Origin of the sequence: Bacillus nitratireducens (genome assembly GCF_036320425.1) — a bacterium.
In the GTDB taxonomy this organism is placed as follows: domain Bacteria; phylum Bacillota; class Bacilli; order Bacillales; family Bacillaceae_G; genus Bacillus_A; species Bacillus_A nitratireducens.
Window position 1 is genome coordinate 624,606 of the sequence record NZ_JAUMJO010000003.1, and the last position, 51,481, is coordinate 676,086.

A 51,481-nucleotide genomic window follows, 5' to 3' on the forward strand; every position below is an offset into this window, starting at 1 on the left:
ATAAGATGAAACGTTCTAAAGTTGGTTCATCACGTGATGTAAATGATATTCGAACAAGTAGTGGTGCATTTTTGGAAGAGAATGAACTAACTTCGAAGATTGAAAAACGAATTTCATCTATCACGAATGTTCCTGTAGCGCATGGAGAAGGATTGCACATTTTAAACTATGAAGTAGATCAAGAATATAAAGCGCACTATGATTATTTTGCGGAACATAGTAGATCAGCGGCTAATAATCGTATAAGTACTCTTGTGATGTACTTAAATGATGTAGAAGAAGGCGGAGAAACATTCTTTCCGAAATTAAATCTTTCTGTACACCCTAGAAAGGGAATGGCAGTATACTTTGAGTACTTTTATCAAGATCAATCACTAAATGAGCTTACGTTACATGGAGGGGCACCTGTTACGAAGGGCGAGAAATGGATTGCAACGCAGTGGGTGAGAAGAGGTACTTATAAGTAAAAGTGATCAGCTTGTTTGATTGCAAGAAAATAGCGAGTATGTTACGTTTTGTTCTTCATAGCATAAGAAGAACAAAACGTTTTTTTATTAAATAAAGCAACAACTTTCGTTATAATAACAAATAATAACGGATGATTGAGAGGAACGAAAATGAAATCTATATACATAACTGGCTATATGGGAGCCGGGAAAACAACAATTGGAAAAGTGTTAAGTAAAGAACTTCATATGGATGTTGTAGATACAGACCAAAAAATTGAAGAGAAGCAAGAGAAGGCAATTCGTGATATTTTTGCCGAAGAAGGCGAAATGGCTTTTCGGGAATATGAAAGTGAAATGTTACGTTCACTACCGGTTCAGAATGTAATTATTACAACTGGTGGAGGGATTATTGAACGAGCGGAAAATCGAAAGTGGATGAAGGAAAATGGAACTGTCGTGTATTTATATTGTGATCCACATGTAATTGCAGAAAGGCTTCGTGAAGATACGACACGGCCACTATTTCAGAAGAAAGATATAGATGCATTTGTAACGAAATTCGAATCGCGTCGAGCTTATTATGAAGAGGCACACATTCATATCGATACGACAAGTAAGTCGGTAAAGCAAATCATGAATGAATTAAAGGAAAAGATTAATGAATAAAAAAGTGGACATACTAATCAAGTAGAGGTGATGATAATATGTCTACTAATGATTATGTACGCTTTGTGACACAGCAATTTGTGTCGTATATGGATGCTCCCAAAGAGGATCGAAAACAAAAGAAAGAACAACGCCGTGCTGAAAAAGAGCCATTTATGAATAAGTGGTTTGGTGTTATGCCACTTAGTGCTGCTTTGTTTTATCGAAATGTAAAAAATAAAAGAAAAAAATCAAGTTAATCATTCTTCGTTCACTTGTGAGGCGTATAGCCAATAAAAATCCCCTAGTATAACAAGATGCTAGGGGATTTTTTGTTTATCCCGCATTAACGGGCAGTAAGGGAAGGACAAAACCCCCACTGATTAAAGTTTAACTTTATTGCACAGATTCTTTTTCTTCAGTAACGGCATGTATTTTATTGTTTACCCATACAAATCCAATTCCAATACAAATAGAAATGCCCCACCCAACAGCGGTCATAATCGCTCTCATTTCACCATATCCATCTACACCGAAAACAGAGATGAAATAGATTTTTAAGAAACTTTTTAATATAAATTGAAGACCGAAAAATAGTGTTAAATATTGCAGTGCTGGATATATACGGCTATCTCGGTAAAGCTCACGACTTTTATCGCGGTCATGACCTTGCAATGCAGCAATGTCTGCTGCGAAATATAACATAAGTGGTTTTTTTATAAAAATTGTACATATGACGATAATACCGAGTACGATGTGATAATACGCATCGTTCCACAACATTCGTTCAGCTGATCCAGATAATAAATCTACTGTTGTATTAGAAATGAGTGTAATTAAAATAAAGAACCCTGTTACGTTAAACTGTTTTTCTTTCTTAAAGGTATACAGTGTATAAATAATCCCCGGAACAGAGGAAAGTAACATCGCGTAATAAGGATCGATATAAGGTTTTGCAAATTTCCAAATGAGGAATGGGATTACGAGATAAAAGACAAGATCTAATATAGCTTTTTTATTTTGATTCATATAAATCCTCCTTAAGTCATACATATATTTTATAATATAATTTCTGAAAATTGTATAAGGTTTAATGAAAAAAAGAAAAGTAGATGATTAGTAGATTAAAAAAATTGTCCCTAGCGTAGTAAGTTTTTTTAGTATATAATAAAGGAAACGCTTTCATTTTTTTATTTTGTTCACAAAATGGACGGAAAATCACATATTTACTATCGATATGTTGCTTTATAATGAAACTAATTAAATATACATGCATACAATATTGTGAAATAAATAACATAAATAATCTATATAAATGTAAACGTTACCAAAGAGAGAGGTGGAGACAATGAGTAAATTTTTCTTCAATCATAATCCAGCAACAGTAGAGGATGGTAGGCTTGTTAAGTATGCTGAAATTATTTATGGAGAAGGTGGCCGTTCTGTATTAGAAAATTTAATGGTGAAGGCATCTATCAGATTGCGTGATCGTTATCCGAATAAATCTGACGAGCAGATCTCGAACCTCGTAAATAAAGGCATCCATGATATGTTTCAAAAATATGTGAGTGAGTAAGAGTAGCCAATGGCTGCTCTTATTTTTTTGTATAAGGATTGCACCTCTAGCTGAAAATAAGGGTGTATTTTGAAAGACTTAAAAAGGAGTGGAAAAGATGAGCAATGGAATTGGACGTTCAAAAGAAAATCTGCCGACTGATGCAAATCATGTAAGTGCGAAGGATCGCGCATATCAAAAACGTATGACAGAGAAAAAACAACGAGAGCGTAATGACGATAGAGAATAGGATGGTAAAACATCTTAAAAAAAGCTCCTTCTACAGTTGAAGGAGCTTTTTTTAAGATAGAAAATGATTTGCGGTAATATAAAAGAGGCCGCCGTTTATAATTTGCATTGTAATGCGTGGTTCGTATTGTTCTTGTAATGCTTGCTTTTCAATTTCATAGCTTTCTGGAAGCTCATCGCTATCTTCGTAAAATCGATTTAAAAGGTCTAAATCGTGATTCCAACGCACTCTTGCTTCTTTTGCCCACGTATGGTCATCTTCTGCGATTATATGTTTTAAAGCGTCCTCTATACGTTGTAAACCACTTTGTGGCTTAATGATAGGGGAAAGCGTAAAACAAAAATCAGGTATTTTCGGAGTGACTCTTATCTCTGTTAAAGTGTCATGGAAGTTTGCGATCATTGTTCCAGAAATAAGGTGAATACCGATGGAATGAAGGATGTCTTTTTTTCGGTCGCATTGATAAGATACTTTTATATTTACACCAAGCCAAGGGTGGAGCGGGGTATGTGTTGCCCCGTTATGTTTCACGTCCTCGTATAATCGTATGTATGAGCCTAGTTCTTTTGTCGTTTCAAAGATTTGATGCAAACGTGGTGAACCGTAATGAATAAGTTCACCATCGTTTTCTTCGTTTTCTGGATTTGTAATAAGAGTAAGGCGCATCGGATTCGGAACGCCTCCTGTTTTTTCAAGATAGTGCCAATAGAAAGGGCGATTCATTAATAGCTTATCCATTTCAATTGTTAACTGCACGTCTAATAGGTGAGGGGAATGTTCTAAAATTTCGCAGTTATTCGCCTCAAAAAAGTTATATAAGTAATTATGAATTTCATTTTGCTGCATAGCCCTGCACCTCTGCTTCATTGCGCTTCGCAAAATCGATAATAGATGTTAAATTATCCATTTTGATCCGAATTTCTCCTTCGCTTTTTGACTGTGCGAAAATTTCTTGAATATGCGCATCGATATTTTTCATGTTGATTCTCGTTAAAATTTCATCGAGTTCGCCGATTACTCGTTCAAATAAATTAATTTTTTCATACAGCAGTTTTAAAATATGCTCTTCAACAGTATGCTTGGTTGCTAAGTTATAAATATGAACATCATTTTTTTGTCCAAGACGATGAATACGCCCAATTCTTTGTTCGAGTCTCATTGGATTCCACGGTAAGTCATAATTAATCATATGGCTACAAAACTGTAAGTTAATTCCTTCACCGCCAGCTTCGGTCGCGATTAACACTTGAGCACGATTTTGGAAAAGTTCCTTCATCCAATCTTTCTTTCCTCGTTTAAATCCACCACGAAATGGAACAGAGGAAATTCCATGTTGTTGTAAGAACCATTGTAAATACATTTGCGACGCCCTATATTCAGTGAAAATGATGACTTTATCGTCAATTTCTTTTATAAGCTCTAGAGCTTTATTTGCTTTTGAGTTGAAAGGAATATGATTAATTTTGTCCATTAACACATCGATATGTGGTTCCTTTATGTAGTGCTCATTTTCTTTCTGTCTTTTTTCTACATGTTTTTTTAATGAATAGTAAACAGCTTCGCGACTACTACATGCTTCCCGTTTTAAAGTTAAAGATGAGAAAGCAGACGTGAAGGCATCTTGTCCTCGCCAATTTTCAATCGCGTTATATAACGCTTGTTCTTCTTCATTAAACTCAACAAAAATTGTACGTACATGCCTTTTGGGCCAATCAATTCCAGTATTATGACGTCGATTTCGGACCATTACTTTGTTGATGAGAGCTTTTAAATCTTCATCAGATTCAGCCGAACGATTTTTTGAAGCATAATATTCTTCAAAATTAGATTGGTTGCCTAAATGACCTGGTTTTAATAAAGAAACGAGGTTGAAGATTTCATCGATTTTATTTTGAACAGGAGTAGCGGTTAGTAATAAACAAAACTTCTTTTTTAATCGTTGTGCAAATTCATAGTTTTTTGTTTTATTATTTTTTAGTTTATGTGCTTCATCAATAATAATAAGGTCATATTCTAAGTTTAAAACGATATCGCGATGCGGCGATCGTTTCGCAGTATCGATTGATGAAACGATGACATCAGCTTGTTCCCAAGAATAACTTTTCTTTTGAGCGACCGCAGGAATAAAAAATTTTGTGTTTAGTTCATATGCCCACTGAGATACGAGAGAAGCTGGAACTAGAATGAGTACCTTTTTTACAAGTCCTCGCACCATATATTCTTTTAAAATAAGACCAGCTTCGATTGTTTTTCCAAGTCCAACTTCATCTGCCAAAATCGCTTTACCATTCATTTGTTCAATAACATTTTGAGCGACTTCTAGTTGATGCGGAAGTGGCGTGAAATGTGATAAGTGTTTTGGTGCTTGTAATCCATCAAAAGTAGGGACGAGTAATGATTTTTCAGTTTTATAAGCTAATTGATATAAATCCCAATTTGTCCAAGGGCCATCTTCATCAATTCTTTTTAAAAAATTATTTTGCCACGTTCGATCTACGGAAATATCGACATTCATTCAGACGCTCCCACCTTTTATAAACTAAAGTGATTATTAAAAAAATCTTTATTATAAGCCTTGTTATAAGGCATTATCACAATTACTAAAAATTAAAGAATAAGCAATGATAAAGTGAAACTTTAATCAGTGGGGAGGGTTCATCCCCACTGATTATTAGTTGAACGAATCGGGCATTTACGGGCAGTTATCTCCCACCTAACTTCCTCGCATTCGCTGAATTTTGAGGAGGGAGTCTTACTGCCAGTTAATGCGGGATAAAGGGATAAATCTCAAAAGTTGTATTTAATAAGAATAAGAATAAAAAATTCTAAATTATTTTTTATGCTAGAATATTGATGAAATATAGCGAATGATGTTAGGATAATGGTGTGAAATGTGTGGAATCTTTCGTATTTTATCCAAGAAAGTACTTTTTTATTTACGCTTTCATAAAAAAATATAGTGAGATTCCGTATATCCTATCTTTTCAGAATGAAAATGTTTAGATATGGGAAGCAACTTTTATTGATTTGTCAGAGCATAAGGGGGAAAGAGCATGATTACATTACAACGTACACCGTTATTTGATGTATACGCGAAGTATGGTGGGAAAACAATCGACTTTGGTGGTTGGGAATTACCAGTTCAATTTTCAAGCATTAAAGAAGAACACGAAGCTGTACGTACAGCGGCAGGTTTGTTCGATGTGTCTCATATGGGAGAAGTTGAGGTAAAAGGTGTAGATAGTTTAGCATTTTTACAACGTGTTGTTACAAATGACGTATCTACCTTAAAGGTAGGAGGCGCACAATATACAGCTATGTGCTACGAAAATGGTGGTACAGTAGATGATTTATTAATCTACAAACGTGGTGAAGAAGACTATTTATTAGTAATCAATGCATCCAATATCGAGAAAGATTACGAATGGTTAGCAAGTCATGTAATTGGCGATGCGAAAGTAGTCAATGTTTCTAGTGAAGTTGCGCAGCTTGCAATTCAAGGACCAAAAGCAGAAGGCATTTTACAAAAAGTTGTGTCAGAAGATTTGAAAGAAATTAAGTTCTTTAAATTTAAAAACGATATTCTTGTAGATGGAATTCCTGCACTTGTATCTCGTACAGGTTACACAGGTGAAGACGGATTTGAAATTTACTGTAAGAGTGAAGATGCTGCAAAACTTTGGGAGAAACTTCTTGAAGTTGGAGCAGAAGAGGGCTTAAAAGCATGTGGTTTAGGTGCTCGTGATACACTTCGCTTTGAAGCAACACTTCCGTTATACGGACAAGAATTATCAAAAGATATTACACCGATTGAAGCAGGAATTGGCTTTGCGGTAAAACCAAACAAAGAAGCAGACTTCTTTGGAAAAGAAACGTTAAAAGAGCAAAAAGAAAACGGTGCATCTCGTAAATTAGTCGGCATCGAAGTAATCGAACGCGGTATTCCTCGTACGCATTACCCTGTATTTGTAGGAGAAGAAAAAATCGGGGAAGTAACGAGTGGTACACAATCTCCAACGTTAAAGAAAAGCATTGGTTTAGCACTAATTGATGTAAAATACGCAGCAGTTGATACAGAAGTAGAAATTGAAATTCGTAATAAACGCGTCAAAGCAGTAGTTGTTCCAACACCATTTTATAAACGTTCTAAGTAACGGGGAGAGGGGTAGATTTCATGTTGCATCGTTATCTTCCAATGACAGAAGAAGACAAAAAAGAAATGTTACAAACGATCGGCGTTCAAACGATCGACGAATTATTCTCTGATATTCCAGAGAGTGTTCGTTTTAAAGGGGATTTAAAAATTAAAGAAGCAAAATCAGAGCCAGAGCTTTTAAAAGAGCTATCTCAAATGGCTAGTAAAAATGCTAATTTAAAAGAATACGCTTCTTTCTTAGGAGCAGGCGTATACGATCATTACGCTCCAGTAATTGTTGATCATGTTATTTCTCGTTCAGAGTTTTACACAGCTTACACACCATACCAACCTGAAATTTCACAAGGGGAATTACAAGCTATTTTTGAATTTCAAACAATGATTTGTGAATTAACAGGAATGGATGTAGCAAACTCTTCTATGTACGATGGAGGTACAGCTTTAGCTGAAGCGGCAATGCTAGCAGCTGGCCATACTCGTAAAAAGAAAATTCTTGTATCTAGTGCAGTTCATCCAGAATCAAGAGCAGTACTTGAAACGTATGCAAAAGGTCAACATCTTGAAGTTGTTGAAATTAATCATAAAGATGGTGTAACAGATTTAGACGTATTACAAAGTGAAGTAGATGATACAGTTGCTTGTGTAATCGTTCAATATCCAAACTTCTTCGGACAAGTTGAGAAATTAGCTGATATTGAAAAAATCGTTCATCAACAAAAATCATTATTTATCGTTTCTTCAAATCCATTATCATTAGGCGCATTAACACCACCAGGAAAATTTGGTGCTGATGTTGTAATCGGTGATGCACAACCATTTGGTATTCCAACGCAGTTTGGTGGACCACACTGTGGTTACTTTGCAACAACGAAAGCATTTATGCGTAAAATTCCAGGACGTCTTGTTGGACAAACTGTAGATTCAGATGGTAAACGTGGGTTTGTATTAACGTTACAAGCGCGTGAACAGCATATTCGCCGTGACAAAGCGACGTCTAACATTTGTTCAAACCAAGCGTTAAATGCATTAGCAGCATCAGTTGCGATGACGGCACTTGGTAAACAAGGTGTGAAAGAAATGGCACGTCAAAACATTTCTAAAGCACAATATGCAAAACGTCAATTTGAAGCGAAAGGCTTCACTGTAACATTTGCTGGACCATTCTTCAATGAGTTTGTTGTAGATTGCAAGCGTCCAGTGAAAGAAGTAAACGATGCATTATTACAAAAGAATATTATCGGTGGTTACGACCTAGGCCGTGATTATAAAGAGCATGAAAATCATATGCTTTTAGCAGTAACTGAGCTTCGTACAAAAGAGGAAATTGACACACTTGTAAACGAAATGGGGGCTATCCAATGAAGAACCAAGACCAAGCACTTATTTTTGAAGTGACTAAAGAAGGACGCGTAGGATATAGCTTACCCAAATTAGATGTAGAAGAAGTGAAACTAGAAGATGTATTTGAGAGCGATTATATCCGAGTAGAAGATGCAGAGCTACCAGAAGTATCTGAACTTGACATTATGCGCCACTATACAGCACTTTCAAACCGTAACCACGGCGTTGATTCTGGATTCTATCCACTTGGATCTTGTACGATGAAGTATAATCCGAAAATTAATGAAAACGTAGCTCGTTTCGCAGGATTTGCAAATATTCATCCACTTCAAGATGAAAAGACAGTGCAAGGTGCAATGGAATTAATGTACGACTTACAAGAGCATTTAATCGAAATTACAGGTATGGATACTGTTACATTACAACCAGCAGCTGGTGCACACGGAGAATGGACAGGTTTAATGTTAATTCGTGCATACCATGAAGCAAATGGTGACTTTAACCGTACGAAAGTAATTGTTCCTGACTCTGCTCACGGAACGAACCCAGCATCTGCAACTGTAGCTGGTTTTGAAACAATTACAGTAAAATCAAATGAACATGGTCTTGTTGACTTAGAAGACTTAAAACGTGTTGTAAATGAAGAAACAGCGGCACTTATGTTAACAAATCCAAATACATTAGGCCTATTCGAAGAAAACATTTTAGAAATGGCAGAAATCGTCCATAACGCAGGCGGTAAATTATACTATGATGGTGCAAATTTAAATGCGGTATTAAGCCAAGCACGCCCAGGAGATATGGGATTTGACGTTGTGCATTTAAACCTTCATAAAACATTTACAGGTCCTCACGGCGGCGGTGGTCCAGGTTCTGGTCCAGTAGGTGTGAAAGCTGATTTAATTCCGTACTTACCAAAACCGATTTTGGAGAAAACGGAAAATGGCTATCACTTCAACTATGATCGTCCAGAAGCAATTGGGCGTGTGAAACCATTCTATGGTAACTTCGGAATTAACGTTCGTGCATACACATATATTCGTTCTATGGGTCCAGATGGCTTGCGTGCAGTAACTGAGTATGCTGTATTAAATGCGAACTACATGATGAGAAGATTAGCACCATTCTATGATCTTCCGTTCGATAGACATTGTAAGCATGAATTTGTATTATCAGGTCGTCGTCAAAAGAAACTTGGTGTACGTACGTTAGATATTGCAAAACGTCTGCTTGATTTCGGTTACCATCCACCAACAATTTACTTCCCATTAAATGTGGAAGAATGTATTATGATTGAGCCAACAGAAACAGAATCAAAAGAAACGTTAGATGGTTTCATTGATAAGATGATTCAAATCGCTAAAGAAGTAGAAGAAAATCCAGAAGTTGTACAAGAAGCACCGCATACTACAGTCATTAAACGTTTAGACGAAACGATGGCTGCACGTAAACCTATTTTACGTTATGAAAAGCTAGCTCCTGTACAAGTTTGATTAGAATAAAAAAGAACTCGCTATATGCGGGTTCTTTTTTTTATGCAGGTAGGATGAAAAAAGTGTTAAAAATTATTATTTTTTGTTTCATATTGCTGTAAAGAAGCAGTTTTATAGGTGATTTTGTTGAAAAAGTAGGTTTGATAAAAGTATTTATTTTTGTTAGAATTTTATTGAAATTAAGAAGATGTGATGAGGCAAAAATTACTCATTTTTATGTATATGTGAAAAAACGAGCAATATGGGGGTGGAAGTGTGGGATATCGATGTTATAGAATGGTATACCATTTAGAAAATGGAGAAACGATTAAGGATATAAAAGAATTTTGTTATCGAGACCAAGGGAAAGTGCTAGAAAGAGTAGCTCATCGTGTAATGGACAATAGAGAGGTGACAGCGATTGATAAACAGGGAACGATCATTTCAATAGCGTGTGAGGACATTGTAAAGGTAGAACTTGATTACATAACAGAAAGTTAACCTTGAGTCATATCGAATTATTCGATAAAATATACTGTTGAATGGTGAAGAGAGCAGAGAGGAGTTTATCATGGGTAGTACAAGACACTTTTATATGTTTATTTTAGCGTTTGTTCTTGTTGTGGCGTTAACAATTTATTTAATTGTTGATAGCAGCTGGTACAATACAGTTCATCCGGCATTCCTTTTATTTATGTATGTAGGAATTGCGGTTGTTAGTTTCGGAATGAGAGACGAAATGTTAGATCGCTTTGAAAAGTGATACATATACGAAAGACCAACAGGAAAATGTTGGTCTTTTTTCTTGCCAAAAATAGGATGTTCTGTATATACTGTGTATATAAGGTATATACAGTATATACACACTGGAGGAAAACATGAATATTATTATTTCGAATTCTTCCCAAGACCCTATTTATGTGCAAATAAGGAAACAATTAAGCCAGCTTATTTTAAATGGTGGTTTAAAGGGTGGAGATCAATTACCGTCTATTCGTAGCTTAGCGAAGGAATTACAAATTAGTGTAATTACAACGAAGCGTGCGTACGAGGAGCTTGAAAAAGAAGGATATATAGAAACTGTTGCTGGGAAGGGGACTTATGTTTCACGTAAAAATAATGAACTATTAAAAGAACAGCGGCTACGTCTATTGGAAAGTAAAGCGGAAGAGATTGTGAATGAAAGTAAAGTGTTGCAGCTTTCACTTGAAGATTTACAACAGATGATTGCGTGTTTATACAAGGGGGAATAAGAGATGTTAGAGCTGAAAGATGTTTGTAAAAGGTATCAAGATTTTGCAGTGAAGAATATAAGTTTCACATTACCACGAGGATATATTATGGGATTTGTCGGACCGAATGGAGCTGGGAAAAGTACGACGATCAAAATGATTATGAATCTAATTAGAAAAGATAGTGGCGATATAAAAATTTTTGGCAAAGACAATAAGAAAGCCGAAAAGGAAATAAAACAAAATATCGGTTTTGTATATGATGAAAATCATTATTACGAAGATTTAACGTGTGAGCAAATGAAGCGTATTATTGCACCGTTATATAAAAAATGGGACGAAAATCAATATCAATCGTATATGCAAAGATTACAAGTTCCAAAGTCTAAAAAAATTAAAGAGTTATCAAAAGGGATGAAAATGAAATTTGCGATCGCCATCGCACTTTCACACCACGCGGAGTTTATCATTATGGATGAACCGACAGCAGGATTAGATCCGGTCGTTCGAAGTGAACTACTTGATATGTTGCAAGAAATTGTAATGGAAGATGAAGTATCTGTATTATTCTCAACGCACATTACAACAGATTTAGAGCGCATCGCGGATTATATTACGTTCATCAATGATGGAGAAATTATATTTACTGGTGAGAAAGATGAATTAATGGAGAACTACGTAATTGTAAAAGGAAGTAATGATTTATTAGATAGAGAAGGAAAAGAATTATTTGTTGGATTACGAAAAAATAAATTTGGTTTCGAAGGTTTAGCAAAGGATAAACAAGCAATTATCGATTGGTTTGGAAATGAGGTTGTACTAGAAAAACCAACATTAGACGATATTATCGTTTACACCGCGAAAGGGAGAGGTGCCTATGCGTCAGCTCATATATAAAGATTTGTTCTTTTTTCGAGTGATGTGGTTAGTTTATCTAATTGTGCCACTAATGTTTTCTTTTATAGAGCCAGTTGGTGAAACGGTATTTTCTACAAGTTGCTTACTTATCACAATTTCCACATCAATGATATTAATAGGGATGGATGAAAAAAATAAAAGTGATGTCATTATGAATAGTTTACCATTAAGTCGAAAGAATATCGTTATCGCTAGATATATTTCCTGTGCGATATTTATCGCTGGAAGTATGTTTGTAACGATGTTCGTTATTTTTTTAATAAGAGGTGTTGTTGTCATTAGTGATATTCGTGCATATCATCCAAATTTATATATTGAAATACCTTGGTATGCAGTAGTCAGAGCGGCGATATGCTCTTTAGTTTATATAGCAGTGCTGTTTCCTAGTTATTACGGAACACGATCTAAAATGGCACTTGGGCTATTTACAGGTGGAGCGGCTATGGTAGGTGTTTTTGCGGGGATATTTATAGGTGATGGAGAAACGGCGGCATTATCGTTTGTTGAATGGGTTATAACTCCTTCGCATTTTGTGTGGTTTTTAGTTGGAGTAATTATACTAGCTAGTGTATATATCGCCTCTATGTTTCTCACAATTAAAATTTATGAAACGCGTGATTTATAGAGAGGAGAATTTATATGCAACAGTTGATTTTGAAGGAGTTTTTCTTGCAAAGAAAAGTATTTCCCATCTATTTAATCCTACCTATTTATGGGGTGTTACAACAGTCTATAGAACCATTTCAGTTGGCGTTTGTTTGTTTTGCTATCTGTCTTTTGATGATTTCAATCTCTTTATCAAATGAAGAGAAAAATAGTACGGAAAAAATATTAGTAAGTCTACCTTTTACTAGGAAAGATATTGTCATTGCGAAATACATATCGACAGTATTTTTTATTGGAGTTAGTCTAATCGTTACATTTGTTTTCTTTGTGCTACCTGTATCTGTATTAAGAGAAAATACAAACATTCCGTGGTATGCACTATTTATAGCTATTTTCTTTTCTATTCTTTATGCCGTTATGATTCTTCCCATAAAATATAGTGTGGATAAACAAACGGTTACTATTCTGGGAGCGATTATGCTTTTTCCTATAATAGGTTTGTTAGGATTTATGTGCAATATATTTGCTGAGGAAAGGCTTATGCTAATGTTTTTCAAATCTTCAGATGTGCTATTAGTTATTAGTATTTTAAGTCTAGGAGCGTGTTTAAGTTATTTCGCCTCAATGTTTTTATCGATTGTAAGTTTTAAAAAGAAGGAGCTTTAATACTTATAACTTGTCTAATATAAAAACTAATAAGTGATGTTATGGGATGAGATGAGCTCAAGGAGGTGCAATAAATGATCAAGCAATTAGTCTTAAAAGATATGATGTTGCAAAGAAAGTTAGGGTTTGTTTATCTTATATGTTTGTTTTTCCTTGCTATTGTTGATTTTCGTAGTGATAGTTTTCTGATGACATTTAGCATGTTTATACCTGTTCTTGGAATGATGCTGTCAATGAGTTATGAGGATAGGAATAAAAGTGAAATGCTAATAAATAGTTTACCGTTTCAGCGTAAAGAAATTGTCATAGCAAAATACATATTTGCAAGTATTTTAGTTACTTTAGGTGGAGTTTTCCCGTTTATTGTTAGTTTAATCCAGTTGCAAAATGAAAATACAACTGGATTTATGCTATGGGGAGCGATTCTTGGCGGAATAACGGGAGGATTGGTTTATAGCATGATCGTACTCCCAATCGAATTTTCAGTAGGATATAGCAGTGCAAAACAAATTGCTCCGTTCGCTGGACTTGCATTGGGGTATTTAAGTGGAGTGATTGTAAGTAACGTGTGGTTAGATGTAGAGAATGTTTGGAGCACGAGTCTAGTCGTAAATGTTTGCTTTATAGTAGGACTTTTTCTTTTATATATTATATCAATGTTACTCTCAATTAACTTGTATAATGAGCGTGATTTGTAAGAGAGAGGAGAATAGTGTTGAAACAACTAATTTTAAAAGATTTCATCGTCCAATGGAAATTCTTAATGTGGTACATACTATATCCAATTCTCTTTTATATGGCCTTAAAAGATACGGGAAATGTATTCGTAATTATGTCGGTCATTTTTACAGTTATGGCGACGATAAAAACGTTTGAAGCTGATGGTAAAAATGAGAGTGAAGTCATATTAAATAGTTTGCCAATATCGAAAAAACAAATTGTATTTGCAAAGTATATAGTAGCAATTATTATTCTTTTTATAAGTGTAACGGTCGGTTGTTTCGCGATGGGAATGAAGAATGGAGTTAATGTAGTTGAATTTATTGAAACGACAGTGGTTACTAGTATTAGTTTTATTTTAGTATATTTAAGCTTTGCATTGCCGTTATCGTTTTGGCTAGCATATAAAAAAATGGTTTTTATTACGATATTAATACTCATAGCACCGATTGTTATTTTCGAGATGATCTTTCAAATCAACCTGGAACAAATTCATCTATACAATAGTTTATTGTTTATTAGTTCAATATGCATGTTCATAGCATCTGTCTTCGTTTCAGTAAAATTATATGAGAAGAGAGAATTTTAAAAGGTGCCTCATAAAAGGCACCTTCTTCAATAACGGCAATATGAGAGCAAAAGTTTATAAAAAGAAACACTATTAGGCACATCTTTCGGAGTATGTAAGATAAAGCTGAAAACGATGATGAGAGTGAGAAAGAGGAAAAATAAAAATAGGATCTGCTTATGTATAGAATTTTGCATATTATTCACTCCTTTTTTAGGTAGTATGTCCAAAAGAAAGGAGGGTATGAAAAATTTTAGGAGGGAGAATGATGAACAAAAGAAAATGGTTATATAGAATAGGAGTACTTTTATTTTCAATCGGTCTCATATTAGTGAGTTTTTACTCAGATATCCCATCACCATTTCCTAATTTGCAAAAAGGGATTGGTATGAGTGTTGTCATAGCTGGTTTGCTTTGTCTTATCACATCAAATTTCTATAGAAAATCTGAATAGACATAAAAAAGGACAGTTACTCTTTTTCAGAAGTACTGTCCTTTTTAAATAACTTATTCCATAGTTTGGCAATACTCCATATAATCACGATTGCAATGGAGGCAATAATTGACCAAACGATAGATGCAATTTCAAGTGCCATGTTAGGAAGAAATGTAAGAATGGATATTACTCTATGAAACAACCATTCTATTATATGAAAACTTATTTGTAATAGAATGACGATCCCGAGTGTAATCCATGCTAATATTTGTTTTCCTTTTTCTTTCCACATGACAGTCACCTCACGTTAGCTTAATAGTTTTAAGCCAACAGCACCGCATAGAATGCAGCTTAAGAAGGCAAGACGACGCCAATCCGCTGATTCGCGGAAAATAAGAATACCTAGAAGTGCACTTCCGGCAGTTCCGATTCCAGTCCAAATTGCGTAAGCAGTTCCCATCGGTAATGTGTCCATCGCAAGAGATAAGAAGAAGAAGCTTACGCCGAAGTTAGCGATTAAAATAACTTTTGGTGCCCAGCCTTTCTTTTCAGTGGCTACTTTCATAAAGAGTACACCAATAATTTCACAAATACCAGCTAGAATTAAAAATACCCAAGCCATTTTATGCGGCCTCCTTCGCTTCTTTTTCTTCTGTTACTCGTTTTAAACCAATTACTCCGAAGAAGATTAAACCGATTAATAATACTTTTACAATAGAGAAAGGTTCTCCAAAGATGAAAATCTCTGTAAGAACGATTCCACCAGCTCCAATTCCTGTAAAGACTGCGTATACAGTGCCGACAGGTAAATCTTTATAAGCTCTAAATAATAAGACGAAACTAATTGTAATTAATAGAGCAACACCAGCCCATTCAAGTGGTGCCTCCGCTTTTTTAAGTCCAATCACCCAAAAGATTTCAATAATACCAGCTATGATTACATAAATCCATGCCATATGTTATTTCTCCTTCCTACCAGTCGTTAGGTAAAGGGCTTAAAAACGACGCATTGCAAAGGAGCAATCCGTCAGTTTGAAAGTCCGCGCCAAAATACTTTCCAAGAAGCGGCTAAACGTGTCTCAAAACGATTTAAACCTGCGTATAGTAGTTCAACCATAAGACCGTCAAGTAAGCATAGAAAAGCCTCTAAGGCATCTTTTACTTCAATGTTATGCAGCTCATCTTGCTCGCTTGCCCTTTTAAATACAGGGAATAAAAGTTTTCCAACGTTCTCAATGTGTACATTTGCTTTATCAATAATTTGTTCGCGAAATGCATCAGGCGGAAAATAAGAAGTTCGTAACCAAAACATTGATTCTTCACTTTCACCAAATCGTTTTGCATAGCCTTTTAACAGACTTACGAGGAGTTCTTCTGTAGATGACGTTGAAAATTTTTCAATATCATCTGTGAAGCTCTGTACATCTTTTTGAAGAGCAGCCTCTAAACATGTAAAGTACAACTCTTCTTTTCCTTTAAAGTGTGCGTAAATCGATGGTTTTTTAATCCCGACTTCTTGAGCAATATTTGCTAATGAAGTTCCTTCATAGCCGTAGCGTGCGAAATGAGAAAGTGCTACAGCTTTAATGCGGTTTGCTGTCATTTTCATCCCCTACCTACCGTTCGTTAGGTTAATTATATGAGATGGAAAATATAAAGTCAATAGGTGAAGAGTTGAAAAAAAGAGCGCTATAGTTAACGCTCCTTTTTAGACTGTTTCTCGCTCAATTAAATGGAATGAAAGTTCTTCTGCGCTGCCGATAATTTGCTCACTTTGAATTTGTTTATGGAATAAAGAAAAAGCATGTGAGCCCATTGTGAGCCCAGGATGTTCAATAGTTGTAATTTCTAATGCTTTTGAAATTTCATGGTTATCAAATCCGAGGATAGCGAGGTCTTCAGGTATGCGAATGCCATGTTTTCGCGCCTCTGTTAATAAACCAGCTGCAACTTGATCGTTCGCTGTAAAAATAGCGGTTGGACGATTTTTCATGTTTAAAATACGATGAAGTATTTTTGCCCCGTCCTGCATCGTATAACATTGATGAAAAATCCAATCAGGGTGTACTGTTTTTCCTTCGTGACGAAGAGTATCGGCGAAAGCTTTTTTACGCTCGATTGAATTAACGCTTGTTTCTCTTGCTAAACAAATGCCGATTTTTTCATGGCCCTTACGAAGTAAATAGGAAGTACCAAGGCGGAATCCTTCATAATGATCTACAAAGACAGATGAAATGAGCGGATGTTTCGTTTTTTCACATGAAATAATGGGGGCAAATTTTGCGAACGGTTCAATTTGTTCCCATGAACTAGTTCGAGAGCAAATAATCATACCGTCGAATTGTTTCATTTTCATCATTTCAAGAACACGAATTTCTTCAATGCTATCGTAATTCGTTTGGCATAAATTAATATGATATCCAGATGCTAATGCTTCGTTTCCGATCCCTTCAATAATGGTACTGAAGTATGGAACATTAATGAAAGGGAGCATAACCCCGATTGTATATGTTTTTCCCTTTATTAAGTGAATAGCATTAATATTTTTTGCATAGTTCAATTCTTCAACTGCATCTAGAACACGCTTACGTTTTTCTTCTTTTACGTAAGGGTGATTATTAAGGACGCGGGAAACAGTTGCTATGGATACACCAGCAGTTTTTGCAATCTGTTTTATATTGGCCATATGTATCACCTCTTTACTTAATTATAAAGGGAAAATAATAAGAATGAAAAAATCTTGACCTGAAAAGCTTTTCACAATCTATGTTATAAGCATGACTTCTGTTATTCGCGTAACCTTTTTATTTGGGCGTAAGAATAGCGAGGTCTTTTTTGTATGTCTGCAAAGAAGTTTTGTCAAAATGTGTGAGAATAACGTGGAAAGTTTTCGGAGGAGGCGTTTCATAACGAAGCGAATAGAAGAGAGTATAAACGCTTCGCTCGTTAAGAGAGCGGTATGAAAGGGCGGAAACAAATTGAAAAAAGGAATCATTTGTTTCGTGTTTTCTAGTGTAATACTTAGCTCATGTTCATTTCAACAAACGATGCAAGAAGAAAAAACATTTGTAGGAACAACAGGAGGGGCTAAGGACCGTGTTACTGATCCGATTCCCCTAAAGGAACTTCCAAAATATTTTCCAGAGAAGTTTAAAGTTCCAACGTTTTTACCTTATGACATTACGAGTGATGTGAAGGGAGAGGTAAGAACGATGGGAAAGAAGAATACTGTCTTAACGATTAAATATAAGCAACAAGAGAAAGGAAGGCACGATTATATAGAATTAACAGTGGCCAACTTTTCTTACAGTTTTCCATACCTCGTAGAAGAGAATCGATTTCAAGAACAAATGAAATTGAATAATGGAGCACCTGCTTATTTTAAAAATAAGGATGATTACGAGCGAGGGGACGAATTTGCTACGCTTATATGGAAAGAGAAGGGGATTGAATATCAGCTATTATATCGTAATGTAGACGAGAAAGATGGAGATGTGATTAAACAAAATCTACTGTACATTGCGAACAATATGGAATGAAAAAACTAGCTGAATTATACAGCTAGTTTTTGTATGTTATTTCTTTTTAATTTTGCCTGACCAAGATTTAAATCCACCTTTTAATTGGTAGAAATCTTTGTATCCTTGCTTTTTTAAGTATTGAGCTGCACGGCCTGTACGGAATCCGCTTTGGCAGTATAAATAAACAGGTTGATCTTGGCGAAGTTCTTTGTGGCGAAGGCGAATTTGTGATAACGGAATGTTACGTGCACCTAAAATGTGCCCTGCGCTATATTCGTCTGCTTCGCGAATATCGATAAGCTGTGCTTTACGGTAGCCAGCGCGAAATTCTTCTTCTGTAAGAGTTTTAATTAATTTTTTCTGATAGAAATACATCCATACAGTGTAACCGATGAACGCTACGATTACGGCTAATAAAATAATCCAACTTGTTGACACGGTTCTATCGCTCCCTTTTTTCTAATCCTACTTTCAATATTATAATGCCCATATGTATTTATGCAACAGATTCATTCGCATATATGAAGAAATTTCGTATTCTTTCACAAATTTTGTCGAATTTGGTAGACTAGAGAATGTGAAAAATAATTGGTTATATGAGGTGCAGGATGGGAAAAGAAAAATGGTGTTATATTAACTCTGGTCAATGTTCACCAGCATTTAATATGGCGTTAGATGAATGCTTATTAAATTGGCAAAGTGAAAAGAAAATGCCGCCAACAATTCGTTTTTATGAATGGGAAGTGCCGACACTAACAGTCGGGTATTTTCAGCGTGTCGAAAAAGACATTAATATGGATGTAGTTAACGAAAAGGAATATGGTTTCGTTCGTCGTCAAACAGGCGGCAGGGGTGTATTACATGATAAAGAATTAACGTACAGTGTTATTGTGTCTGAAGATCATCCAAATATGCCAAAAACAGTTACAGAAGCGTATCGCGTAATTTCGCAAGGGTTATTAGACGGTTTTAAGGCATTAGGATTAGAAGCATATTATGCGGTTCCCAAAACAGAAGCGGATCGTGAAAATTTGAAAAACCCACGTTCAGGTGTATGTTTTGATGCACCATCTTGGTATGAGATTGTAGTGGAAGGAAGAAAAATCGCAGGCAGTGCTCAAACACGTCAAAAAGGTGTTATTTTACAGCACGGTTCTATTCCGTTAGAAATAGATTTAGATGAGTTATACGATCTATTTTTATTCCCGAATGAACGTGTAAAAGAGCGTATGAAAAATATGTTTTCTTCTAAAGCGGTAGCGATTAATGAATTAACAGATCGTACATTTACGATTGAACAGTTAATTAAAGCATTTGAAACTGGATTTGAAAAAGGATTAGATATAGAGCTTGTGCCGTATGAACTAACAGAAGAACAGCTTCATGAAGTTCAAACATTAGCAAAAGAGAAGTATGAAAGTAACGAATGGAATTATAAAAAATAAGGAGATGGCGACCGCCATCTCCTTATTTTTATAGTAAATTAAGTACTTTTTCTACTTTGATTCCTTTATCTTGTAAAGAACGAAGGCGATTTACAACGTCCATAATTTCTTTGTCGAATGTAACGCTAATACCTTGGCTTTGTAGCTCTTCTTTTAATCCTTCAATAGAATCATCTATGTCGATGCCAAGCTCGTAATCTTGACAAACTTCAATTGTCTTTTTCACAAGTTTAACATAATTTTCTTGTAGTTTTGTATTTGTTTCAGTCAAAGCAGGTTGCTTTGGTTTTGCAGGAGTAACCGGTGCTGTCTCTTGCTTTTTAACTGGAGTAGGTACTGTTTTTTTCACAGGTGCTGGAGTAGATAGTTCTACAGCTGCCTCAACACTTACTGGCTTCGGTGTTGGTACCGGAGTAGGTTTAGGTGCAGTAGCAGGTGTTTCTACTCGCGTAACAGGCTTTGGAGCAGGTGTAACTGCTTTTGGAGCTTCTACAACTACTTCTTTTTTCGGAGTAGCTTCTACAACTGTTTCTTCTTGCTCAGCAGCTTCTTTATTTTCTTTGCTCCACATAACGCGTTCAACTTCTAGAGAAACATTGTTTTTGTTCATCGCTGTTAATGTAACTTTACCAACTTCAGCGTTCCCAGTGAAATCAACAATTTTATAAATAACACTCTTGTTCCAATCCACGTTTCCGCTCAAAAATAATTCTTCGTTACATTTCGGCGTTAAGCCCTCGATTTTAATTTCTGCGTTTACACCGTTTTCACTATATACCATAATTAGCGAAGCATTTACATCTTCGTCTGCTAACATTAGTTCACGTACCATTTTGCCGGTGCGTACTTGCGTTTTCTTCTTAACTGACATCTAATTTCTCCTCTCAAAAATTCAGTAATAATAAAAAAATCGTATAACGAAAAATAATTGCTCACGAAGATTTATGATACCGATAATAAAAGCATCACGTCAACAATTAACTTTAATTATTTTGCATTTTTCTTATTTTCTTTATGAAATTTTTCAATTTGTAAAATTAGACAGAAGAAAAACAGCCTTTTGAAAGGCTGTTAAAATTTAGATGTTTTATATAAAAATTTGTATAGAATATAAAAAGAAAGTGTCACAAGAGTACCTTGCCAAATAGATAAATTATAAAATAAGTACGGTTGTGTTTTAAAAAATACGTTTGAAAAAACTGATAAGACAAAAGGTATAAATACTGATAATAAGAGAAGTGCTTTTTGTTTCCAGGAAACTAGTATTGTAAAAGAAAAACGTCTAAATAACGAAAAAGTTATGAAAGCACCAATTGTTAAAACGATAGCAGATAATATTGTTCCAGGAATACTAAATGGAATTCCTGAAGTGTTTGTATCTGAAAATAGTTTTTGCATAAGAGTAGTGAATGTATCGTATCCAATTTGAATAGCTAATAATAAACTAACTGCAAATCCAATAACGGCAGCTTGTTGGAGAGAATTTTGATGTTCTGAAGAATTAATCAATTCATCGCAGTAAGTTTTTAAATCTTCTCCGAAAATATCATGTGCATTTTTACCATCTTCTTGCGCTTCTAAAAGATGATCCAATATTTCTAAAAGCAATTCTTCCATTTGCTTTTGCGGAACGCTAGTAAAACGTAAATAAATAAGCATATCTCCATAGGCAGCTTCGTTTTCAGCTGTTAATAACTTTCTTTTTTCATTGTTTAACTTAACCATTTCTTTTTCGGTCATAACCTCATTACTCCTTTTTAAATTCTAAGTATTCTTTTTTGAAGAAAAGTTTATATAGTGCATAGCAAGAGATGGCTAGTAAAGTGCCGATCCAAGGTGAGATTTGTAATGTAGCATAGGGCTGTTTAATAAATAAAAAGGAAATACCGATTAATAGTATCCATAGGCTATGGCGTATTAAAAAACTTCCTATATGCCTCAAAATAGTTGTTTTATTTTTAAATAAATCAGTGTTAATAAAATCGAAAACAAAACGTATCATAAGATGTACGGACAAGATAAATGCGAGCAGATAAATGAAATCAATGTGTACAAATTTAAAACGTGCCTCATTTGAAAATAAGGGGAATACAAATGCAATTACGGACGAAATAGTAAAGTATATTGCTAGCAGGTAACAAGTTATAAATAAAGGGATTGATAATTGTTCCCATAAACTTTGCTTCGGTAGGGCAGTAATTAGCTCGTCACAGTACGCCTGTAAGTCGTCGCCAAAAATATCGTAAGCACTTTTTTCTTCTTGCTGGGCTTCAATAAGGTGATCTAGAATTTCAATTAGCAGTTCTTCTGTGTGGTATTCTGGTACTTTAGCTAAGCGGATGTATATTAACATGTCACTATAGGCGGTTTCATTTTCTGTAGTTAATAATTTGCGCTTTTGGTTATTTAATTCGATTAAATCTTTCGCCTTCATCCTCATCACTCCCCTTGTAATAAGTTGTTTACGGTCGTTGAAACCATTCCCCAGCTTTTTTTAAATTCTTCAAGCTGTTCTAATCCTTTATCGGTTACGTGATAATATTTACGCTTTGGACCGAGTGAGGAGGCTTTTAATGTCCCTTCAATCAATTTTTCTTTTTGCATACGTAACAATAACGGATATATGCTTCCTTCGCTTACGAATGTAAAGCCGTGTTTATTTAATTTTGTACTCAGTTCATATCCGTACACTTCTTCTTGTGAAATGATGTATAGGATGCAACCTTCTAGTACACCTTTTAACATTTGGCTGTGCATGATTTCACCACCTTTTACTCAGGTAACTTGCGTTGCAAGGTAGCTGTTATCCAAATTATAACATTCAGTAACTTGCAACGCAAGTTACTGAAGTGGAAAACTTTAATCTGTGTTAATTTTACTTTGTTTCCCATACTAACGAGAGGAGGGAAGCATATGAAACCATTTATGCCAAAAATCGTTTACTTTGAACCGAGGGCACTCGAATATCCGCTCGGAAAAGAGCTTTATGAGAGGTTTACGAAGATGGGATTAGAAATTCGTGAAACGACATCACACAATCAAATTAGAAATTTGCCAGGCGAAAATGAATTGCAAAAGTATCGTAATGCAAAAGCGACACTAGTCGTTGGGGTGAGGAAGACATTAAAGTTTGATACATCAAAGCCATCAGCTGAATATGCAATCCCACTTGCAACAGGGTGTATGGGACATTGTCATTATTGTTATTTGCAAACGACACTTGGTAGTAAACCTTACGTAAGGGTGTATGTGAATCTAGATGAAATATTTGAGAAGGCAAAGCAATATATGGATGAAAGGGCCCCTGAAGTAACAAGATTTGAAGCGGCGTGTACATCAGACATCGTCGGAATTGATCATTTAACACATGCATTAAAGCGGGCGATAGAGTTTATCGGAGAAAGTGAACATGGACGTTTACGCTTCGTTACAAAATATTCGCACGTTGATCATTTATTAGATGCAAAGCATAATGGGAAAACGCGTTTTCGATTTAGTATTAATTCACGTTATGTGATTAAAAATTTTGAACCAGGGACATCGCCATTTGAAGAGCGAATTGAGGCTGCTCGTAAAGTAGCGGGGGCTGGTTATCCTCTTGGCTTTATTGTTGCGCCAATTTATATGCATGAAGGGTGGGAAGAAGGATACCGTGAATTGTTTGAGCGATTGTACAATGCGTTGAAAGATATGGTGATACCAAACTTAACATTTGAATTAATTCAACACCGCTTTACGAAACCGGCAAAAAAGGTCATTCAAGAGCGTTATCCAAATACGAAACTTGAAATGGATGAAGAGAAGCGTAAATATAAATGGGGACGATACGGGATTGGGAAATATGTATATCAAAAGGATGATGCAGAAGTGCTGGAGGTAACAATAAGAAGTTATATACATGAGTATTTTCCTGATGCAGAAATTCAATATTTTACATAAGGGGAATCTGTATGCGAATATGGATTCTTTTTTTGTTTTATATATTTAGGCTCGTTTCTACCTTGTCACGTTATTCTTTCTGGTGTATCATTTTATTGATTGCTTCGTACGGAATAAGCAAAATGAAATTGGATGGAGGAAACCGATGCCTACCCCTAGTATGGAAGATTATATTGAACAAATTTATTTGTTGATTGATGAAAAGGGTTATGCCCGTGTATCTGATATTGCTGAAGCGCTTAGTGTACATCCATCCTCTGTAACAAAAATGGTACAAAAATTAGACAAAGACGAATATCTAATTTATGAAAAATATAGAGGGCTTGTATTAACATCAAAAGGTAAAAAAATCGGAGAACGTCTCGTATATCGTCACGAATTGTTAGAACAGTTCATGCGCATTATCGGTGTGGATGAAAGCAAAATTTATAATGATGTAGAAGGAATTGAACATCATTTAAGTTGGGAATCAATTGACCGTATCGGTGATTTAGTACAATACTTTGAACAAGATGAAGTTCGAGTAGAAACACTTCGTGGTGTTCAAAAAGCAAATGAAGAGAAAAGTAATTAAGGGGAACGTGTGGCGTTTCCTTTTTTATTTCAATCGAAAAGGACGGGAGAATAATGAAAGCGATTATTTTTGATTTTGATGGATTAATTGTGGACACAGAAACAATATGGTTTCACTCTTTCAGAGATGCTGTTCGTGAATACGGAAGCGAGTTACCTTTAGAGGAATTTGCAAAATGTATTGGAACGACAGATGAAGTGCTTTATGCATATTTAAAAGAGCAATTAAAAGAAAAGTTTAATGAGCATACATTAAAGGAAAAAGTAACAACTTTACATAAAGAAAAAATGAAAATACCGAAAGCACGTGACGGTGTAAAAGAATATTTAGAAGAAGCGAAAGAACTTGGATTAAAAATCGCATTAGCCTCTAGCTCATCTAGAGAGTGGGTCGTTCGTTTTTTAGAAGAGCTACAGATTAGAGAGTATTTTGAAGTGATTAAAACGAGAGAAGATGTAGAGAAGGTAAAACCAGATCCAGCTCTTTATAAAGTTGCGATAGAAGAATTAGGAGTTGAACCATCGGAAGCTGTTGTATTTGAAGATTCATTAAATGGATTGAAAGCAGCAATTGCAGCAGGATTAAAATGTGTCGTCGTACCTAATGATGTGACAAGAAATTTACAATTTGAAAACCATCACCTTCGTATCGAAAGTATGAAAGAAAAAAGTTTGAAAGAAGTACTTCAACATATAAAGTGAAACTTTAATCAGTCGGGGCTGTTCTCATCCCCACTGATTATTTGCCTATACTAATTGAGATAAAAAAAAGACCGTATTTCCTAAAAGGAAGCACGGTCTTTCTTTTTGTTTTTTTTACCTTCAATGACAGTTAAATGAGATTGTTTTCTTTTTCTTTTCAACGATGGAGAATTACCCTTTTTCCCCTTGTCATCAGAAGCATTTCGTTTCAAGAAAGAATTGCTTAGGGGTGCTACATTTTGTTTCCCGTGTTTGCGGTTCGAGTGTTTCGCTGCACGCTTATATGAGCTTTGCGAATTTGCAGAACCACTAGAGTTTGTAAACATTTTGTAGAGTAAGTAAAAGATACCGACGACAGCTAACATGATACCAATGTTTTTCAATACTCCCATTGGATCTGTAATAACAGATGAAACAAGGCCGAATATTGCTAATCCGATAATAAGCACAAATATAGCGAATGTAAACGAACGACCGTTCATAAGGGACACCTCCTAAAAACATATATTAAAATTAGTATATTAACGATGAGGAAAGGAGTTGAACACCATTTTTAAATAATTATTGTTTGTTTTCTAAACGTAATAATTCTTCAAACGATGCGATTGCAACTTCAGCTTGATCATCTGTTGGTTCTTTCGTTGTTAATAGTTGCAGCCATAATCCTGGATATCCAAGTACTCGCAAAACAGGGACATCTCGTAATCGATTGGTAAATTGTAATACTTCAAAAGAAATGCCGAGAACAACTGGAATTAATAAAATTCGGTTTACTACCCTTGCCCAAAGTGGATCTGTAGGAACTAGGAAATAAACAAACATTCCAATAATGACTGTAAATATTATAAAGCTACTGCCACAGCGATAATGGAGGCGAGTTTGCTTTTGAACGTTGTCTACAGTTAGTGGAAGATTATTCTCATAAGCATTAATTACTTTATGCTCTGCACCGTGGTACTGAAACACCCTCTTAATAAGTGGGGTTAAAGAAATAAAGTATATATAGCTCAATAATAACATGAGCTTAATGACACTTTCGACAATGATTTGCCCTGTATGAGATGGGAAAATCGGTCTTGTTAGTTCAGCTAATAGTGCAGGAACTGCTGTGAAAATTACTTTACCGAATATGAACGATAAAACGCCAACTGCTGCAACTCCTAATACCATCGTTAATTTTGATTGTTCTTCTTTTTTATTTGCAATTTGTTCATCTTCTTCTGGGTGGACATCAAATCGTTCTGAAGCAAAGTTTAAATGCTTCGCTCCATTCGCACTTGCGTCCACGATAGCGGCAATACCTCGTATAAATGGAATCTTTTTTAGGATAGATAATGCTTTATTACGAACGCGTGGTAATCGATAAAATTCAATCGATTTATCTTTACGACGAACCGCTGTAACAGTATATTCTCTACCGCCAAACATAACTCCTTCTATGACTGCTTGCCCGCCATATATTTGTTTTGACTCTTCTGCCATGTTAACACCAACCTGTATTTGTTTCTCTCTTATGTAGAAAAAGAGGTAATTGTCATACTTGGTCCTGCCATTTTGAAATGAGACAATCACCGAGTTTCCTTTATTTTATCGACAAATACAAGCAGATGACAAGGGGAAATGTTACGAGAGTAGGACATTTCTTATTCTTTTTATAGACAAATTTCGCAGAATTTAAACATGCTTCAAAATAGTTTCGGGCATACTATTGAGCGGAGGTGTCAATGTGAATCAAGAACAATCAACGATAAGGAACTTTGTACAAATTGGTTTATTTGGTGGCTTATTTTGGGGAAGTATATGGTATTTCCTTCATATATTCTCGTTTACAGAAGCTGGACCTAATTATTTCCTTTTACCGTTTGCATTTGGAGATTGGAAAGAAGGGGTTTGGGGAAATGTGCTAGGCATCGTTTGTATGGGACTTCTTTCAATTTTAGTGGCCTTGCTCTATAAAGCTCTTTTTAAAAAGTTTGAAGGTGTATTACCTGGTATACTATACGGTTTATTTTGGTGGGCATTATTATTTTTGGGAATGGGGATAATGGCACCAGTTATTAAAAGTGCACTTCATTTACCGAAAGAAACAATCATAACAACAGCATGTATCTTTATATTATATGGTGTCTTTATTTCATACTCTGTTGCATTCGAAGCGAACAATACAAATAGAGGAGAAGGGCTCGAGAAGACAAACTATTCAAACAAGTGATTCGTATGTTAAAATGTCGTATAGACATTCTTTAATATTAAGGAGTTTTAAGAAAATGAAAAAGTTACTCCTCGTAAATGGTCCTAACCTAAATCGCCTTGGTGTCAGAGAGGTAAATGTATATGGAGAAGGAACGTTAGCGACGCTTGAAACAGATATGAAACAAGAAGCAGAGAAAATGGGAGTGGAGTTAGAATGTTTTCAATCGAATCATGAAGGAGCTATTATTGATATTATTCATGAGGCTGATGACATATATGAAGGAATCATTCTAAATCCAGGTGCATTTACGCATTATAGCTATGCGATTCGGGATGCTATCGCAAGTGTTTCGATTCCAGTTATTGAAGTACATATTTCTAACATTCACCAGCGTGAATCGTTCCGTCACGAATCTGTGACGGCGGCTGTTTGTGCAGGACAAATTGTTGGATTTGGTTTTTATGGCTATAAGTTAGCGTTATTTGCATTAATGGAGAAATTGAGGGAGGCATAAAGTAATGGGAAAGATCGAGAGATTAAGAAGCGCATTTGCTGAGGCTGGCATTGACGGTATCGTATTAACGAATGAACATAGTCGTAGATATATGGCGAATTTCACAGGAACAGCTGGTGTTGTACTAATTTCAAAAGAACGTGCTCTATTTATTACAGATTTCCGTTATGTAGAGCAAGCTAGTAAGCAAGCGGTTGGATATGAAATTGTACAGCATGCAGGATTAATTCTTGATGAAGTTGCGAAACAAGTTAAAGAACTTGGAATTCAAAAACTAGGATTTGAACAAGATACTCTTACATATAGCTCTTACGTAACGCATAATGAAGCGATCGATGCTGAATTTATCCCAACTTCTGGGCTTGTAGAAAAGTTACGCTTGATAAAGACTGATTCAGAGATTAAGATATTAAAGGAAGCTGCACAGATTGCAGATGCTGCCTTTGAGCATATTCTATCATTCATTCGCCCGGGAGTATCTGAAATTGAAGTGTCAAATGAACTTGAATTTTTCATGAGAAAACAAGGAGCAACATCTTCTTCTTTTGATATTATCGTTGCTTCAGGTCTTCGTTCGGCATTACCGCACGGCGTGGCATCTGAAAAAGTGATAGAAGCAGGAGATTTCGTTACATTAGACTTCGGTGCTTATTACAAAGGATATTGCTCTGATATTACTCGTACAATTGCAGTCGGTGAACCATCTGATAAATTAAAAGAAATTTATAATGTCGTTTTAGAAGCACAACTACGTGGTGTAAACGGTATTAAAGCTGGTTTAACAGGCCGTGAAGCGGATGCGTTAACGCGTGATTACATAACGGAAAAAGGATATGGTGAATACTTCGGACACTCTACTGGTCATGGAATCGGTCTTGAAATCCATGAAGCACCAGGTTTAGCGTTCCGTTCTGATACAGTACTTGAACCAGGTATGGCTGTAACAGTAGAACCAGGTATTTATATTCCAGGTATTGGCGGCGTACGTATTGAAGATGATATCATTGTAACAAGTGAAGGTAATGAAGTAATTACGAAATCACCAAAAGAACTTATTATTTTGTAATACACAGGAGGATTTTTTTACATGATTTCAGTAAACGATTTTCGTACAGGTTTAACAATCTCAGTGGACAATGCCCTTTGGCAAGTAATGGATTTCCAACATGTAAAGCCAGGTAAAGGCGCTGCATTCGTTCGCTCTAAACTACGTAACCTTCGCACAGGATCTGTTCAAGAGAAAACATTCCGTGCAGGTGAAAAAGTAGAAAAAGCACACATCGAAAACCGTCGTATGCAATACTTATACGCGAGTGGTGAGTCTCACGTATTTATGGATAACGGAACTTATGAGCAAATCGAACTTGGTGAAAACCAAATTGAGCGCGAATTAAAATTCCTAAAAGAAAACATGGAAGTATCTATTATGACATACCAAGATGAAGTACTTGGTGTTGAACTTCCGAATACTGTTGAATTAAAAGTGTCAGAGACAGAACCTGGTATTAAAGGTGACACAGCTTCTAACGTAACAAAACCAGCTACATTAGAAACTGGTCTTGTTGTACAAGTACCAATCTTCATTAACGAAGGCGAAATGCTTATCATCAACACTGGTGAAGGTAAATACGTTTCTCGTGCATAGTAGAAAAGCACTCGTGATTATCACGAGTGCTTTTTTTTATAGAAAGTAGGGTAGATAGTAAATGGCAGTTATAACAAAACTAACTGTGACGAGTGAAAGGGTACCCATAATATATGGAGTCAAAACAATTTGAAACGGGCGTATTTCACCAGTTTCAACACCGGTAAAAGTTTTATTCATTGCATGATCCATATTGTTATTTCTAAAGTTACTCATAATAATTAACCATGTAATTGCAAATATTGCTAAGCTACCAAGGAAAAAGCTCTCCATAAATGACCAACCAACGAATTTTGAAAAAAGATAAATAATAGCTAATTCTACTACAATTGTTAAACTAATTTTTAATGCTTTCATATTTTCCCCCCTCATTTTGTACGTCCAGCCAATTTAAAAAATTCTTGCGTGATACGACATGTAGTGAGCAAGGTGACTTTACTTCTTTCTCCAGTGCAGCATGTTCGCCTGGAAACTTGTTTTCCACATGTAATGAAATATAAGGTAGTTTCTCCTGCGCCTTTAAAGAGCGAATGTTAGTCGTTTTAGCACCAGCGAATACGTATGTGAGTTGTAAGTCTAAGAAAGCGACTTTAAAGATTTCTTTTTTAGCGGCCTCATTATATCCTTTTCCCCAGTATGGATAGCCGAGCCAACTGCCAATGTGAGATTGCTTTTTCTCATAATTAATATGTTTAAGCGTGGTGAGGCCAATTATTTCATTTTCTTCATTTACAATCACTCTTGATAAGGAGTGCTTTTTTCGTTCCTCTTCAATTGCAAAAAGAATGAATGCTTTTGTATCTTCCACTGATTCTACTTTTAGCCCTAATGCATTTTTTACATGTGGATTGCTTGATAGCTCGAAAATCACATTTGCATAGCGAAAATCGAGTGGTAATAAAGTAACGTGCTGCATCGGCCATACTCCTTTTCTATTAAATATATCATAAAAAATAAGAATATTCAGATTTAAAAAAGGTCGGAATAGGAAAATTATGTTTTTACTTCTGAAATAGACAACCTCTGCATATGGTTGTACAAATATATTCTTTTTTAGAATAAGGAACTAGTAACCGTTATGGGAGAAGGTGAGAGAATGAAACAGTGGCTAGCGGCAATGGAAACATCCGTACTTGTGATGGGGTTACTTCGGTTGTTTTCAGGTAGCGCGGAAATATTCGCCGCTTTGCTTATGCTTTATGTGAATGATGCGAAGAAAGCATTGTTTATAAATGGTATGTTGGCGTTTGTTGGACCGACCGTATTAATTTTAACAATGACAATTGGCATAGCGAGTGTAGCAAGTGAAATTTCTTTCTTGAAACTCTTTTTTCTAGCGCTTGGAATTGGCTGCATTTTTATCGCGTTGTTGAAATAGTAAGTCGAGTATAGTGGGGAGAAGCTTATGAAAGAAGTATTAGAGGTATTACCGAAAACGATGAAACAGTTAGTTGAAGGTTGTAAGCAATACGATGCTCTAGAAGAAATTCGCGTTCGAATTGGAAGGCCGCTAGAGTGTATCGCGCATGGAGAAGTGTTTTTTTATGACTATATCGCTACAGCGGAAGATGCACTCTACTTATTGAATAAATTAAGTCAATTTTCGATTTATACGATGGAAGAGGAATTGAAACGTGGATATGTGACACTACGAGGAGGACATAGAATTGGTCTAGCCGGAAAAGTCATTACAGAAAAAAGTGCGGTGAAAATGATTAGGGATGTCTCTTCTTTTAATATTCGTATTGCCCGTCAAAAAATAGGGATTGCTGAGCCGCTTCTGCCATATCTTTATGAATCACGATGGTTAAACACGATGGTAATTGGCCCACCGCAAACGGGGAAAACAACACTTTTAAGAGATGTAGCACGCTGTATGAGTCAAGGTGTGAGTGCTTCGAAAATTCCTTCATGTAAAGTGGGAATTGTTGATGAACGATCAGAAATTGCGGGCTGTGTGAAAGGGATCCCGCAATATGATTTTGGCACGCGAGTAGATGTATTAGATGCTTGTCCAAAAGCTGAAGGAATGATGATGATGATTCGTTCTATGAGTCCAGACATATTAATCGTAGATGAAATTGGACGTAAAGAAGATAGTGAAGCGATTATGGAGGCGGTGCATGCTGGCGTTCAGCTTTTTATAAGTGCACACGGATTTTCTTATGATGATGTTGTGAAACGTCCATCGTTACGGGCGGTGCTGGAACTTGGTGTATTTGATAGGTTTGTGGAATTGTCAAAAGCGAGAGGACCAGGAACGGTTATGCAAGTGAAAGACAGAGATGGAAAACCAGTATTAGCTCATAGAAAGGCTCAAGGCGTATGGTGAAAATATTTGGTGCGGTATTAATAGTTGCAGTTAGCACTTTTTTCGGATTTTCGTACGCTAAGCGGTATAGTGAGAGACCGCGGCAACTTAGGTTATTGAAGGCGGCATTACAATCATTAGAAGCTGAAATTATGTATGGGCACACACCTTTATCTGAAGCTGCAGAGAGATTAGTTAAGCAAATGCCCAAGCCATTAAATTGGATATTTCAAAGCTTTTCGAGACGTCTAGAAAGCGGGGAACAAACAGTTAGAGAAGCTTGGATTGATAGCTTGAAGGAGAACTGGTCATTAACAGCGTTTAAACAAACTGAGTATGAGATTTTGCAACAATTTGGTGAAACACTCGGACAACATGATCGTGAATCACAACAAAAACATATTCGCTTATGTATTACTCATTTGGAAAGAGAGGAAGGGGAAGCAAAAGCATTACAACTACAATACGAAAAAATGATAAAGAGTTTAGGGGTACTAGCAGGGCTACTTATCGTAATTTTACTGCTATAGGGGGGAGAAAGGCGATGTCTATTGATGTTGGATTAATATTTCAAATCGCCGGAATCGGCATTGTTTTAGCTTTCATTCATACCGTACTAAAAGAATTAAAGCGTGAGGATATTGCAAATTGGGTTATCCTTGTCGGTTTCGTCGTCATTTTATTTCATGTTGCATTTTTAATTAATACTCTGTTCGACAAGATTAAAAGTGTCTTTCTCTTCCAATAAAGGAGGCGGTTCGAATCGAAATTATACAAATTGTCGGATTAGGCCTCGTTGCTACATTTTTAGCTGCTGTTTTGAACCAGCATAAATCTAGTATTACATCGTTATTTATTGTGTTCATTGGTAGCATGATGTTTCTTCTGTTAATTGATCAAATCCACTCTATTCTACAAATGATTGAGAGAGTGGCGAGTGAAGCGAAAGTAAGTAACGTATATGTAGAAACGTTATTGAAAATTATTGGGATTGCTTATATCGCTGAGTTTGGAGCGCAAATAACAAAAGATGCTGGTCAAAGCGCGATCGCTTCGAAAATTGAATTAGCTGGAAAAATCTTAATTCTCGTTATGGCGATTCCTATTTTGACGGTTGTAATTGAAACCATTCTCGGATTTTTACCTACGGGATAAGGGGGAGTGAATGTTGAGAAAGTTCGGAGCTAAGCTGCTATTTGCTTGCTTCCTTTTCTTTTCTTTACCGATTGTTGTACAAGCTTCTCCTATAGAAACAAACGTCATGGATCAACAATTGGATAAGCTCGGAATTGAAGATGTGAAGCAATTTTGGGACGGGCTTGTTACAAAATATGGAGGTTATTTACCAGAGAGTCAAAAAGGAAGCTTTATGGAGTTTGTAAAGGGAGAGAAAGAATTCTCCATTAAAGAGTGGATGCTAGGGTTATTAAAATATTTATTTCACGAGCTCGTTGCAAATGGTAAATTACTTGGAACGCTCATTATGCTCACAATTTTTAGTGCATTGTTACAATCACTGCAATCTGCTTTTTCGAAGAGTAGCGTAAGTAAAATTGCTGATGCAGTCGTATACATGGTACTTATTATTTTCGCCTTAAATAGTTTTTATGTTGTTATGACATATGCAAGAGAGACGATACAAACAATGGTAGATTTCATACTAGCATTATTACCAATTTTACTTGCACTCATAGCGACTGGTGGCGGTGTCGTGTCTGTAGCATTTTTCCATCCAATCATCATTTTCTTAATGAATACGAGTGGGCTTCTTATGAATTATATCGTTCTACCACTTTTATTACTTGCAACTATATTAAGTATTGTAAGTACGATGAGTGATCAATATAAAGTTACGAAATTGTCCAAGCTTTTGCAAAACGTTAGCGTTGGGATTATGGGTATCTTTTTGACGGTTTTTTTAGGGGTATTATCTGTACAGGGAACCGCTTCAGCCGTTGCTGATGGCATAGCTGTGAAAACTGCTAAATTTGTAACAGGAAACTTCATTCCTGTAGTAGGAAGGATGTTTACTGAGGCAGCGGACACCGTTATTAGTGCATCTGGATTATTAAAAAACACAGTCGGGATTATCGGGCTCGTCATTCTGTGCCTAATTGTCGCTTTTCCAGCGATTCAAATATTTTGTATCGCATTTATTTATAAATTCGCAGCAGCAGTATTGCAACCAGTTGGCGGAGGAGCAATTATTCAATGTTTAGATATTATCGGACGAAGTATCATTTACGTATTTGCTTGTTTAGCTATCGTGTCGTTTATGTTCTTTTTAAGTATCACGATTATTATTGCTGCGGGGAACATTACGCTCATGATGCGATAGGAGGTGAAGAGTATGCAATTTGTTACAGAGTGGATTAGAAATATTATCGTTTTTTTACTCTTAGCGACAATGCTTCATCTTATTCTTCCGAATTCAAATTTACAAAAGTACGTTAAATTCGTTGTAAGTCTATTGTTAGTTGTATTAATTTTAACGCCTCTATTTAAGTTGTTACAAACAGATGTAAATGAAGTTATCGCAAATTTCAACGAAGAAAAGTACGTAGCAGATGGATCAGTAAAAAATTCGATAGATTCGAAGAAAAAAGAAATACAAGCTCTAACACGTGCATATAGTTTAGAAGAGATGGCTACCAAAATGAAAAAAGACGTAGGAAAAGATTTTGAGAAAAAGTATGGTATGACAGTCTCTGAAATACAAATAGTCGCAGTGAAACATGCAGAAGAAGTAAAGTCAGCGAAAGATATTCAATCTGTTGTTGTGACGTTGAAAGAAAAAGAGCGTAGTAAAAATGATGCAATCGAAACAGTAAAGTCAATTGAAATTAATACGAAAGAACCACCAAAAAAATTAGAAGAAACGAATGTAGAAATGGAAAATTTCTTTTCAAGCAGGTGGCAACTAGAGGATAAACAAATCCAAGTTCAGATGGAAGGGAGGACAGGTAGCGTAAATGGACAATAAAGATAAAAATTCGAGGTTCTCATTTTTTCGAAACTTATTGAATGGGGATGAAAAAGAAAGTAATGAGAAGGGGAAAAAAGTAACACCTAAGTTTTTGCTTGTCCTACTCATACTTGGGATTGCGCTTATGTTTTCTAGTAATTTCTTTGCACCTAAAAAAGAAGAAGTGCCTGTGTTTAAAGAAAAGACAAGTCAAAACCAAGATAAAGATGTACCAACTTTCGGACAAAAAAACAATGATAATATGTCAAATGTAGAAAAATATGAAAAAGCGTATGAACAGGAATTGAAAGCTTCTTTAGAAGAGATAGCTGGAGTAAAAGACGTAACTATTAAAGTGAACTTAGATTCATCTGAAGAAAAAATACTCGAGAAAAATACAGTGAAACGCTCGCAAACAACAGGTGAAACTGATAAAGCAGGCGGTAAAAGGGAAGTAGAGGACGAGTCTCTTGATGAAAAGACCGTCATTATACGTGAAGGTGATAAAGAAACTCCAATTGTTTTGCGAACAGAGAAACCGAAAGTACGAGGTGTTCTTGTCGTAGCAAAGGGAGTGGATAATATACAAATAAAAGCAATGGTAAAAGAAGCTGTGACGCGATTGTTAGATGTACCATCTCATCGCGTTTCAGTATCACCGAAAAATTGATAGGGAGGAAATAAAGTGTTAAAAAAACAAACGGTTTGGCTATTAACGATGTTAAGTTTAGTGGTTGTACTATCTGTTTATTACGTAACAACTCCTGAAAAAATGAATACAGCAGCACCGGCAACGGGTGAAAAGATGGGGCAAGAAAAGCAAGGTGCTGATAAAGCAGTTACAAAAGAAACAACGAAAGAAACTACAAATAAAGAGGCAACAAAAGAAAGTACAAGCAAGGAAACTACAAATAAAGAAACAGACAAAAAAGAGAATGACAAAAAGGAAACAAGTAAAAAAGAGGCTAGCGTAACAGTTCAATCAAGCGATGAGAATTTCACGGCGCTACGTATGCAAATGGAAGATCAGCGTAGTGTAGAGAAAGAAAAGCTACAAAATGTAATGAAATCATCAAAATCTTCAGCAGAAGAAAAGAGTAAAGCGAAAGATAATCTTGATGCAATTACTACAATGGAAACGAAGCAACAATTACTTGAGACAGTGATTAAATCTCAAGGCGGATATAAAGATGCTCTTGTAAGAGCTGATGGAACAGACATTAAAGTAACGGTTAAATCAGCAAAACATTCACAAAAAGAAGCGAATAAAATTATTCAGCTTGTAAGAAGTGAAGGTGGTCCAAAAGATGTAGGTGTGAAATTTGATCCATCAGTAAAATAAATTGAAATTATAATAGGTGTTGCTGCTTCAAATGAGATAAAAGAATAATAGAAAAAGCTATCGATTTCGATAGCTTTTTTCTATTTCATCTTTGTTGTTGTATTTAGTCTTTTCAATTGGAAACGGGGAAATACGCTGTGAGTAAAAGATTAATGGTTCATGATAATGGTGATTACTTTTTCCAGATTTGACGTGGATGAAGAGGACCAATGCCCAAATCACTACGGCAGGCAAGAATAGAATGAGCCATATCATATGTCCACACCTCACTACAATAAATTTTATACACTTTGAACATACTATTCTTATATGAAGGAAGAATGAACGGCACGTAAACAAAAAAATAATATTTGGTAAAAATATGTTTTTTATCTTAGAAAAAAGAAGAGTAGTTAGGGAATTACGTGTTTACAATGTGAAGTTTTGAAAAAGTGAAAAATGTTTTTTGGGGAAGTGGTCTTGCCAATTTCGTGTGAAACTTGGTATTATTACTAGGTAATAATTTTTTAGTGGAATAATATTTTTACAGGAGTTTCGATTTATTACAAAGAAATATAAATTGGAATGTTTAAAAAATTTATCGTAAGATGGGAATAGTAAATATTTCTATTAGTAAATGAAATAAATTTTCTAATAGAATACATCGTATTTTTACAGTCAATCTAGTTTTAGTGATGAGAATCTGTAAAAACGGGACAAACAAGAGTATGGGAGTGGATTTTACATGTTTAAAATTCAAGAAGTTCGTGAATTAATTAAATTAATTGATAGCTCTAATATTGATGAATTTGAATACAAAAAAGACGGTACAACAATTAAAATGAAAAAACGTGGTAATGAAGTAGTTACTGTGCAAGCACCTGTAACGAAACAAGTCATGCAACCAGTAGCACCTGTTGAAGTAGAAACAACAGTAGCGGCGGCACAAGTAGAAGTGCCAAAACAAGAAGAGAAGACAGCTGTTCAAAATGAAAACCTGCATAAAATCACATCACCGATGGTAGGAACATTTTATTCCTCTTCTTCGCCAGATACACCTCAATATGTAAGTGTTGGGGACAAAGTATCGAAAGATTCTATCGTATGTATTGTTGAAGCTATGAAATTATTTAACGAAATTGACGCAGATGTAGAGGGCGAAATTGTTGAAATTCTTGTTAATAACGGACAGCTTGTTGAGTATGGACAACCGCTATTTCTTGTAAAAGCGTAATAAGGGAGTCTTTGTGATGATAAAAAAAGTATTAATAGCCAATCGTGGGGAAATTGCTGTACGAATTATTCGTGCTTGTAAAGAAATGGATATTGAAACAGTTGCAATTTATTCAGAAGCAGACAAAGAGTCACTTCATGTACAAATTGCAGATGAAGCGTATTGTGTTGGACCAACGATTTCGAAAGAAAGCTATTTAAATTTGACGAACATTATTAGTGTTGCGAAATTAACAGGTTGTGATGCAATTCATCCAGGATATGGATTTTTAGCAGAGAATGCGGATTTTGCAGAATTATGCCGTGAGTGTAACTTGATTTTTATCGGTCCAAGCCCAGAAGCTATTTCAAAGATGGGCACAAAAGACGTTGCACGTGATACAATGAAAGAAGCAGGGGTTCCGATTGTACCAGGTTCACAAGGGATTATTAAAAATACCGAAGAAGCGATCGAGCTTGCTAATCAAATTGGATATCCAGTTATTATTAAAGCGACTGCAGGTGGCGGCGGAAAAGGTATTCGTGTTGCGCGCCATGAAGAAGAGCTTGTAAAAGGAATTCGAATTACACAGCAAGAAGCTAGTACCGCTTTTGGGAACCCTGGTGTATACTTAGAAAAGTACGTTGAAGATTTCCGCCATGTTGAGATTCAAATAATGGCAGATACACATGGAAATGCCATTCATTTAGGAGAGCGTGATTGTACAATTCAGCGCCGTTTGCAAAAACTATTAGAAGAAAGTCCATCACCTGCACTTGATGAAAATGTTCGCAAGCAGATGGGTGACGCAGCAGTTAAAGCAGCGGTAGCGGTTGATTATACAGGTGCTGGTACGGTTGAGTTTATTTATGAATATAAAACGAAAACCTTTTATTTCATGGAGATGAATACGAGAATTCAAGTTGAGCATCCAGTTACAGAAATGGTAACAGGGATGGATTTAATTAAAGAACAAATTCGTGTTGCTTCTGGAGAAAAGTTATCGTTACAGCAAGAAGAAGTACAATTTAATGGTTGGGCAATTGAATGTCGAATTAATGCGGAAAACCCTGCCAAAAAATTTATGCCATCTCCAGGTAAAGTAGAAATGTACTTGCCACCAGGCGGATTTGGTATTCGCGTCGATTCAGCTGTATATCCGGGATATTCAATTCCACCTTTCTATGATTCGATGGTTGCTAAATTAATTGTTCACGGAAAAACACGTGAAGAGGCAATTGCAAAAATGAAGCGAGCACTCAGTGAGTTTGTCATTGAAGGCGTACATACAACAATCCCGTTCCATTTGCAATTGTTAGATCATCCTGATTTTGTAAAAGGTGAGTTTAACACGAAATTTTTGGAAGAGCATGAACTTGTGACGCAGTGATACATTAAAGGAGGTTTTTTTCATGGCTGAACATATGTTAGATATGGGTCAAGATACAACTCTTGGAAAAGTAGAAATTGCACCAGAAGTAATCGAAGTAATTGCAGGTATTGCAGCTGCTGAAGTAGAAGGTGTAGCGGCAATGCGTGGTAATTTTGCTACAGATGTTGTTGAGAAGTTAGGTAAGAAAAATCACGGTAAAGGTGTAAAGGTTGAGCTAGCAAACGAAGATATTATTGTTGACCTTTATGTTGTTATGTATTTTGGTGTAGCAATTCCAGTTGTTGCACAAAAAATTCAAGACAATATACGCCAGGCACTCTTTACAATGACAGGACTTGAGCCAAAAGAAGTGAATGTTCACATCGTTGGCGTAACATTCGAAACACAAAAAACAGAAATCGAACCAGTGTAAGAGTGAAAAAGGTGCCTAGTAACATAGGCACCTTTTTTATCGTTTCATTTCTTCACAAATTAAAAACCTCTAAATTATTATACTATTTCAAAAAATAAGAAATATAAAAGGGAATGTTTCATTTTTCCAAAAAACGTACATTGTGATAAGATATGGAACTTGAAGTTAATCTTTTTATTATTTTTCAGCCTTGTACCCCGTGTGTGAAACGATAAATTGTGTTATTATCATTGTATTATAAGGTTGGAAAATCAATGAAAACTACAAGAGTAAGTGAATTGACGGCTTATAAATTATAATAATATAACAAAGCATAAGGAAAGACTTGAAGTATAAAGGAGAGTTACAATGAAACGTAGGACGGCTAGAGAAAGAGCTATGCAAGCATTATACCAAATGGATATTACAGGTGAATTAGAACCAAAAGTAGCGGTGGAAAATACGCTAGATGAAGGTGAAGAAACAAATGAGTTTCTAGAATCACTTGTTGTAGGATTTGTAGACAACAAAGAAGAGATTGACGCAGCAATTCGTCAAAATTTAAAGAAGTGGAAGCTTGAGCGTATTAGTATTGTTGATCGCAGTATTTTACGTGTAGCTGTGTATGAAATGAAATACATGGAAGAAATTCCACACAATGTAACAATTAACGAAGCGATTGAAATTGCAAAAACATTTGGGGATGAAGAATCTCGTCGTTTTATTAACGGCGTTTTATCTAATATAAAAGATACACTGTAATTTCTTTAAGGGGGAATCTTAAAATGGTAGCAGTAATCATCAAAGGAAATGAAGTTGCGGAGAAAAAACGAGCACAATTAAAAGAAGAAGTTGTGAAGTTAAAAGAGCAAGGGATTGTACCAGGATTAGCAGTTATTTTAGTTGGAGAAGACCCAGCATCGCGTTCTTATGTAAAAGGAAAAGAAAAAGGCTGTGAGCAAGTAGGAATTTATTCAGAGCTAATTGAACTTCCTGAAACGATTACTGAGGAGCGTTTGCTTGCTGAAATCGATCGCTTAAATGGAGACGACCGTATTAATGGCATATTAGTACAATTACCTTTACCAAAACATATTGAAGAAAAAGCTATCATTGAAAGAATTTCACCTGAAAAGGATGTAGATGGATTTCACCCAATCAGCGTAGGACGTATGATGACGGGACAAGATACATTCCTTCCATGTACACCGCACGGTATTGTGGAATTAGTAAAAGAAACAAATCTTGATGTTTCTGGAAAACATGTTGTTGTAATCGGAAGAAGTAATATTGTTGGTAAACCGGTGGGACAACTGTTTTTAAATGAAAATGCAACTGTCACATATTGTCATTCAAAGACGCAAAATATTAAAGAATTATCGAAGTTAGCTGATATTTTAATCGTAGCTGTTGGAAGAGCGAAAATGGTAACAGCTGATTATATTAAAGAAGGTGCAGTTGTAATTGATGTTGGTGTTAACCGTTTAGAGACAGGAAAACTTTGTGGTGATGTTGATTTTGACAACGTATTAGATGTTGCGGGATACATTACGCCTGTACCAAAAGGAGTCGGCCCAATGACTATTACAATGCTTCTTCACAACACTGTTGAGTCTGCAAAGCGTGCAGGTGTTGTTTGTCAATAAGTTGAATCGGCTATGAGGAGAGAGCAATGGAGAAACAATATTTAACCGTTACAGCATTAACACGCTATATTAAAACAAAAATAGAGTATGATCCGCATTTGCAGTCTGTTTGGTTAAAAGGAGAAATTTCCAACTTTAAATATCATAGCCGTGGTCATATGTATTTTACATTGAAAGATGAAAATGCAAGAATTGCAGCGGTTATGTTTGCGGGTCATAATCGTAATATTAAATTCAAACCGGAAAATGGAATGAAAGTACTTGTAAAAGGAAAGATTTCTGTTTACGAGGCGAGTGGGTCTTATCAAATTTATATTCAAGACATGCAGCCTGACGGGATTGGAAACTTGCATTTAGCTTATGAGCAGTTAAAAGTTCGTTTAGAGGAAGAGGGCTTGTTTTCTCAAGTTTATAAAAAAACAATTCCTCCGTACGCTAAAACAATTGGTGTAATCACGTCACCAACAGGAGCAGCAATTCGTGATATTATTACAACAATTAAACGCCGTTACCCAATTGGGAATGTTATTGTGTTTCCGGTACTTGTACAAGGGGAGTCAGCAGCTCCCTCGATTGTACAAGCGATTCGTACAGCGAATGAAATGGAAGAGATAGATGTACTAATTGTTGGTCGCGGAGGAGGCTCTATTGAAGAATTATGGGCCTTTAATGAGGAAGTAGTTGCAAGAGCAATTTTTACAAGTGAGACTCCAATTATTTCGGCTGTAGGTCATGAAACAGATTTTACAATCGCAGATTTTGTTGCGGATTTACGTGCACCAACACCGACTGCAGCAGCTGAGCTGGCGGTACCTAATGTTCTAGAGTTACAAGAAAAGGTATTACAAAGAACTCTGAGATTGCAAAGAGCAATGAGAGAGAGAGTACATAAAAAAGAAGAAAAACTGCAAGTGTTACAAAAATCTTATGCGTTCCGTTATCCAAGGCAAGTGTATGAACAAAAAGAAGAGCAGCTAGACAGGGCTCTTGAACAACTTGTTTTAGCGAAAGAGCGTTATATAGATAAAAAAGTAAATCAATTAAAGCAACTTTCATTTTATTTAGAAAAGCACCACCCATCTCAAAAAATCATGCAAACAAAGGTAGCGATTGAAACGTTGCAAAAGCAATTGCAACGTGAAATGCAAACCTTACTTCAGATGAAGGAGTTTGCATTTGTGAGAGCTGCTCAAAAGCTTGAAGCACTAAGTCCACTCAAAGTAATGATGAGAGGGTATGGGCTTGTATATGATGAAGAGAAGCAAGTATTAAAAAGTGTGAAAGATGTTAGCCTTGGAGATGCTGTTTCAGTTCAATTACAAGATGGAATACTAGATTGTAGCGTATCAAGCATAGAGGAGCGTGAATTGAATAGTGGAAAATAAGTTAAGTTTTGAAGAAGCAATTTCGCAACTTGAGCATCTCGTTTCTAAGCTTGAACAAGGTGATGTACCTTTAGAAGAAGCGATTTCTTACTTTAAAGAAGGTATGGAATTATCTAAGCTTTGTGATGAGAAATTGAAAGATGTACAAGAACAAATGGCAGTTATCCTTGGGGAAGATGGAGAGCTTAAACCGTTTACTGCTTTAGGAGATGAAGCATAGTGACACATTTAGCTTTTGATGCTTTTTTGAAAGAGAGTAAAACTTTCGTAGAAGAAAAGCTTGTAAGCTATGCAAATGAATTACAATGTCCAAATGTGCTTCGTGAAGCGATGGCATATTCTTTGGAAGCGGGTGGGAAACGTCTCCGCCCGTTACTTTTATTTGCAACGTTACAAGCATTTGGGAAAGAAAAAAATCTTGGAGTGGGTGCAGCTTGTGCCCTTGAAATGATTCATACATATTCGTTAATTCATGATGATTTACCTTGTATGGATGATGATGATCTAAGACGAGGAAAGCCTACAAATCATAAAGTATTTGGTGAAGCAATGGCAGTTTTAGCAGGTGATGGTTTATTGACATATGCTTTTCAAGTTATTATGGCATATGAGCAAAAAGAAATCTCTGCTGAAAAGAAAGTAAGACTTGTACTTGAGCTTGCGAAAGCAGCAGGACCTGAAGGAATGGTTGCTGGACAAGTGGCAGATATGGAAGCTGAAGGAAAACGACTTACAATTAATGAATTAGAGTACATCCATAAGCATAAAACAGGTAAACTGCTTGAGTTTGCTGTACTTGCAGGAGCGATACTTTCTGATGCTACAGAAGAGCAAGAAGAGAAGTTACTTGCATTTGCGAAATATATCGGTCTAGCTTTCCAAATTAGAGATGATATTTTGGATGTAGAAGGAACAGAAGAAGAGATTGGAAAACCGATTGGTAGTGATGCTTCCAACGAAAAGAGCACATATACGACGTTATTTACTGTAGATAGAGCAAAATCTATTTTAGAGGAGACAATTGCAAAAGCAAAAGATTCTATTAGCTCCTTGCAATTACAAGATGAATATTTACTATCTATTTGTGATTTAATCGCAAAACGTAATAACTAATATAACAGCGTTTTCATTTGTTGAGTCATTCATCATTTTATGATATAAATGTAGGAAAAGGTTTTTCTTTTCTTGTTATTGGCAAAAATATATGTAGATTACATTGCCGTTATCACTTCGTGTTAGCGGCTATTTTTTTCATCGCATAAAGAAATATGATGTATAATATGATAAGTGAAAAAAATGGAAGTGTTTTCTGAAAGCAGGACAAGATAAAAAGAATAGAAAGAGAATTTCTTGTGTTGTGTAAATGTTTCTTATAATATTTGACATGTTGACAGATTATGAAATGAAAGTGAGTGATCCATGTGGATCTAACGCAAATTCAAAACCCTAGTTTTTTGAAAGATATGTCTATTAGTGAACTAGAGGGATTGAGTGAGGATATTCGTAAGTTTTTAATTGAAGAGCTCTCTCAAACAGGTGGACATATTGCACCTAATTTAGGTGTAGTAGAACTCACAATTGCTCTGCATAAATTATTTGATAGTCCGAAAGATAAGTTTTTATGGGATGTAGGACATCAATCCTATGTACATAAAATTTTAACAGGGCGTGCGAAAGAATTCGGCACATTAAGGCAATATCAGGGTCTATGTGGTTTCCCAAAACGCTGTGAGAGTGAGCATGATGTATGGGAAACTGGTCATAGCTCGACGTCATTATCTGCTGCAATGGGAATGGCTCTAGCGCGGGATTTAAAGAAAACGGAAGAATACGTTATACCAATTATTGGCGATGGTGCATTAACAGGCGGAATGGCTTTAGAGGCATTAAACCATATTGGTCATGAAAAAACGGACATGATTGTTATTTTGAATGACAATGAAATGTCAATTGCACCAAACGTCGGTGCGCTTCATAATGTACTTGGTCGTTTACGTACCGCAGGGAAGTACCATTGGGTAAAAGATGAATTAGAGTATATATTGAAGAAAATCCCAGCAGTTGGCGGGAAAGTTGCTGCGACAGCAGAAAAAATAAAGGATAGTCTAAAATATTTACTAGTATCAGGCGTCTTTTTTGAAGAATTAGGCTTTACATATTTAGGTCCGGTCGATGGGCATGATTATGAAAAGTTATTCGAAACGTTGCAATATGCAAAGAAAACAAAAGGCCCAGTACTTGTTCATGTAATTACAAAAAAAGGAAAAGGTTATAAACCTGCTGAGAGTGACGTTATTGGAACTTGGCATGGAACAGGACCGTATAAGATCGAGTCAGGTGACTTCGTTAAACCGAAGGAAGTTGCACCAGCATGGAGTGCTGTTGTTAGTGATACTGTACTTAAGCTAGCAAGAACGGATGAACGTATCGTTGCGATTACGCCTGCAATGCCTGTTGGATCGAAACTTGAGAAATTCCAAAAAGAATTTCCAGATCGCATGATTGATGTAGGTATTGCGGAACAGCATGCTACAACAATGGCGGCTGGTATGGCAACACAAGGGATGAAGCCATTCTTAGCAATTTATTCAACATTTTTACAAAGAGCATATGACCAAGTTGTTCATGATATTTGTCGTCAAAATTTAAATGTTTTCATTGGAATAGATCGCTCTGGATTAGTAGGAGCAGACGGTGAAACGCATCAAGGGGTATTTGACATCGCGTTTTTACGTCACTTGCCGAATATGGTGCTTATGATGCCGAAAGATGAAAATGAAGGTCAACATTTAGTCTATACGGCGATGCAATATGAAGATGGACCGATTGCTTTGCGTTATGCGCGCGGTAATGGACTTGGTGTTCATATGGATGAAGAATTAAAGGCGATTCCAATTGGTTCATGGGAAACGTTAAAAGAAGGTAAACAAGCGGCTATTTTAACGTTTGGTACGACAATACCAATGGCAATGGAAGCAGCTGAGCGTCTTGAAAAGGCTGGAGTTTCAGTCAAAGTAGTGAATGCTCGCTTTATTAAACCAATGGATGAAGCATATTTACATGAGCTTTTAGGAAAAAATATACCGATTTTAACGATTGAAGAAGCTTGTTTAATCGGAGGTTTTGGAACAGGAGTAGTTGAATTTGCATCTGAAAATGGATACCATAGTGCATTAATTGAAAGAATGGGTATTCCAGACCGTTTCATAGAGCACGGTAGTGTAACAAAATTATTAGAAGAAATTGGTTTAACGACAGATGCTGTTGTAGACCGTATTCATACAATGATTCCATCAAAACAAAAAAGGGCGTAACAAATGAGCGTAAAAAAAGAAAGAGTAGATGTACTATTAGTAGAGCGAGGACTTATAGAAACGCGCGAGAAGGCTAAACGTGCTGTTATGGCAGGGCTCGTATATGCGAATGAAATGAGGCTCGATAAGCCAGGAGAGAAAATCTCACAAGATACAGAGATTACGGTGAAAGGGCAAGTTATGCCATATGTAAGCCGTGGTGGTTATAAACTTGAAAAGGCATTAGAGACATTTCAACTTGATTTACAAGATAAAGTTATGATAGATATTGGTTCATCAACTGGTGGCTTTACAGATTGTGCGCTTCAAAATGGAGCGAAGTTATCTTATGCATTAGATGTAGGATATAATCAACTTGCGTGGAAATTGCGTCAAGATGAGCGTGTTGTTGTGATGGAACGAACGAACTTCCGTTACGTGACACCGGCAGACTTAGAGCGTGGTTTACCTCAGTTTGCAAGTATCGATGTTTCATTTATATCATTAAGGCTAATATTGCCGGTTTTAAAAACAATGCTTATGTCAAATGGTGACGTAGCTGCATTAATTAAACCACAGTTTGAGGCTGGACGAGAACAAGTTGGGAAAAAAGGCATTGTTCGTGATAGAAAAGTACATGAAGCTGTCGTGGAAATGATTGTCGATTTTGCTCTGAAGGAAGGCTATGATGTCGAAGGTTTAACATTCTCACCAATTACGGGCGGGGATGGTAATATTGAATTTTTAATCCATCTAAAATGGCATGGAGAGCGTGAGAATGGCGAAAATCATTCGCCGGTTTCAATTGAGCAAGTTGTTACAGAAGCGCATGAAGTTCTAAAACAAAAAGGGAAAGGGGAATAACATATGTTGTTCCTCTTTTTGTTGTAATTGTATAATGATTGTAAAAACAATTGTGTACAAGAAACGAATTATACGTTAACATAAATAAGTGAAGTATACCAATGTTTAAACTATGGTAAGAGATAGTGTGAGGTGCAAATGTATGAATAAAGGTCAGCGCCATATTAAAATCAGGGAAATTATTGCAAACAAAGAAATTGAAACACAAGATGAACTAGTTGATATTTTACGTAATGTGGGGTTTAATGTAACGCAAGCAACAGTATCGCGCGATATTAAAGAACTGCACTTAGTTAAGGTGCCATTACATGATGGACGCTATAAATATAGCTTACCAGCAGATCAACGATTTAACCCGTTGCAAAAATTAAAACGAAATCTAGTGGATTCATTTGTAAAATTAGACACTGCAGGACATATGCTTGTGCTAAAAACATTGCCTGGTAACGCTCATTCACTTGGGGCACTTATTGATCATTTAGAGTGGGATGAGATTATCGGAACCATTTGTGGTGATGATACTTGCTTAATTATTTGCCGTACACCTGAAGATACAGGTGTTGTCTCTGATCGTTTCTTAAATATGCTGTAACAAAAAAATCTTGTTTACTTTCCTCTGTAAAGTGGAAAGTAAACAAGATATTTTTATTGGTTAAAAATATAAATTATTAAATGCAATATAATATTTTCTTTAAATAAAGTTAGAAAATAGGTGGATTGACCCGTAAAACGAATGTTTGGTACAATGGAGCGGGTTAGATGAGTAATTTATACATATTATAGTATAACTATTTGAATGAAGAGTACTTAAAAAAAGCCCTTAGTAGGGGATTAGTTTATAACGAGGTGAATGGGGCATTGTTATCGGAATTATCGATCAGAAACTTTGCTATTATTGAGGCATTAAATATTTCTTTTCAAAAAGGTTTAACCGTTTTAAGTGGTGAAACAGGAGCCGGAAAATCGATTATTATTGATGCGATTAGTTTGCTTGTTGGCGGCCGTGGTTCAGCGGAGTTTGTTCGATATGGAACAGAAAAGGCTGAAATAGAGGGTTTATTTTATGTAGAAGATGATAAGCATCCATGTATCGCAAAGGCAGAAGAATTAGATATAGAAATAGAAGATGGCATGATTATTTTGAAACGTGATATCGCTGCGAACGGAAAAAGTGTATGCCGTGTAAATGGGAAGCTTGTTACACTTAGTATATTAAAAGAGATTGGAAAAACGCTTGTTGATATACATGGACAGCATGAAACGCAAGATTTAATGAATGAAGAGCGTCATATGTTTATGCTAGATCATTTTGATGGAGATCGTATTGTTAAACAATTAGACATATATCAGAACGTATACGGAGACTATGAAAGATTAAAAAAACAGCTGAAATCTTTAAGTGAAAATGAACAACAAATGGCTCATCGTCTAGATTTAATTCAATTCCAACATGAAGAAATTCGTAAGGCAGATTTAAAAATGGATGAAGAATATGAATTGACTGAGGAACGCTTGAAAATATCCAATTTTGAAAAGATTTATAAAGCGTTAGGGGATGCGTATCGTTCGTTGAGTGGGGACAGCCAAGGGCTAGATCATGTAAGGAATGCAATGAGCCAAATGGAGAGTATTACGCATTTAGATGAGGCGTATCAAGAAAACCATGATTCAATTGCAAATAGCTATTACTTATTAGAAGAAGTTGCATATCAGCTTAGAGAAAAGTTAGATATGATGGAATATGATCCGAAACGTTTAGATGAAATTGAAACACGGTTGAATGAAATCCGTATGTTAAAGAGAAAGTATGGAAATACTGTAGAAGAGATTTTAGCGTATGCTGATAAAATTGAACAAGAAATTTTTACAATTGAAAATAAAGACGTACATATTGAAACGACGAGAAAGCAGCTAAAGGAATTAGAAGGTGTTATCTTAAAAGAAGCAACGTTGTTAAGTGATATGCGTCATGAACTGGCAGACCATCTTACAAACGCTATTCATCAAGAATTAAAAGAATTATATATGGAAAAAACGAAATTTGAAGTGAGAATAATGAAGAGGGAAGGAAATGCAGAAGAACCTCTTGTAGAAGGAACACCGGTGAAACTTACGGCGGATGGCTACGATCACGTGGAGTTTTATATTTCAACGAACCCTGGTGAACCGTTAAAACCGCTTTCAAAGGTTGCTTCTGGCGGAGAGTTATCTCGTATTATTTTGGCTTTAAAAAGTATTTTTTCTAAGCATCAAGGTGTTGCTTCAGTTATTTTTGATGAAGTGGATACAGGTGTGAGTGGTCGGGTTGCACAGGCTATTGCGGAAAAAATCTATCGTGTATCGGTAAACTCGCAAGTACTTTGTATTACGCACTTACCTCAGGTAGCTTCAATGGCGGACTCGCATTTATTTATTAGAAAACAAGTGGCGAATGATCGGACGATTACATCTGTTACGGTGCTAAGTACGGATGAAAAAGTAACAGAAATTGCTCGGATGATTTCTGGTGTAGAAATTACAGATTTAACGACAGAACATGCGAAAGAGTTACTTACGCAAGCACATCATTTCAAACAGACAGCAGAGGCTATCCAGTAATGGATAGCTTTTTTTCTCAAATGATGATTTCTTAATTCTTCCGGTTATAAATAAAGCACTGCAAGGAGAGATTAAAAAGTGAAGCCAAGAGGCTGAATGTGGGGTAGGAGCGAGGAGAGTGAACAAATTGAAATTAGAAAGATTTCGAAAAATAATAGGTCTTTGTCTCCTTGTTTCTTTAGTTTTTATTGGATGTTTTAAACCGCTTCGAACGTTTATTTCATCCCCGAAGCAACTTGTTGTTTTTGAAGGACAACAATCAGAAATAGCATCATTACCAGTTTTTAAGGCTTCATCTACAAATCGTAATGTATTTACAGTAAGTTCAAATGAACAAGACCTTATGGTGAATTCTCATCAAAATGGTGAAGCTGATATGGTGTTTCAACTCGCTGGTTTTCCAGTGAAAAAAGTAAATGTAAAAGTATTAAAAGATTTTAAAGTTATCCCTGGTGGACAATCGATTGGTGTGAAATTGAACACAAAAGGTGTACTTGTTGTAGGCCATCATTTAATTCAAACTGAAAAGGGTAAAGTATCTCCTGGTGAAACAGCTGGTGTACAGATTGGAGATATGATTACTGCAATTAATGGGAAAACAATTGAAAGAATGAGTGATGTAGCGCCATTTATTCATAATAGTGGAGAAACAGGTGAACCGCTTAATCTTGTTTTGCTAAGAGATGGAAAATACATTCGCACTAAGTTAACACCACAAAAAGACAACGGGGAATCGTCTTATCGTATTGGTTTATATATTCGTGACTCGGCAGCTGGAATTGGAACAATGACATTTGTTCATCCGGATTCCATGAAATACGGGGCACTTGGTCATGTCATTTCTGATAATGATACAAAAAAGCCAATTCAAGTAGAAGATGGACAAATTATGCGCTCGACCGTAACCTCTATTGAAAGAGGAAGTCACGGGAATCCAGGAGAAAAATTAGCAAGATTTTCACCGGATCGTGAAGTGATTGGTAATATTACAATAAATAGCCCGTATGGCATTTTTGGAAAATTAAATACAAATATGACAAACGGCATAATGGATAAAGCAATGCCTATCGCATTATCCCATCAAGTAAAAGAAGGGCCAGCGAAAATATTAACAGTTATTGATCAAGATAAAGTTGAAGCGTTTGATATTGAAGTTGTTAGTACGGTACCACAAAAGTTCCCAGCTACAAAAGGTATGGTTATAAAAGTGACAGACAAACGTTTACTAGCAAAAACGGGTGGCATTGTACAAGGGATGAGTGGAAGTCCGATTGTACAAAATGGAAAAGTAATTGGTGCAGTTACACATGTATTTGTAAATGATCCAACGTCAGGATACGGTGTTCATATTGAATGGATGTTACATGAGGCTGGAATTAATATTTATGATCAAGAGAAAAAAGCGAGCTAATGCATATTAGCTCGCTTTTCTATTGAAAAATTCGTTGAAATTTTGTAAAAGCTCCGCAAGAGCTGTTTTTTGTTGTAAAATATAAGAAAAGGGTTGAACGTTTCGTTGTAATTCTATGATGGAATGTGTTGCGAAAGAAAGTAAATGGGCGATAAATATATTTTTTTGTGTTTTTATCGGAAAGTAAGAAACTTTAAAAGGGAATTTTCACACAATTGTCGAACAATTCATGTAGCCTAGAAGCTTACACATGTCGGAAGAATCGATTCGGTAAGGGAGGAAAAACTGTGGAGAAAATTAAAGTATGTCTTGTGGATGATAATAAAGAATTGGTATCAATGCTAGAGAGCTATGTTGCTGCTCAGGATGATATGGAAGTGATCGGAACTGCTTACAATGGTCAAGAATGTTTAAACTTATTGACAGACAAGCAGCCTGATGTACTCGTTTTAGACATTATTATGCCACATTTAGATGGTCTAGCTGTGCTAGAGAAAATGCGACATATTGAAAGGTTAAGACAACCTAGCGTTATTATGTTGACAGCATTTGGACAAGAAGATGTGACGAAAAAAGCGGTTGATTTAGGTGCATCATATTTCATATTAAAACCATTTGATATGGAGAATTTAACAAGTCATATTCGTCAAGTGAGTGGTAAGGCAAATGCTACCATTAAACGTCCATTACCATCTTTCCGATCAGCGACAACGATCGATGGAAAACCGAAAAACTTAGATGCGAGTATTACAAGTATCATTCATGAAATTGGTGTACCCGCTCATATTAAAGGGTACATGTACTTACGAGAAGCAATCTCTATGGTGTACAATGATATCGAATTACTAGGATCTATTACGAAAGTATTATATCCAGATATCGCAAAGAAATATAATACAACAGCAAGTCGTGTCGAGCGCGCAATCCGTCACGCAATTGAAGTGGCTTGGAGCCGTGGGAATATTGATTCTATTTCGTCCTTATTTGGTTATACAGTATCCATGTCAAAAGCAAAACCTACAAATTCCGAGTTCATCGCAATGGTTGCGGATAAGCTAAGACTTGAACATAAGGCTTCGTAAATATTGTCGTATTAATTTCATAACAAAATTTAATAACCAACGAATTACATATGTAGGCAAT

At 35.9% G+C, this 51,481-nt stretch carries 67 protein-coding genes and 1 pseudogene (1 of these 68 running past the window's edge); 49 read left to right on the forward strand and 19 right to left on the reverse strand.

Features of this window, described 5'->3' with window-relative positions; translation table 11 throughout:
* The 3 genes from Q3V31_RS15185 to Q3V31_RS15195 form a co-directional block, all read left to right on the forward strand.
* Positions 1 to 467 carry the 3' portion of a 2OG-Fe(II) oxygenase gene (locus Q3V31_RS15185; protein ID WP_000183868.1) on the forward strand. 184 nt of this gene lie to the left of the window's left edge, so the window shows 467 of its 651 coding nt (coding positions 185–651); the start codon falls outside the window, past its left edge; it ends in the stop codon at positions 465 to 467.
* Positions 468 to 617: 150 nt separating this feature from the next.
* On the forward strand, positions 618 to 1,115 hold the full coding sequence (gene aroK / locus Q3V31_RS15190) for a shikimate kinase AroK (RefSeq protein ID WP_000836667.1): 498 nt from the start codon (positions 618 to 620) through the stop codon (positions 1,113 to 1,115).
* Between the two features lie 38 nt (positions 1,116 to 1,153).
* The gene (locus Q3V31_RS15195) at positions 1,154 to 1,354 is read left to right on the forward strand and encodes a YqzE family protein (protein WP_000106081.1); all 201 of its coding nucleotides are present in this window, start codon (positions 1,154 to 1,156) and stop codon (positions 1,352 to 1,354) included.
* 136 nt (positions 1,355 to 1,490) lie between these two features.
* On the opposite strand, the gene Q3V31_RS15200 is transcribed toward Q3V31_RS15195, so the two are convergent.
* Together Q3V31_RS15200 and Q3V31_RS15205 are read right to left on the reverse strand one after the other, a co-directional pair.
* Entirely contained in the window at positions 1,491 to 2,123 is a 633-nt protein-coding gene (locus tag Q3V31_RS15200; RefSeq protein WP_001073110.1) for a VC0807 family protein, read from the reverse strand.
* Positions 2,124 to 2,251: 128 nt separating this feature from the next.
* Positions 2,252 to 2,370: pseudogene (locus Q3V31_RS15205) on the reverse strand (GTP pyrophosphokinase).
* A 72-nt stretch (positions 2,371 to 2,442) separates the two neighbouring features.
* Here Q3V31_RS15205 and Q3V31_RS15210 point away from each other — a divergent pair.
* Together Q3V31_RS15210 and Q3V31_RS15215 are read left to right on the forward strand one after the other, a co-directional pair.
* Positions 2,443 to 2,670, forward strand: coding sequence for a hypothetical protein (locus Q3V31_RS15210; RefSeq protein ID WP_000032702.1), 228 nt, complete (start codon positions 2,443 to 2,445; stop codon positions 2,668 to 2,670).
* Positions 2,671 to 2,767: 97 nt separating this feature from the next.
* On the forward strand, positions 2,768 to 2,899 hold the full coding sequence (locus Q3V31_RS15215; protein WP_000064673.1) for a hypothetical protein: 132 nt from the start codon (positions 2,768 to 2,770) through the stop codon (positions 2,897 to 2,899).
* Between the two features lie 51 nt (positions 2,900 to 2,950).
* Here the strand turns inward: Q3V31_RS15215 and Q3V31_RS15220 are convergent, their stop codons facing one another.
* Entirely contained in the window at positions 2,951 to 3,745 is a 795-nt protein-coding gene (locus Q3V31_RS15220) for a YqhG family protein (protein ID WP_001186888.1), read from the reverse strand.
* The gene (locus tag Q3V31_RS15225; RefSeq protein WP_001100030.1) at positions 3,732 to 5,414 is read right to left on the reverse strand and encodes a DEAD/DEAH box helicase; all 1,683 of its coding nucleotides are present in this window, start codon (positions 5,412 to 5,414) and stop codon (positions 3,732 to 3,734) included. Before Q3V31_RS15225 ends, Q3V31_RS15220 begins: the two co-directional genes overlap by 14 nt.
* 538 nt (positions 5,415 to 5,952) lie before the next feature.
* Here Q3V31_RS15225 and gcvT point away from each other — a divergent pair.
* The 12 genes from gcvT (at position 5,953) to Q3V31_RS15285 (ending at position 15,032) form a co-directional block, all read left to right on the forward strand.
* The gene (gcvT, locus tag Q3V31_RS15230; protein WP_000631761.1) at positions 5,953 to 7,053 is read left to right on the forward strand and encodes a glycine cleavage system aminomethyltransferase GcvT; all 1,101 of its coding nucleotides are present in this window, start codon (positions 5,953 to 5,955) and stop codon (positions 7,051 to 7,053) included.
* A 20-nt stretch (positions 7,054 to 7,073) separates the two neighbouring features.
* A complete protein-coding gene (gene gcvPA, locus Q3V31_RS15235) occupies positions 7,074 to 8,417 on the forward strand; it encodes an aminomethyl-transferring glycine dehydrogenase subunit 1 (protein WP_000903235.1) in 1,344 nt (447 codons plus the stop codon).
* Positions 8,414 to 9,889 carry an aminomethyl-transferring glycine dehydrogenase subunit 2 gene (gene gcvPB / locus Q3V31_RS15240; protein WP_000795709.1) on the forward strand — a complete coding sequence of 492 codons (1,476 nt, stop codon included), beginning with the start codon at positions 8,414 to 8,416 and terminating at the stop codon, positions 9,887 to 9,889. Before gcvPA ends, gcvPB begins: the two co-directional genes overlap by 4 nt.
* Positions 9,890 to 10,165: 276 nt before the next feature.
* Positions 10,166 to 10,369: a DUF3929 family protein gene (locus Q3V31_RS15245; RefSeq protein WP_000262494.1), complete on the forward strand. Its 204-nt coding sequence runs from the start codon at positions 10,166 to 10,168 to the stop codon at positions 10,367 to 10,369.
* Positions 10,370 to 10,439: 70 nt separating this feature from the next.
* On the forward strand, positions 10,440 to 10,631 hold the full coding sequence (locus tag Q3V31_RS15250) for a hypothetical protein (RefSeq protein WP_000535934.1): 192 nt from the start codon (positions 10,440 to 10,442) through the stop codon (positions 10,629 to 10,631).
* A gap of 115 nt (positions 10,632 to 10,746) precedes the next feature.
* Positions 10,747 to 11,121, forward strand: coding sequence for a GntR family transcriptional regulator (locus tag Q3V31_RS15255; protein ID WP_001021354.1), 375 nt, complete (start codon positions 10,747 to 10,749; stop codon positions 11,119 to 11,121).
* 3 nt (positions 11,122 to 11,124) lie between these two features.
* Complete coding sequence (locus Q3V31_RS15260) at positions 11,125 to 11,997, forward strand: ABC transporter ATP-binding protein (protein WP_000891233.1); 873 nt, start codon at positions 11,125 to 11,127, stop codon at positions 11,995 to 11,997.
* Positions 11,978 to 12,643 carry an ABC-2 transporter permease gene (locus Q3V31_RS15265; RefSeq protein WP_329765591.1) on the forward strand — a complete coding sequence of 222 codons (666 nt, stop codon included), beginning with the start codon at positions 11,978 to 11,980 and terminating at the stop codon, positions 12,641 to 12,643. The genes Q3V31_RS15260 and Q3V31_RS15265 overlap by 20 nt, the downstream gene beginning before the upstream one ends.
* 14 nt (positions 12,644 to 12,657) lie before the next feature.
* Positions 12,658 to 13,290, forward strand: a complete 633-nt coding sequence (locus Q3V31_RS15270) for an ABC-2 transporter permease (RefSeq protein WP_329765592.1) — start codon at positions 12,658 to 12,660, stop codon at positions 13,288 to 13,290.
* Positions 13,291 to 13,364: 74 nt separating this feature from the next.
* A complete protein-coding gene (locus tag Q3V31_RS15275; RefSeq protein WP_329765593.1) occupies positions 13,365 to 13,988 on the forward strand; it encodes an ABC-2 transporter permease in 624 nt (207 codons plus the stop codon).
* Positions 13,989 to 14,005: 17 nt separating this feature from the next.
* Positions 14,006 to 14,599, forward strand: coding sequence for an ABC-2 transporter permease (locus tag Q3V31_RS15280; RefSeq protein ID WP_000811456.1), 594 nt, complete (start codon positions 14,006 to 14,008; stop codon positions 14,597 to 14,599).
* A gap of 247 nt (positions 14,600 to 14,846) precedes the next feature.
* The gene (locus tag Q3V31_RS15285) at positions 14,847 to 15,032 is read left to right on the forward strand and encodes a hypothetical protein (protein ID WP_001042460.1); all 186 of its coding nucleotides are present in this window, start codon (positions 14,847 to 14,849) and stop codon (positions 15,030 to 15,032) included.
* A 16-nt stretch (positions 15,033 to 15,048) separates the two neighbouring features.
* Here Q3V31_RS15285 and Q3V31_RS15290 read toward each other — a convergent pair whose 3' ends face one another.
* The 5 genes from Q3V31_RS15290 to Q3V31_RS15310 all read right to left on the reverse strand — a co-directional run bounded on the left by Q3V31_RS15290 (position 15,049) and on the right by Q3V31_RS15310 (position 17,700).
* Entirely contained in the window at positions 15,049 to 15,306 is a 258-nt protein-coding gene (locus Q3V31_RS15290; protein WP_000265373.1) for a DUF3975 family protein, read from the reverse strand.
* 15 nt (positions 15,307 to 15,321) lie between these two features.
* The gene (locus Q3V31_RS15295) at positions 15,322 to 15,636 is read right to left on the reverse strand and encodes a DMT family transporter (protein ID WP_000312621.1); all 315 of its coding nucleotides are present in this window, start codon (positions 15,634 to 15,636) and stop codon (positions 15,322 to 15,324) included.
* Position 15,637: 1 nt separating this feature from the next.
* Positions 15,638 to 15,970, reverse strand: coding sequence for a DMT family transporter (locus tag Q3V31_RS15300; RefSeq protein ID WP_000312339.1), 333 nt, complete (start codon positions 15,968 to 15,970; stop codon positions 15,638 to 15,640).
* A gap of 71 nt (positions 15,971 to 16,041) precedes the next feature.
* Positions 16,042 to 16,623 carry a TetR/AcrR family transcriptional regulator gene (locus Q3V31_RS15305; RefSeq protein WP_329765596.1) on the reverse strand — a complete coding sequence of 194 codons (582 nt, stop codon included), beginning with the start codon at positions 16,621 to 16,623 and terminating at the stop codon, positions 16,042 to 16,044.
* A 99-nt stretch (positions 16,624 to 16,722) separates the two neighbouring features.
* Positions 16,723 to 17,700, reverse strand: a complete 978-nt coding sequence (locus tag Q3V31_RS15310) for a LacI family DNA-binding transcriptional regulator (protein ID WP_001273950.1) — start codon at positions 17,698 to 17,700, stop codon at positions 16,723 to 16,725.
* A 316-nt stretch (positions 17,701 to 18,016) separates the two neighbouring features.
* On the opposite strand from Q3V31_RS15310, the gene Q3V31_RS15315 reads away from it, so the two are divergent.
* The gene (locus Q3V31_RS15315) at positions 18,017 to 18,553 is read left to right on the forward strand and encodes a hypothetical protein (RefSeq protein ID WP_016130249.1); all 537 of its coding nucleotides are present in this window, start codon (positions 18,017 to 18,019) and stop codon (positions 18,551 to 18,553) included.
* A gap of 36 nt (positions 18,554 to 18,589) precedes the next feature.
* On the opposite strand, the gene Q3V31_RS15320 is transcribed toward Q3V31_RS15315, so the two are convergent.
* A complete protein-coding gene (locus Q3V31_RS15320) occupies positions 18,590 to 18,973 on the reverse strand; it encodes a rhodanese-like domain-containing protein (protein ID WP_000108092.1) in 384 nt (127 codons plus the stop codon).
* Positions 18,974 to 19,143: 170 nt separating this feature from the next.
* Here Q3V31_RS15320 and Q3V31_RS15325 point away from each other — a divergent pair, with 170 nt between their 5' ends.
* Entirely contained in the window at positions 19,144 to 19,980 is an 837-nt protein-coding gene (locus Q3V31_RS15325) for a lipoate--protein ligase family protein (RefSeq protein WP_000514069.1), read from the forward strand.
* Between the two features lie 28 nt (positions 19,981 to 20,008).
* On the opposite strand, the gene Q3V31_RS15330 is transcribed toward Q3V31_RS15325, so the two are convergent.
* From Q3V31_RS15330 to Q3V31_RS15345, 4 genes are all read right to left on the reverse strand, one after another.
* Positions 20,009 to 20,851, reverse strand: coding sequence for a hypothetical protein (locus Q3V31_RS15330; RefSeq protein WP_016130248.1), 843 nt, complete (start codon positions 20,849 to 20,851; stop codon positions 20,009 to 20,011).
* 200 nt (positions 20,852 to 21,051) lie between these two features.
* Positions 21,052 to 21,720, reverse strand: a complete 669-nt coding sequence (locus tag Q3V31_RS15335; RefSeq protein WP_000136523.1) for a DUF1048 domain-containing protein — start codon at positions 21,718 to 21,720, stop codon at positions 21,052 to 21,054.
* A gap of 7 nt (positions 21,721 to 21,727) precedes the next feature.
* Entirely contained in the window at positions 21,728 to 22,414 is a 687-nt protein-coding gene (locus Q3V31_RS15340) for a DUF1129 domain-containing protein (RefSeq protein WP_000644722.1), read from the reverse strand.
* A gap of 5 nt (positions 22,415 to 22,419) precedes the next feature.
* Positions 22,420 to 22,737 carry a PadR family transcriptional regulator gene (locus tag Q3V31_RS15345; RefSeq protein WP_000556081.1) on the reverse strand — a complete coding sequence of 106 codons (318 nt, stop codon included), beginning with the start codon at positions 22,735 to 22,737 and terminating at the stop codon, positions 22,420 to 22,422.
* Positions 22,738 to 22,893: 156 nt separating this feature from the next.
* Here Q3V31_RS15345 and splB point away from each other — a divergent pair, with 156 nt between their 5' ends.
* From splB to Q3V31_RS15360, 3 genes are all read left to right on the forward strand, one after another.
* Positions 22,894 to 23,919 (forward strand): spore photoproduct lyase, encoded by a 1,026-nt coding sequence (gene splB, locus Q3V31_RS15350; protein ID WP_000802095.1) that lies wholly within the window; start codon positions 22,894 to 22,896, stop codon positions 23,917 to 23,919.
* Between the two features lie 145 nt (positions 23,920 to 24,064).
* A complete protein-coding gene (gene mntR, locus Q3V31_RS15355) occupies positions 24,065 to 24,493 on the forward strand; it encodes a transcriptional regulator MntR (protein WP_001143080.1) in 429 nt (142 codons plus the stop codon).
* 53 nt (positions 24,494 to 24,546) lie between these two features.
* Complete coding sequence (locus tag Q3V31_RS15360) at positions 24,547 to 25,194, forward strand: HAD family hydrolase (protein ID WP_000643928.1); 648 nt, start codon at positions 24,547 to 24,549, stop codon at positions 25,192 to 25,194.
* An 80-nt stretch (positions 25,195 to 25,274) separates the two neighbouring features.
* Here Q3V31_RS15360 and Q3V31_RS15365 read toward each other — a convergent pair whose 3' ends face one another.
* The gene (locus tag Q3V31_RS15365) at positions 25,275 to 25,676 is read right to left on the reverse strand and encodes an SA1362 family protein (protein WP_001014444.1); all 402 of its coding nucleotides are present in this window, start codon (positions 25,674 to 25,676) and stop codon (positions 25,275 to 25,277) included.
* Positions 25,677 to 25,755: 79 nt separating this feature from the next.
* A complete protein-coding gene (locus Q3V31_RS15370) occupies positions 25,756 to 26,676 on the reverse strand; it encodes a DUF1385 domain-containing protein (protein ID WP_000797098.1) in 921 nt (306 codons plus the stop codon).
* Between the two features lie 244 nt (positions 26,677 to 26,920).
* Here Q3V31_RS15370 and Q3V31_RS15375 point away from each other — a divergent pair, with 244 nt between their 5' ends.
* The 4 genes from Q3V31_RS15375 to efp are packed head-to-tail and all read left to right on the forward strand — an operon-like array spanning position 26,921 to position 29,547.
* Positions 26,921 to 27,406 (forward strand): YqhR family membrane protein, encoded by a 486-nt coding sequence (locus Q3V31_RS15375; RefSeq protein ID WP_001071124.1) that lies wholly within the window; start codon positions 26,921 to 26,923, stop codon positions 27,404 to 27,406.
* A 55-nt stretch (positions 27,407 to 27,461) separates the two neighbouring features.
* The gene (aroQ, locus tag Q3V31_RS15380; RefSeq protein ID WP_000735138.1) at positions 27,462 to 27,902 is read left to right on the forward strand and encodes a type II 3-dehydroquinate dehydratase; all 441 of its coding nucleotides are present in this window, start codon (positions 27,462 to 27,464) and stop codon (positions 27,900 to 27,902) included.
* A gap of 4 nt (positions 27,903 to 27,906) precedes the next feature.
* Positions 27,907 to 28,968, forward strand: a complete 1,062-nt coding sequence (pepQ, locus tag Q3V31_RS15385) for a Xaa-Pro dipeptidase (protein ID WP_000515967.1) — start codon at positions 27,907 to 27,909, stop codon at positions 28,966 to 28,968.
* Between the two features lie 21 nt (positions 28,969 to 28,989).
* A complete protein-coding gene (efp, locus tag Q3V31_RS15390) occupies positions 28,990 to 29,547 on the forward strand; it encodes an elongation factor P (protein WP_000626521.1) in 558 nt (185 codons plus the stop codon).
* Positions 29,548 to 29,583: 36 nt separating this feature from the next.
* On the opposite strand, the gene Q3V31_RS15395 is transcribed toward efp, so the two are convergent.
* Together Q3V31_RS15395 and Q3V31_RS15400 are read right to left on the reverse strand one after the other, a co-directional pair.
* Positions 29,584 to 29,904, reverse strand: coding sequence for a hypothetical protein (locus tag Q3V31_RS15395; protein WP_000645559.1), 321 nt, complete (start codon positions 29,902 to 29,904; stop codon positions 29,584 to 29,586).
* Positions 29,885 to 30,463, reverse strand: a complete 579-nt coding sequence (locus Q3V31_RS15400; RefSeq protein WP_016130247.1) for a GNAT family N-acetyltransferase — start codon at positions 30,461 to 30,463, stop codon at positions 29,885 to 29,887. Before Q3V31_RS15400 ends, Q3V31_RS15395 begins: the two co-directional genes overlap by 20 nt.
* Positions 30,464 to 30,643: 180 nt before the next feature.
* On the opposite strand from Q3V31_RS15400, the gene Q3V31_RS15405 reads away from it, so the two are divergent.
* The 9 genes from Q3V31_RS15405 to Q3V31_RS15445 are packed head-to-tail and all read left to right on the forward strand — an operon-like array spanning position 30,644 to position 36,165.
* Positions 30,644 to 30,925, forward strand: coding sequence for a YqhV family protein (locus Q3V31_RS15405; RefSeq protein ID WP_000816054.1), 282 nt, complete (start codon positions 30,644 to 30,646; stop codon positions 30,923 to 30,925).
* A gap of 27 nt (positions 30,926 to 30,952) precedes the next feature.
* Entirely contained in the window at positions 30,953 to 31,879 is a 927-nt protein-coding gene (gene spoIIIAA, locus Q3V31_RS15410) for a stage III sporulation protein AA (protein WP_000665882.1), read from the forward strand.
* Entirely contained in the window at positions 31,873 to 32,388 is a 516-nt protein-coding gene (gene spoIIIAB, locus Q3V31_RS15415; protein ID WP_000238700.1) for a stage III sporulation protein SpoIIIAB, read from the forward strand. The genes spoIIIAA and spoIIIAB overlap by 7 nt, the downstream gene beginning before the upstream one ends.
* A 14-nt stretch (positions 32,389 to 32,402) precedes the next feature.
* Positions 32,403 to 32,606, forward strand: coding sequence for a stage III sporulation protein AC (gene spoIIIAC / locus Q3V31_RS15420; RefSeq protein WP_000020914.1), 204 nt, complete (start codon positions 32,403 to 32,405; stop codon positions 32,604 to 32,606).
* Positions 32,607 to 32,629: 23 nt separating this feature from the next.
* Positions 32,630 to 33,013 (forward strand): stage III sporulation protein AD, encoded by a 384-nt coding sequence (gene spoIIIAD, locus Q3V31_RS15425; protein ID WP_079999168.1) that lies wholly within the window; start codon positions 32,630 to 32,632, stop codon positions 33,011 to 33,013.
* A 10-nt stretch (positions 33,014 to 33,023) separates the two neighbouring features.
* The gene (gene spoIIIAE, locus Q3V31_RS15430; protein ID WP_000944631.1) at positions 33,024 to 34,196 is read left to right on the forward strand and encodes a stage III sporulation protein AE; all 1,173 of its coding nucleotides are present in this window, start codon (positions 33,024 to 33,026) and stop codon (positions 34,194 to 34,196) included.
* A gap of 12 nt (positions 34,197 to 34,208) precedes the next feature.
* Positions 34,209 to 34,841, forward strand: a complete 633-nt coding sequence (spoIIIAF, locus tag Q3V31_RS15435; protein ID WP_001161029.1) for a stage III sporulation protein AF — start codon at positions 34,209 to 34,211, stop codon at positions 34,839 to 34,841.
* Entirely contained in the window at positions 34,831 to 35,493 is a 663-nt protein-coding gene (gene spoIIIAG, locus Q3V31_RS15440) for a stage III sporulation protein AG (RefSeq protein WP_000368892.1), read from the forward strand. Before spoIIIAF ends, spoIIIAG begins: the two co-directional genes overlap by 11 nt.
* A 15-nt stretch (positions 35,494 to 35,508) precedes the next feature.
* The gene (locus Q3V31_RS15445) at positions 35,509 to 36,165 is read left to right on the forward strand and encodes a SpoIIIAH-like family protein (RefSeq protein ID WP_000914726.1); all 657 of its coding nucleotides are present in this window, start codon (positions 35,509 to 35,511) and stop codon (positions 36,163 to 36,165) included.
* A 57-nt stretch (positions 36,166 to 36,222) separates the two neighbouring features.
* Here the strand turns inward: Q3V31_RS15445 and Q3V31_RS15450 are convergent, their stop codons facing one another.
* Positions 36,223 to 36,420: a hypothetical protein gene (locus Q3V31_RS15450; RefSeq protein ID WP_002094415.1), complete on the reverse strand. Its 198-nt coding sequence runs from the start codon at positions 36,418 to 36,420 to the stop codon at positions 36,223 to 36,225.
* 469 nt (positions 36,421 to 36,889) lie between these two features.
* On the opposite strand from Q3V31_RS15450, the gene accB reads away from it, so the two are divergent.
* The 14 genes from accB to spo0A all read left to right on the forward strand — a co-directional run bounded on the left by accB (position 36,890) and on the right by spo0A (position 51,420).
* Complete coding sequence (gene accB, locus Q3V31_RS15455; protein ID WP_000472879.1) at positions 36,890 to 37,378, forward strand: acetyl-CoA carboxylase biotin carboxyl carrier protein; 489 nt, start codon at positions 36,890 to 36,892, stop codon at positions 37,376 to 37,378.
* Positions 37,379 to 37,394: 16 nt separating this feature from the next.
* Positions 37,395 to 38,747, forward strand: a complete 1,353-nt coding sequence (gene accC, locus Q3V31_RS15460; RefSeq protein ID WP_016130246.1) for an acetyl-CoA carboxylase biotin carboxylase subunit — start codon at positions 37,395 to 37,397, stop codon at positions 38,745 to 38,747.
* Between the two features lie 22 nt (positions 38,748 to 38,769).
* Positions 38,770 to 39,162 carry an Asp23/Gls24 family envelope stress response protein gene (locus tag Q3V31_RS15465; protein WP_000807630.1) on the forward strand — a complete coding sequence of 131 codons (393 nt, stop codon included), beginning with the start codon at positions 38,770 to 38,772 and terminating at the stop codon, positions 39,160 to 39,162.
* Positions 39,163 to 39,510: 348 nt separating this feature from the next.
* Positions 39,511 to 39,903 carry a N utilization substance protein NusB gene (gene nusB / locus Q3V31_RS15470; RefSeq protein WP_000830246.1) on the forward strand — a complete coding sequence of 131 codons (393 nt, stop codon included), beginning with the start codon at positions 39,511 to 39,513 and terminating at the stop codon, positions 39,901 to 39,903.
* 23 nt (positions 39,904 to 39,926) lie between these two features.
* Entirely contained in the window at positions 39,927 to 40,787 is an 861-nt protein-coding gene (folD, locus tag Q3V31_RS15475; RefSeq protein ID WP_000226724.1) for a bifunctional methylenetetrahydrofolate dehydrogenase/methenyltetrahydrofolate cyclohydrolase FolD, read from the forward strand.
* A gap of 26 nt (positions 40,788 to 40,813) precedes the next feature.
* On the forward strand, positions 40,814 to 42,172 hold the full coding sequence (xseA, locus tag Q3V31_RS15480; RefSeq protein ID WP_329765604.1) for an exodeoxyribonuclease VII large subunit: 1,359 nt from the start codon (positions 40,814 to 40,816) through the stop codon (positions 42,170 to 42,172).
* A complete protein-coding gene (xseB, locus tag Q3V31_RS15485; RefSeq protein ID WP_000428422.1) occupies positions 42,162 to 42,392 on the forward strand; it encodes an exodeoxyribonuclease VII small subunit in 231 nt (76 codons plus the stop codon). Before xseA ends, xseB begins: the two co-directional genes overlap by 11 nt.
* Entirely contained in the window at positions 42,392 to 43,285 is an 894-nt protein-coding gene (gene ispA, locus Q3V31_RS15490; protein ID WP_000149071.1) for a (2E,6E)-farnesyl diphosphate synthase, read from the forward strand. The genes xseB and ispA overlap by 1 nt, the downstream gene beginning before the upstream one ends.
* A gap of 308 nt (positions 43,286 to 43,593) precedes the next feature.
* Positions 43,594 to 45,486: a 1-deoxy-D-xylulose-5-phosphate synthase gene (gene dxs, locus Q3V31_RS15495; protein ID WP_000366440.1), complete on the forward strand. Its 1,893-nt coding sequence runs from the start codon at positions 43,594 to 43,596 to the stop codon at positions 45,484 to 45,486.
* Between the two features lie 3 nt (positions 45,487 to 45,489).
* Positions 45,490 to 46,329, forward strand: a complete 840-nt coding sequence (locus Q3V31_RS15500; protein ID WP_000111880.1) for a TlyA family RNA methyltransferase — start codon at positions 45,490 to 45,492, stop codon at positions 46,327 to 46,329.
* 142 nt (positions 46,330 to 46,471) lie between these two features.
* On the forward strand, positions 46,472 to 46,921 hold the full coding sequence (gene argR, locus Q3V31_RS15505) for an arginine repressor ArgR (RefSeq protein WP_001032584.1): 450 nt from the start codon (positions 46,472 to 46,474) through the stop codon (positions 46,919 to 46,921).
* A gap of 266 nt (positions 46,922 to 47,187) precedes the next feature.
* The gene (gene recN / locus Q3V31_RS15510; protein ID WP_000947733.1) at positions 47,188 to 48,927 is read left to right on the forward strand and encodes a DNA repair protein RecN; all 1,740 of its coding nucleotides are present in this window, start codon (positions 47,188 to 47,190) and stop codon (positions 48,925 to 48,927) included.
* A gap of 118 nt (positions 48,928 to 49,045) precedes the next feature.
* On the forward strand, positions 49,046 to 50,338 hold the full coding sequence (gene spoIVB / locus Q3V31_RS15515) for a SpoIVB peptidase (protein WP_002077217.1): 1,293 nt from the start codon (positions 49,046 to 49,048) through the stop codon (positions 50,336 to 50,338).
* Between the two features lie 287 nt (positions 50,339 to 50,625).
* Positions 50,626 to 51,420, forward strand: a complete 795-nt coding sequence (gene spo0A / locus Q3V31_RS15520; RefSeq protein WP_000411416.1) for a sporulation transcription factor Spo0A — start codon at positions 50,626 to 50,628, stop codon at positions 51,418 to 51,420.
* Positions 51,421 to 51,481 lie beyond the last annotated feature (61 nt).

Coding starts and splice junctions, on each gene's coding strand:
- Q3V31_RS15305 (WP_329765596.1), bottom strand. CDS start 16,623: ATGAAAATGACAGCAAACCGCATTAAAGCTGTAGCACTTTCTCATTTC.
- Q3V31_RS15255 (WP_001021354.1), top strand. CDS start 10,747: ATGAATATTATTATTTCGAATTCTTCCCAAGACCCTATTTATGTGCAA.
- Q3V31_RS15400 (WP_016130247.1), bottom strand. CDS start 30,463: ATGCAGCACGTTACTTTATTACCACTCGATTTTCGCTATGCAAATGTG.
- gcvPB (WP_000795709.1), top strand. CDS start 8,414: ATGAAGAACCAAGACCAAGCACTTATTTTTGAAGTGACTAAAGAAGGA.
- aroQ (WP_000735138.1), top strand. CDS start 27,462: ATGAAAAAGTTACTCCTCGTAAATGGTCCTAACCTAAATCGCCTTGGT.
- Q3V31_RS15395 (WP_000645559.1), bottom strand. CDS start 29,904: ATGAAAGCATTAAAAATTAGTTTAACAATTGTAGTAGAATTAGCTATT.
- accB (WP_000472879.1), top strand. CDS start 36,890: ATGTTTAAAATTCAAGAAGTTCGTGAATTAATTAAATTAATTGATAGC.
- Q3V31_RS15360 (WP_000643928.1), top strand. CDS start 24,547: ATGAAAGCGATTATTTTTGATTTTGATGGATTAATTGTGGACACAGAA.
- spoIIIAC (WP_000020914.1), top strand. CDS start 32,403: ATGTCTATTGATGTTGGATTAATATTTCAAATCGCCGGAATCGGCATT.
- Q3V31_RS15300 (WP_000312339.1), bottom strand. CDS start 15,970: ATGGCATGGATTTATGTAATCATAGCTGGTATTATTGAAATCTTTTGG.
- Q3V31_RS15465 (WP_000807630.1), top strand. CDS start 38,770: ATGGCTGAACATATGTTAGATATGGGTCAAGATACAACTCTTGGAAAA.
- Q3V31_RS15450 (WP_002094415.1), bottom strand. CDS start 36,420: ATGATATGGCTCATTCTATTCTTGCCTGCCGTAGTGATTTGGGCATTG.
- Q3V31_RS15210 (WP_000032702.1), top strand. CDS start 2,443: ATGAGTAAATTTTTCTTCAATCATAATCCAGCAACAGTAGAGGATGGT.
- accC (WP_016130246.1), top strand. CDS start 37,395: ATGATAAAAAAAGTATTAATAGCCAATCGTGGGGAAATTGCTGTACGA.
- Q3V31_RS15335 (WP_000136523.1), bottom strand. CDS start 21,720: ATGACCGAAAAAGAAATGGTTAAGTTAAACAATGAAAAAAGAAAGTTA.
- splB (WP_000802095.1), top strand. CDS start 22,894: ATGAAACCATTTATGCCAAAAATCGTTTACTTTGAACCGAGGGCACTC.
- Q3V31_RS15365 (WP_001014444.1), bottom strand. CDS start 25,676: ATGAACGGTCGTTCGTTTACATTCGCTATATTTGTGCTTATTATCGGA.
- mntR (WP_001143080.1), top strand. CDS start 24,065: ATGCCTACCCCTAGTATGGAAGATTATATTGAACAAATTTATTTGTTG.
- spoIIIAB (WP_000238700.1), top strand. CDS start 31,873: ATGGTGAAAATATTTGGTGCGGTATTAATAGTTGCAGTTAGCACTTTT.
- nusB (WP_000830246.1), top strand. CDS start 39,511: ATGAAACGTAGGACGGCTAGAGAAAGAGCTATGCAAGCATTATACCAA.
- spoIIIAG (WP_000368892.1), top strand. CDS start 34,831: ATGGACAATAAAGATAAAAATTCGAGGTTCTCATTTTTTCGAAACTTA.
- pepQ (WP_000515967.1), top strand. CDS start 27,907: ATGGGAAAGATCGAGAGATTAAGAAGCGCATTTGCTGAGGCTGGCATT.
- Q3V31_RS15270 (WP_329765592.1), top strand. CDS start 12,658: ATGCAACAGTTGATTTTGAAGGAGTTTTTCTTGCAAAGAAAAGTATTT.
- Q3V31_RS15340 (WP_000644722.1), bottom strand. CDS start 22,414: ATGAAGGCGAAAGATTTAATCGAATTAAATAACCAAAAGCGCAAATTA.
- gcvT (WP_000631761.1), top strand. CDS start 5,953: ATGATTACATTACAACGTACACCGTTATTTGATGTATACGCGAAGTAT.
- gcvPA (WP_000903235.1), top strand. CDS start 7,074: ATGTTGCATCGTTATCTTCCAATGACAGAAGAAGACAAAAAAGAAATG.
- Q3V31_RS15200 (WP_001073110.1), bottom strand. CDS start 2,123: ATGAATCAAAATAAAAAAGCTATATTAGATCTTGTCTTTTATCTCGTA.
- Q3V31_RS15225 (WP_001100030.1), bottom strand. CDS start 5,414: ATGAATGTCGATATTTCCGTAGATCGAACGTGGCAAAATAATTTTTTA.
- Q3V31_RS15250 (WP_000535934.1), top strand. CDS start 10,440: ATGGGTAGTACAAGACACTTTTATATGTTTATTTTAGCGTTTGTTCTT.
- spoIIIAA (WP_000665882.1), top strand. CDS start 30,953: ATGAAAGAAGTATTAGAGGTATTACCGAAAACGATGAAACAGTTAGTT.
- Q3V31_RS15370 (WP_000797098.1), bottom strand. CDS start 26,676: ATGGCAGAAGAGTCAAAACAAATATATGGCGGGCAAGCAGTCATAGAA.
- spoIIIAF (WP_001161029.1), top strand. CDS start 34,209: ATGCAATTTGTTACAGAGTGGATTAGAAATATTATCGTTTTTTTACTC.
- Q3V31_RS15220 (WP_001186888.1), bottom strand. CDS start 3,745: ATGCAGCAAAATGAAATTCATAATTACTTATATAACTTTTTTGAGGCG.
- Q3V31_RS15405 (WP_000816054.1), top strand. CDS start 30,644: ATGAAACAGTGGCTAGCGGCAATGGAAACATCCGTACTTGTGATGGGG.
- folD (WP_000226724.1), top strand. CDS start 39,927: ATGGTAGCAGTAATCATCAAAGGAAATGAAGTTGCGGAGAAAAAACGA.
- Q3V31_RS15310 (WP_001273950.1), bottom strand. CDS start 17,700: ATGGCCAATATAAAACAGATTGCAAAAACTGCTGGTGTATCCATAGCA.
- Q3V31_RS15325 (WP_000514069.1), top strand. CDS start 19,144: ATGGGAAAAGAAAAATGGTGTTATATTAACTCTGGTCAATGTTCACCA.
- Q3V31_RS15195 (WP_000106081.1), top strand. CDS start 1,154: ATGTCTACTAATGATTATGTACGCTTTGTGACACAGCAATTTGTGTCG.
- Q3V31_RS15260 (WP_000891233.1), top strand. CDS start 11,125: ATGTTAGAGCTGAAAGATGTTTGTAAAAGGTATCAAGATTTTGCAGTG.
- aroK (WP_000836667.1), top strand. CDS start 618: ATGAAATCTATATACATAACTGGCTATATGGGAGCCGGGAAAACAACA.
- spoIIIAE (WP_000944631.1), top strand. CDS start 33,024: ATGTTGAGAAAGTTCGGAGCTAAGCTGCTATTTGCTTGCTTCCTTTTC.
- Q3V31_RS15245 (WP_000262494.1), top strand. CDS start 10,166: ATGGTATACCATTTAGAAAATGGAGAAACGATTAAGGATATAAAAGAA.
- Q3V31_RS15345 (WP_000556081.1), bottom strand. CDS start 22,737: ATGCACAGCCAAATGTTAAAAGGTGTACTAGAAGGTTGCATCCTATAC.
- Q3V31_RS15285 (WP_001042460.1), top strand. CDS start 14,847: ATGAACAAAAGAAAATGGTTATATAGAATAGGAGTACTTTTATTTTCA.
- xseA (WP_329765604.1), top strand. CDS start 40,814: ATGGAGAAACAATATTTAACCGTTACAGCATTAACACGCTATATTAAA.
- Q3V31_RS15290 (WP_000265373.1), bottom strand. CDS start 15,306: ATGTGGAAAGAAAAAGGAAAACAAATATTAGCATGGATTACACTCGGG.
- Q3V31_RS15275 (WP_329765593.1), top strand. CDS start 13,365: ATGATCAAGCAATTAGTCTTAAAAGATATGATGTTGCAAAGAAAGTTA.
- Q3V31_RS15500 (WP_000111880.1), top strand. CDS start 45,490: ATGAGCGTAAAAAAAGAAAGAGTAGATGTACTATTAGTAGAGCGAGGA.
- Q3V31_RS15265 (WP_329765591.1), top strand. CDS start 11,978: ATGCGTCAGCTCATATATAAAGATTTGTTCTTTTTTCGAGTGATGTGG.
- Q3V31_RS15215 (WP_000064673.1), top strand. CDS start 2,768: ATGAGCAATGGAATTGGACGTTCAAAAGAAAATCTGCCGACTGATGCA.
- Q3V31_RS15330 (WP_016130248.1), bottom strand. CDS start 20,851: ATGTCAGTTAAGAAGAAAACGCAAGTACGCACCGGCAAAATGGTACGT.
- argR (WP_001032584.1), top strand. CDS start 46,472: ATGAATAAAGGTCAGCGCCATATTAAAATCAGGGAAATTATTGCAAAC.
- efp (WP_000626521.1), top strand. CDS start 28,990: ATGATTTCAGTAAACGATTTTCGTACAGGTTTAACAATCTCAGTGGAC.
- Q3V31_RS15295 (WP_000312621.1), bottom strand. CDS start 15,636: ATGGCTTGGGTATTTTTAATTCTAGCTGGTATTTGTGAAATTATTGGT.